The 51,377-nt window shown below is 69.3% G+C and carries 45 protein-coding genes; 19 read left to right on the forward strand and 26 right to left on the reverse strand.

All coding sequences use genetic code 11. The features are described 5' to 3' along the window. Nucleotides 1-4 precede the first annotated feature (4 nt). Nucleotides 5-1,390: an HNH endonuclease signature motif containing protein gene (locus tag A5680_RS05280; RefSeq protein ID WP_067816961.1), complete on the forward strand. Its 1,386-nt coding sequence runs from the start codon at nucleotides 5-7 to the stop codon at nucleotides 1,388-1,390. Nucleotide 1,391: 1 nt separating this feature from the next. On the opposite strand, the gene A5680_RS05285 is transcribed toward A5680_RS05280, so the two are convergent. The 4 genes from A5680_RS05285 to A5680_RS05300 form a co-directional block, all read right to left on the reverse strand. Then, on the reverse strand, nucleotides 1,392-2,837 hold the full coding sequence (locus tag A5680_RS05285) for a lipase maturation factor family protein (protein WP_067816965.1): 1,446 nt from the start codon (nucleotides 2,835-2,837) through the stop codon (nucleotides 1,392-1,394). 126 nt (nucleotides 2,838-2,963) lie between these two features. After that, nucleotides 2,964-7,187: an alpha-(1->3)-arabinofuranosyltransferase gene (locus tag A5680_RS05290; protein ID WP_231977567.1), complete on the reverse strand. Its 4,224-nt coding sequence runs from the start codon at nucleotides 7,185-7,187 to the stop codon at nucleotides 2,964-2,966. Between the two features lie 64 nt (nucleotides 7,188-7,251). Next, complete coding sequence (locus A5680_RS05295; RefSeq protein WP_065443914.1) at nucleotides 7,252-7,425, reverse strand: DUF2613 domain-containing protein; 174 nt, start codon at nucleotides 7,423-7,425, stop codon at nucleotides 7,252-7,254. A gap of 82 nt (nucleotides 7,426-7,507) precedes the next feature. Beyond that, the gene (locus tag A5680_RS05300) at nucleotides 7,508-7,717 is read right to left on the reverse strand and encodes a DUF2613 family protein (RefSeq protein ID WP_055402822.1); all 210 of its coding nucleotides are present in this window, start codon (nucleotides 7,715-7,717) and stop codon (nucleotides 7,508-7,510) included. Between the two features lie 125 nt (nucleotides 7,718-7,842). Here A5680_RS05300 and A5680_RS05305 point away from each other — a divergent pair, with 125 nt between their 5' ends. The 3 genes from A5680_RS05305 (at nucleotide 7,843) to A5680_RS05315 (ending at nucleotide 10,987) form a co-directional block, all read left to right on the forward strand. Continuing rightward, nucleotides 7,843-8,979 carry a glycoside hydrolase family 3 N-terminal domain-containing protein gene (locus tag A5680_RS05305; RefSeq protein WP_067816969.1) on the forward strand — a complete coding sequence of 379 codons (1,137 nt, stop codon included), beginning with the start codon at nucleotides 7,843-7,845 and terminating at the stop codon, nucleotides 8,977-8,979. A gap of 87 nt (nucleotides 8,980-9,066) precedes the next feature. Further along, nucleotides 9,067-9,720, forward strand: a complete 654-nt coding sequence (locus A5680_RS05310) for a TetR/AcrR family transcriptional regulator (RefSeq protein ID WP_055402826.1) — start codon at nucleotides 9,067-9,069, stop codon at nucleotides 9,718-9,720. 16 nt (nucleotides 9,721-9,736) lie between these two features. After that, nucleotides 9,737-10,987, forward strand: a complete 1,251-nt coding sequence (locus A5680_RS05315; protein ID WP_067816972.1) for a chloride channel protein — start codon at nucleotides 9,737-9,739, stop codon at nucleotides 10,985-10,987. Between the two features lie 10 nt (nucleotides 10,988-10,997). On the opposite strand, the gene A5680_RS05320 is transcribed toward A5680_RS05315, so the two are convergent. Both A5680_RS05320 and A5680_RS05325 read right to left on the reverse strand, forming a co-directional pair. After that, the gene (locus A5680_RS05320; protein ID WP_067816975.1) at nucleotides 10,998-11,840 is read right to left on the reverse strand and encodes a MaoC/PaaZ C-terminal domain-containing protein; all 843 of its coding nucleotides are present in this window, start codon (nucleotides 11,838-11,840) and stop codon (nucleotides 10,998-11,000) included. A gap of 15 nt (nucleotides 11,841-11,855) precedes the next feature. Beyond that, nucleotides 11,856-13,220: a 3-oxoacyl-ACP reductase gene (locus tag A5680_RS05325; RefSeq protein WP_067816977.1), complete on the reverse strand. Its 1,365-nt coding sequence runs from the start codon at nucleotides 13,218-13,220 to the stop codon at nucleotides 11,856-11,858. Between the two features lie 144 nt (nucleotides 13,221-13,364). Between A5680_RS05325 and A5680_RS05330 the strand changes: the two genes are divergently transcribed. Beyond that, nucleotides 13,365-14,711 carry an acetyl-CoA C-acetyltransferase gene (locus A5680_RS05330; RefSeq protein WP_067816980.1) on the forward strand — a complete coding sequence of 449 codons (1,347 nt, stop codon included), beginning with the start codon at nucleotides 13,365-13,367 and terminating at the stop codon, nucleotides 14,709-14,711. Between the two features lie 266 nt (nucleotides 14,712-14,977). Here the strand turns inward: A5680_RS05330 and A5680_RS05335 are convergent, their stop codons facing one another. Then, on the reverse strand, nucleotides 14,978-16,813 hold the full coding sequence (locus A5680_RS05335) for an acyl-CoA dehydrogenase (RefSeq protein WP_055402836.1): 1,836 nt from the start codon (nucleotides 16,811-16,813) through the stop codon (nucleotides 14,978-14,980). Between the two features lie 202 nt (nucleotides 16,814-17,015). On the opposite strand from A5680_RS05335, the gene A5680_RS05340 reads away from it, so the two are divergent. Both A5680_RS05340 and A5680_RS05345 read left to right on the forward strand, forming a co-directional pair. Beyond that, a complete protein-coding gene (locus A5680_RS05340) occupies nucleotides 17,016-18,041 on the forward strand; it encodes an isopenicillin N synthase family oxygenase (protein ID WP_067816983.1) in 1,026 nt (341 codons plus the stop codon). A gap of 6 nt (nucleotides 18,042-18,047) precedes the next feature. After that, nucleotides 18,048-18,536, forward strand: coding sequence for a flavin reductase family protein (locus A5680_RS05345; protein ID WP_055402840.1), 489 nt, complete (start codon nucleotides 18,048-18,050; stop codon nucleotides 18,534-18,536). A gap of 6 nt (nucleotides 18,537-18,542) precedes the next feature. Here A5680_RS05345 and A5680_RS25975 read toward each other — a convergent pair whose 3' ends face one another. From A5680_RS25975 to A5680_RS05365, 5 genes are all read right to left on the reverse strand, one after another. Next, entirely contained in the window at nucleotides 18,543-18,698 is a 156-nt protein-coding gene (locus A5680_RS25975) for a hypothetical protein (protein ID WP_197499730.1), read from the reverse strand. 72 nt (nucleotides 18,699-18,770) lie between these two features. Then, complete coding sequence (locus A5680_RS05350; protein WP_055402842.1) at nucleotides 18,771-19,517, reverse strand: succinate dehydrogenase/fumarate reductase iron-sulfur subunit; 747 nt, start codon at nucleotides 19,515-19,517, stop codon at nucleotides 18,771-18,773. After that, nucleotides 19,517-21,433: a fumarate reductase/succinate dehydrogenase flavoprotein subunit gene (locus tag A5680_RS05355; protein ID WP_067816987.1), complete on the reverse strand. Its 1,917-nt coding sequence runs from the start codon at nucleotides 21,431-21,433 to the stop codon at nucleotides 19,517-19,519. Before A5680_RS05355 ends, A5680_RS05350 begins: the two co-directional genes overlap by 1 nt. Nucleotides 21,434-21,477: 44 nt before the next feature. Continuing rightward, complete coding sequence (locus A5680_RS05360; protein WP_055402846.1) at nucleotides 21,478-22,305, reverse strand: hypothetical protein; 828 nt, start codon at nucleotides 22,303-22,305, stop codon at nucleotides 21,478-21,480. Nucleotides 22,306-22,393: 88 nt separating this feature from the next. Next, nucleotides 22,394-22,690 carry a hypothetical protein gene (locus A5680_RS05365; protein ID WP_055402848.1) on the reverse strand — a complete coding sequence of 99 codons (297 nt, stop codon included), beginning with the start codon at nucleotides 22,688-22,690 and terminating at the stop codon, nucleotides 22,394-22,396. A 92-nt stretch (nucleotides 22,691-22,782) separates the two neighbouring features. Between A5680_RS05365 and A5680_RS05370 the strand changes: the two genes are divergently transcribed. Further along, entirely contained in the window at nucleotides 22,783-23,541 is a 759-nt protein-coding gene (locus A5680_RS05370; RefSeq protein ID WP_067816990.1) for an isocitrate lyase/phosphoenolpyruvate mutase family protein, read from the forward strand. Nucleotides 23,542-23,623: 82 nt separating this feature from the next. Here A5680_RS05370 and A5680_RS05375 read toward each other — a convergent pair whose 3' ends face one another. Further along, complete coding sequence (locus tag A5680_RS05375) at nucleotides 23,624-24,064, reverse strand: Hsp20/alpha crystallin family protein (RefSeq protein ID WP_067816994.1); 441 nt, start codon at nucleotides 24,062-24,064, stop codon at nucleotides 23,624-23,626. 227 nt (nucleotides 24,065-24,291) lie between these two features. Here A5680_RS05375 and nirB point away from each other — a divergent pair, with 227 nt between their 5' ends. Both nirB and nirD read left to right on the forward strand, forming a co-directional pair. Further along, on the forward strand, nucleotides 24,292-26,871 hold the full coding sequence (gene nirB, locus A5680_RS05380; RefSeq protein WP_082970266.1) for a nitrite reductase large subunit NirB: 2,580 nt from the start codon (nucleotides 24,292-24,294) through the stop codon (nucleotides 26,869-26,871). Continuing rightward, on the forward strand, nucleotides 26,868-27,224 hold the full coding sequence (gene nirD, locus A5680_RS05385) for a nitrite reductase small subunit NirD (RefSeq protein ID WP_067816999.1): 357 nt from the start codon (nucleotides 26,868-26,870) through the stop codon (nucleotides 27,222-27,224). Before nirB ends, nirD begins: the two co-directional genes overlap by 4 nt. On the opposite strand, the gene A5680_RS05390 is transcribed toward nirD, so the two are convergent. The 8 genes from A5680_RS05390 to A5680_RS05425 all read right to left on the reverse strand — a co-directional run bounded on the left by A5680_RS05390 (nucleotide 27,221) and on the right by A5680_RS05425 (nucleotide 34,786). Further along, nucleotides 27,221-27,673 carry a hypothetical protein gene (locus A5680_RS05390; RefSeq protein WP_055402859.1) on the reverse strand — a complete coding sequence of 151 codons (453 nt, stop codon included), beginning with the start codon at nucleotides 27,671-27,673 and terminating at the stop codon, nucleotides 27,221-27,223. The genes nirD and A5680_RS05390 overlap by 4 nt on opposite strands. 73 nt (nucleotides 27,674-27,746) lie before the next feature. Continuing rightward, on the reverse strand, nucleotides 27,747-28,523 hold the full coding sequence (locus A5680_RS05395; RefSeq protein WP_067817002.1) for a sirohydrochlorin chelatase: 777 nt from the start codon (nucleotides 28,521-28,523) through the stop codon (nucleotides 27,747-27,749). Next, on the reverse strand, nucleotides 28,514-29,665 hold the full coding sequence (locus A5680_RS05400; RefSeq protein ID WP_067817005.1) for a uroporphyrinogen-III synthase: 1,152 nt from the start codon (nucleotides 29,663-29,665) through the stop codon (nucleotides 28,514-28,516). Before A5680_RS05400 ends, A5680_RS05395 begins: the two co-directional genes overlap by 10 nt. A 77-nt stretch (nucleotides 29,666-29,742) precedes the next feature. After that, the gene (locus A5680_RS05405) at nucleotides 29,743-31,131 is read right to left on the reverse strand and encodes an MFS transporter (protein ID WP_067817008.1); all 1,389 of its coding nucleotides are present in this window, start codon (nucleotides 31,129-31,131) and stop codon (nucleotides 29,743-29,745) included. A 296-nt stretch (nucleotides 31,132-31,427) separates the two neighbouring features. Further along, nucleotides 31,428-32,345, reverse strand: coding sequence for a 5-oxoprolinase/urea amidolyase family protein (locus A5680_RS05410; protein WP_067817046.1), 918 nt, complete (start codon nucleotides 32,343-32,345; stop codon nucleotides 31,428-31,430). Nucleotides 32,346-32,359: 14 nt separating this feature from the next. Continuing rightward, nucleotides 32,360-33,034, reverse strand: a complete 675-nt coding sequence (locus tag A5680_RS05415; protein ID WP_067817011.1) for an allophanate hydrolase subunit 1 — start codon at nucleotides 33,032-33,034, stop codon at nucleotides 32,360-32,362. Between the two features lie 111 nt (nucleotides 33,035-33,145). Next, on the reverse strand, nucleotides 33,146-34,144 hold the full coding sequence (locus tag A5680_RS05420; protein ID WP_067817014.1) for an ABC transporter substrate-binding protein: 999 nt from the start codon (nucleotides 34,142-34,144) through the stop codon (nucleotides 33,146-33,148). Nucleotides 34,145-34,201: 57 nt separating this feature from the next. Further along, nucleotides 34,202-34,786 carry a TetR family transcriptional regulator gene (locus A5680_RS05425; RefSeq protein WP_055402874.1) on the reverse strand — a complete coding sequence of 195 codons (585 nt, stop codon included), beginning with the start codon at nucleotides 34,784-34,786 and terminating at the stop codon, nucleotides 34,202-34,204. Nucleotides 34,787-34,922: 136 nt separating this feature from the next. Between A5680_RS05425 and A5680_RS05430 the strand changes: the two genes are divergently transcribed. Then, nucleotides 34,923-36,332 carry an MFS transporter gene (locus tag A5680_RS05430; RefSeq protein ID WP_067817017.1) on the forward strand — a complete coding sequence of 470 codons (1,410 nt, stop codon included), beginning with the start codon at nucleotides 34,923-34,925 and terminating at the stop codon, nucleotides 36,330-36,332. Nucleotides 36,333-36,339: 7 nt separating this feature from the next. Here the strand turns inward: A5680_RS05430 and A5680_RS05435 are convergent, their stop codons facing one another. Further along, the gene (locus A5680_RS05435; RefSeq protein ID WP_067817020.1) at nucleotides 36,340-37,593 is read right to left on the reverse strand and encodes a DNA polymerase domain-containing protein; all 1,254 of its coding nucleotides are present in this window, start codon (nucleotides 37,591-37,593) and stop codon (nucleotides 36,340-36,342) included. 59 nt (nucleotides 37,594-37,652) lie between these two features. Between A5680_RS05435 and fadD2 the strand changes: the two genes are divergently transcribed. Next, complete coding sequence (gene fadD2 / locus A5680_RS05440) at nucleotides 37,653-39,332, forward strand: long-chain-fatty-acid--CoA ligase FadD2 (protein ID WP_067817049.1); 1,680 nt, start codon at nucleotides 37,653-37,655, stop codon at nucleotides 39,330-39,332. A gap of 9 nt (nucleotides 39,333-39,341) precedes the next feature. Here the strand turns inward: fadD2 and A5680_RS05445 are convergent, their stop codons facing one another. After that, complete coding sequence (locus tag A5680_RS05445) at nucleotides 39,342-39,707, reverse strand: ATPase (RefSeq protein ID WP_067817023.1); 366 nt, start codon at nucleotides 39,705-39,707, stop codon at nucleotides 39,342-39,344. Nucleotides 39,708-40,181: 474 nt separating this feature from the next. On the opposite strand from A5680_RS05445, the gene A5680_RS26475 reads away from it, so the two are divergent. Next, the gene (locus A5680_RS26475; RefSeq protein ID WP_156675014.1) at nucleotides 40,182-40,499 is read left to right on the forward strand and encodes a hypothetical protein; all 318 of its coding nucleotides are present in this window, start codon (nucleotides 40,182-40,184) and stop codon (nucleotides 40,497-40,499) included. 142 nt (nucleotides 40,500-40,641) lie between these two features. Here the strand turns inward: A5680_RS26475 and A5680_RS05450 are convergent, their stop codons facing one another. Both A5680_RS05450 and A5680_RS05455 read right to left on the reverse strand, forming a co-directional pair. Continuing rightward, on the reverse strand, nucleotides 40,642-42,852 hold the full coding sequence (locus tag A5680_RS05450) for an acyl-CoA dehydrogenase (RefSeq protein ID WP_067817026.1): 2,211 nt from the start codon (nucleotides 42,850-42,852) through the stop codon (nucleotides 40,642-40,644). 101 nt (nucleotides 42,853-42,953) lie between these two features. Next, nucleotides 42,954-44,087 (reverse strand): alpha/beta hydrolase, encoded by a 1,134-nt coding sequence (locus A5680_RS05455; protein ID WP_067817029.1) that lies wholly within the window; start codon nucleotides 44,085-44,087, stop codon nucleotides 42,954-42,956. A 112-nt stretch (nucleotides 44,088-44,199) separates the two neighbouring features. On the opposite strand from A5680_RS05455, the gene A5680_RS05460 reads away from it, so the two are divergent. From A5680_RS05460 to A5680_RS05475, 4 genes are all read left to right on the forward strand, one after another. After that, a complete protein-coding gene (locus A5680_RS05460) occupies nucleotides 44,200-44,781 on the forward strand; it encodes a VOC family protein (protein WP_067817032.1) in 582 nt (193 codons plus the stop codon). Then, on the forward strand, nucleotides 44,781-45,329 hold the full coding sequence (locus tag A5680_RS05465) for a hypothetical protein (protein WP_067817035.1): 549 nt from the start codon (nucleotides 44,781-44,783) through the stop codon (nucleotides 45,327-45,329). The genes A5680_RS05460 and A5680_RS05465 overlap by 1 nt, the downstream gene beginning before the upstream one ends. Nucleotides 45,330-45,630: 301 nt before the next feature. Further along, nucleotides 45,631-47,067, forward strand: coding sequence for a condensation domain-containing protein (locus A5680_RS05470; protein WP_067817037.1), 1,437 nt, complete (start codon nucleotides 45,631-45,633; stop codon nucleotides 47,065-47,067). A 2-nt stretch (nucleotides 47,068-47,069) separates the two neighbouring features. Next, on the forward strand, nucleotides 47,070-48,416 hold the full coding sequence (locus tag A5680_RS05475; RefSeq protein ID WP_067817040.1) for a hypothetical protein: 1,347 nt from the start codon (nucleotides 47,070-47,072) through the stop codon (nucleotides 48,414-48,416). Nucleotides 48,417-48,425: 9 nt separating this feature from the next. Here the strand turns inward: A5680_RS05475 and A5680_RS05480 are convergent, their stop codons facing one another. Next, nucleotides 48,426-49,094 (reverse strand): TetR/AcrR family transcriptional regulator, encoded by a 669-nt coding sequence (locus A5680_RS05480; protein WP_055405565.1) that lies wholly within the window; start codon nucleotides 49,092-49,094, stop codon nucleotides 48,426-48,428. Between the two features lie 82 nt (nucleotides 49,095-49,176). Here A5680_RS05480 and A5680_RS05485 point away from each other — a divergent pair, with 82 nt between their 5' ends. Together A5680_RS05485 and A5680_RS05490 are read left to right on the forward strand one after the other, a co-directional pair. Continuing rightward, entirely contained in the window at nucleotides 49,177-50,088 is a 912-nt protein-coding gene (locus A5680_RS05485; protein WP_067817041.1) for an oxygenase MpaB family protein, read from the forward strand. Between the two features lie 91 nt (nucleotides 50,089-50,179). Continuing rightward, nucleotides 50,180-51,377, forward strand: a 1,198-nt coding sequence (locus tag A5680_RS05490; RefSeq protein ID WP_082970267.1) for a PPE family protein, incomplete at its 3' end; no start/stop codon positions are given.

Consider the following 51,377-nt stretch of genomic DNA (forward strand, 5'->3'; position numbering starts at 1 on the left):
GGGTATGAGTCCAAGCGGTCATCCAGACGTCGACGCGGTGTTCGACGATCTCGATGCCGTCTTGGCCCGTGTCCGCGCACTGCCGGTGGATGCTTTGAACGTTCACCAACAGCTGGCGATGCTGGAACGCTGCGAAAAAGTACGCCGGCAGCTGCCGGCCCTCGAGCATCCGGTGATCAACACCCTGGGCCGGCAGGCCACCGCCGAGGAGTTGGGTGGCAGCCTGCCGCACGCGATCGCCGAGGCGACGCTGATCAGCCGGGCCGAGGCGTCGAGGCGGGTGAAAGAGGCCGTCGAGTTGGGGCCGCGGCACGGGCTGACCGGCGAACCGTTAGCCCCGATCCTGCCCGCGACCGCGGCCGCCCAACGCGACGGCGCCCTGGGCACCGGGCAGGTGGGGGTGATCCGCCGGTTCTTTCACCAGTTACCCGCCGCGGTGGATGCGCCCACCCGGGCGGCCGTGGAGGCCGACCTCGTCAGGTATGGAACGCAGTATCGGCCCGAGCAATTGGCGGGGCTGGCCGAGCATGTCGCCGATTGCCTCAACCCCGACGGCCGCTACAGCGACGCCGAGCGCGCCCGCCGCCGCGGCCTCACCCTGGGTCGGCAGGGCCCCGACGGCATGTCGGAGCTGCGCGGGCTGCTCACCCCTGAGCTGCGGGCCACCCTCGAGGCGGTGCTGGCCAAGCTGGCCGCTCCGGGCATGTGCAACCCCCTCGACGACACCCCGTGTGTCGACGGCACCCCCAGCCAGCAGGCCATCGATCACGATGGGCGCAGCGCCGCCCAACGCAACCACGACGCGTTGTTGGCGGCATCACGCGCGCTGTTGGCCTCGGGAAAACTCGGCCGGCACAACGGGTTACCGGCCTCCATCATCATCACCACCACCCTGCACGAGCTGCAGACCGCCGCCGGCACGGGGCGCACCGGTGGGGGCACCCGCCTGCCGATCAGCGACGTGATCCGGCTGGCCCGCCACGCGCATCACTACCTGGCCATCTTCGACGACGACGCCACACCGCTGGCGCTGTATCACACCAAACGCCTCGCCAACCCCGGCCAACGGATCGTGCTCTACGCCAAGGACCGCGGCTGCACCGCCCCGGGCTGCACCGTGCCCGGCTACCTCTCCGAAGTCCATCACGTCACCGACTACGCCCGCAGCCGCCGCACCGACATCAACGACCTCACCTTCGCCTGCGGACCCCATCACCGCCTACTCACACCCGGCGGCTGGCGCACCCGCAAAAACACCAAAGGTGACACCGTCTGGATCCCCCCACCCCACCACGACCGGGGCCGGCCCCGCACCAACACCTTCCACCACCCCGAAAAACTCCTCCGCGACGGCGACGGCGACGGCGACGATGACGACGACGCCGCATAGCTCAGCCTTGCCGTGACGTCGCCGCCGGCAACGCCATCGGCCGGACGTACCCGCCGATCAGCGTCCGATGCCACCAGGCCCGGTCACGGCGCAGCTCGGCGGGTGTGGTGAACCGATACTCGTAGAGCAGCGCACGCACGTACCGCGGCGGCGCATCGGCAAATGGGTTGCGCCGCAACAGGCGCAGCGTGGGCCGATCGTTGCGCAGCAGCCGCTGCAGGAACGGCGTCAACCACGGCTGCGCGTAGCCCGGCGAGATGGCCGCGAACCACATCAGCCAGTCCAGGCGCAGGTGATAGGGCGCCCACTGTCGCGGGAGCCGGCGCACGGCGCCGGGCTTGCCCTTGAATTCGTATTCCTTCCACACCGTCTGGTTCGTCAGGTGGGCTTCGTCGGTGCCTTCGATCACCACCTCGCGGCGGACGCGACCGATGCTGCCGAACGCGCCATAGGTGTTCACCAGATGAAAAGAGTTGAACGACGCGTTCATTCGCTGCCGCGAGGACAACATGTTGCGCACCGGCCAGTAGCTCATGAACAGCACCGCAGCCGCGAACGCGACCACCAGGGCCGCGAACCACACCGGTGTAGCCGAAAACACCGGACGATCGAGCCGGCCGACCACCGCGGACGCCGAGGAATCGTCGATCGCGCTGCACGCCAACAGGATCGTGACCCAGTTGAGCCAGGCGAAGTTGCCCGACGCCACCAGCCACAGCTGGGTGATGACGATGATCGCCGCGGCGACGCTGGCCACCGGTTGCGGCGCGAACAACCCGAACGGCACGATCAACTGCGAGAAATGGTTGCCCGCCACCTCAATTCGATGCAGCGGCTTGGGCAAGTGATGGAAGAACCAGCTCAACGGGCCGGGCATCGGCTGCGTTTCGTGGTGGTAGTACAGGCAGGTCAGGTCGCGCCAGCACGGGTCGCCCCGCATCTTGATCAGCCCCGCACCGAACTCGACCCGGAACAACAGCAACCGGACCATCCACAACGTCAACAGCGGCGGCGCCACTTGGTGATTGCCCAGAAAGATCATCAGGAAGCCGGTCTCCAGCAACAGCGACTCCCACCCGAACGCATACCAGCTCTGTCCGACGTTGACGATCGAAAGGTAGAGCACCCACAGCGTCAGCCAGAGCAGTATCGCCGCCCACAACGGCACCGCGTCGGCCGCACCGGCGACGATCGCCGCCGACAGCGCCGCGCCGAACCAGGACACCCCGGAGAACAGCCGATCCGAGTAGCGCAGGTGAAACAGGCTGGGGGTCCGCCAGAACGACTGCCCGGCCAGGAACCGCGGGATGGGCTGCATCCCGTGTTCCCCGATGAGCGCCCGGAATTGGGCCGCGGCCGCGACGAACGCGAGCAGGTAGACCACCGCGACGCCCCGCTCGAGCACCTCTGTGCAGAGCCAATATTCGGGTGCGGAAAACCAGCCCATGGCCGTAACTCCTCGGACGGTGGCGGTCACACAGACCCGCATGTCCAGTGAATCAGCCGGTAACCGGCTAGCCAAGCCCCCGAGGCTATTCGGCGCCGGACCGCTCGGGCATCGTCACCGCGGGAGTCAATGCCGCGGTTCCTCCTCCGTCCGCTCCGCGGACGGCATCGTCACCGCGGACGCGGCGAGCACCGCAAGCGAAATCAACGCCAGCAGCTGAACATTCGCCGAATGGCCCGCGTACCCGTCGACCGATCGCCACGGATGCCGCGACAGCACGGCCCCGGCGAGAATCAGCCCGCCCGCGCTGAGCACCATCGCGGCCCGGTCGGGGCCCCGGCGCCGCAGTGCGTACCGCAGGCCCAGCGCGGCGCCGATCACCGCGACCCCGGCCACGCCCGCGATCACCGCCCCGCACGCCAGCACCGCGACCGCCGCCCACGGTCCGGGCCGCCACGGTGACGCGGGCACGCCGTCGACCCCCGTGCGACGCGTGCGCCACAGCGCGAGCATGGCCAACAGCGGCAGCAGGGCCAGCCCCACCGCCAGGCCCGCCCGGTACGGCGCGTTGGACGGGAACGTCAGCGTGATGGTGCCGGGGTCGCCCGGGGGCACCACCCAGCCCTGCTGCCAGCCATTGACGGCCACCGGCGTCAGCCGCGCGCCGGTGCCGGTGCGCGCCACCCAGCCGGGGTTGATGCTTTCGGGGATGACCAGCACCCGCGACGTGGGCGACGGGGGCGCCTGCACCTCGCGACGATCCGGGCCCCACGCCCGCCACACCGGGGCCGCGGCGACGGCGGGGGCGCCGGCGTCGGCGACCGGCGAGGACAGGTCGGCGCCGTCGACGACGAACTGGGCGCCCGGGCTGATCAACAGCTCCTGCTGGCCCGCCGGCAGCGTGATCGGATCGCGGTCGCACGCCTGCGCGGCGACGGGTTCGTCGTCGAGCAGGGCGCCCACGGTGGTGCGAATCGACGTGTGCACGAAGCGGCCCGCGACCGCGATGACCGGGCCGTGGTCGCAGTCGACGGTGATCTCGCGGGCCCGATTGCGGGCGGCGTCGGCGGGCGCGATCGGGTTGCCGTCGGCGCCCAGGGCCGCCACCTCGGCCAGCCCCGGCGGCTTGAGCTGGTCGAAGCCCAACGCGTTGCGGTCGATGACGTCTTCCCAGTCCAGCAGGCTGACGGTGACGCTGTCGGTCACCCGCGGAGTGAGCGAAAGAACCTGCGCCTCACCGGGTTTCAACGCGCGCACCTGCGGGCCGTCGCCCAGGTTGACCGCCACCATCGTCGGGTGGGCGGGCAGCGCGGAGGCGCCGGGCACCAGGCGCAGCCCGGTGACCTGGGTCGGTCGCGGCAGGGTGAGCGTCAACGTGGGCGGCGTCTTGTGCTGCACCACGCGCTGCGGCGCCGTCCACGCGGTGCCCGGGTCGCCGTCGGTCGCCGCATACGCCGAGCCCAGCACGTCCACCAGGTCGGCGTCGCCGCGCGCCCGGGTGGTGTTCGGCTCGGCGATCAGGTCGGCGAGCTTGGGCCCCTGCCGTGGCCGCACCCACACCAGCGGGGTCACCGACATCGGCGCGGGAACGGTCAGCGTCCGGCTGAGGTTGACCGGCTCCTCCGGGGCCAAGGCGATGGGGGCGCAGCGCACACCGTCGGGCGCCCGCGCGCAGCCCGGCCTGCCGAGCAGCTCGGAGCCCAGGTTCCAGCCCGCGATCGCCGAGCCGGGCGGCGGCCCGGGCACCCGCACGGTGTGCCGCAGTTCGACCGGGTGGGCGAATCCCGACGCGTCGTACTGGGTGATCGACAGGTCGGTGATCCCGAATTGCACGCCGGGGGAACCGTCGTCGGTGCCCGCGGCGGTGATCCGCACCCACGGCGTCTCGCCGTAGGGCAGCGCGGAGGCGAGCGGCTTGCCCGGCTCGTCGAACCGCAGGGTCGTGCTGCCGGTCGCGGTTTCGATCAGGATGCGGCGGACCTGCGCGCCGACGGCGGTCGCGCTTGGCGTGAGGGTGATCGCCGCGTTGGTCAGCGGGTGGTCGAAGTCGACCTGCAGCCACTGGCCGACGGCGGACTGCAGCGAATTGGACACCCATGTGGTCGCCGGGTCGCCGTCGATGGCGGCGACGGACGAGGTGGCCGGCGCGACGTCGGGCATCGCGGTGGAGTCCGACGACGAGCTGGACACGGTGACCCGCCCGCCGCTCCAGGCGCCGACGACCGGGTCGGCCCCGGGGACCGGATAGTCGGGCACGCGGTTGTAGGTATGCCGCGCGTCACCCGGGGCCCGGATGGCCGACGAGTGGTGGTCCACCCGGCCGTAGTCGGTTTCGCGGGCCACCGGGGTGTCGGTGACGGTCACCGCAGGCACCGGCAGGCCGGCGCCGCGCGCGTCGGCGCTCATCAGCACCGGCCCCAGCGGCGGCCGGCCCTCGAGCCGGCGCCGCTCATCGAGGCGCAGCAGCACCTCCGGTCCGCCGTCGACGCGGGGCAGCCGGTCGATGTCGGCGAAGTACGGCGCGCCCGAACCGCCGGTGACCCGATACACCTCGACCGCCGGGTAGCGCGGGCGCAGCCCGCTGTCGGCGACGAACCCCGCCAGGGTCCCGGGGCCCACCGGCGCGCCGAACTGCGCCACCTTCTGCAGCCCCGGCGACCCGTCGATGGCGCGGTGCACCAGGATGGGGCGCGCCGACCGCGAGGTATCGGGGTCCAGGTCGTTGCGCAGCACCACATACGAAATGCCTTGGCGCGCAAGGGTATCGGCCAAGCCGGGCGAGGGGCGCCCGGCGGCGAACAGGCGTTGCACCGAATCGAGCGCCCGGATGGTTTGCGGCGGGGTCAACGGGATGGAGTCGCGCACCCCCCACGGGCTGCCGCCGAGCACCTGCAACGGCTCGTCGTGGCTGGTGCCCCACACCTGCGTCGCGAACGGCGCACCCGGGACGACCAACACCCGGCCCGGGGCCGGCGTCCCGGTGTTGTGCCGGTCGAGCCAGTCGGCGGTCTCCTGCCAGTACCGGGGTATGGCGCTGAAGGTGCCCGGCGGGGTCAGCCGGCCGGTCCACGCCAGCGAGGTGCTCACCATCAGCGCCGTCAGCACCACGATCGCGACCGCCACCCGCCGGTCGCGCTCGGGGTGGGCGAACGCGCGCAACCACCCGGGCCGCCGCCCGGGCAGTGGCACCCGGCCCAGCAGCTGGGCCACCCCCAACGCGATCGGGATCCGCACCACCGAGCCCAGCTTGTGCACGTTGCGCAGCGGCGCGCCCCCGGCGTCCAGGAACACCTGCACGGCGTGCGCCACCGGCGAACCCAGCCCGCCGCTGTAGCCGGCGGCCATCAACACCACGCCGGCCAACAGCATCGTCACCAACCGCCCGCGGGCCGGCATCCTCGCGCCGGCCAGCCCCGCCAGCCCGGCCGCCGCGACCAGGCAGGTCGCCAGCACGGCCGCGGAACCGGTCACCAGCGGCGCGCCGGCGGTGGCGGTCGGCGCCACGTACGGGGTCCAGCTGTCGGTGCCGCGCAAGATCTCTGTGAGCGACGACCATTGCGTTGTCACACCGGAGGATTCGATGAAATCGAGGAAGGGCGGGCTGATGGCCCGCAGCATCAGCAGCGCCACCACCCACCACAGCGCCGCCAGCGCCAGCGCCAGCAGCCACCACCCGGTGTAGCGCCACCACAATCGATTCGGCCGGTGGCAGGCCCACCAGATGACCGCGGGCAGGCAACCGGCCAGCGTGGCGATCGCGTTGACCGCGCCCATCAACGCCACAGCGAGGCCGGCCTGCGCCGCGAGCGCCCGCACCGACCGGTTGGCCGTGGCGCGCAGGGCCAGGATCGTGGGCAGCAACACCCAGGGCGCCAGCATCATCGGAAGCGTTTCCGACGAGATCGAGCCCAGCGTGGTCAACACCCGCGGCGACAGCGCGAACGCGACGGCCCCGATCACCCGGGAGGCAGGGCTGCCGATGCCCAGCGCCTCGGCGACCCGCAACAGCCCCCAGAAGCCGACCGTGAGCAGCAGCGCCCACCACAGCCGCTGGGTCACCCAGCCCGGCACCGCGAGCAGATGGCCGACGGCGAAGAAGGTGCCGTGCGGGAACAGGTACCCGTAGGCCTGGTTCTGCGCCTGCCCGAACGGCAGCTCGCTGTTCCACAGGTTGGTGGCCCGGGCCAGGAAGCGCAGCGGGTTGGCGGTCAGGTCGAGTTTGGTGTCCGGGGAGACCCGGCCCGGGGATTGGGCGAACGTCAACGCGCAGGCGATCGCCCCGACCAACCACAGCCAGCGGCGCGACACGGGCGCGGCCGGCGACGACGAAGCCGGCGCGCCGGCCTCCAATTCCGCCGCTGAGTCTGACGGCGGCGACCCGCTACACCCGGCTGCGCCGCGCTTGCGATCGCCGCTAGCTACGGTTGCCGTACTCGACCCGGTTGAGCACTGACGACTGCGGATCGCCCCCGGGGAGTGGCGGTTTCGTGTCCTGCTGCACCATCAAGGTGATCCCGAAAATCGCTGCCGCGCCGAGCAACAGACCGACCACCACGCTCGCGGCGGCGGGCGCAATGATCCGGTTCATCAACGGCTCCTCTATGGCATCTGGGAAAACGGCGGCTTAGCGCCAACCTAGCAGAAGCGCCCTCGGCGTCCCGAGACGCTCGTCAGGGCAGACAGTGCCCGTGAAAGCACCGGTCGCCGTATTGCACCTGGTGTGGCCCGAGCGGGATCAGCGCGGCCGGACCGGCCCGCACCGGGGCCGCACCGTGGTCGGCGACGGCCAGCGTGACGCCGACGGTCGTCGCGACGCCGACCGACAGACCCACCGCGATGCTGGCCGCCGCGGCCAGGGCGAAACCGGTCTTCGCTGGCATCTTGCCCCCTAGCCCCGCTGGCACCAGCCCAGGAGTGCCCCCGCACCCGAAGAAGAAAACCCCCGACGAAACCTCGTCGCTCCCCAGATCCAGAGGCCCGGATAGCGCCATGAAAGCATGGCCCGATGTCATTTTCGCGCACCCTGGCCGTGCTCGCCGTCGTGTCGGCTTTGGTGGTGGGCTGCGCTCACCACACCGGCCACCCGCCCGGCCCGTCGTCGACCTCGGTCAGCAAGCCGGCGGCCGCCCCACCGGCGTGCGGTGACGTCACGACGCTCCCGGTCCGCGACAAGCTGGCCCAACTGCTGATGGTGGGCGTGAAAAACGCCGACGACGCCCGGTCGGTGGTCGACGGCTACCACGTCGGCGGCCTTTTCATCGGCAGCTGGACGGACCTGTCGATCTTCAAGGGCCCGCTGGCCGACATCGCGGCGAAGGCCGGGCCGCTTCCGCTGGCGGTCAGCGTCGACGAGGAGGGCGGCCGGGTATCGCGGTTGCGGGCGTTGATCGGCTCGGCCCCCTCGCCCCGGGAGCTGGCGCAGACCCAGACCGTCGCCCAGGTCCACGACCTGGCGGCCGAGCGCGGCAAGAAGATGCACGACCTGGGCATCACCATCGACTTCGCCCCCGTCGTCGACGTCACCGATTCCAGCACCGGCGTCATCGGGGACCGCTCGTTCGGTGGCGATCCCAACACGGTCACGGCCTACGCCGGGGCGTACGCGCAGGGCCTGCGGGACGCCGGCCTGCTGCCGGTGCTCAAGCACTTCCCCGGCCACGGGCACGGCTCGGGCGACTCGCACACCGGCGGGGTGGTGACGCCGCCGCTGAGCGACCTGCAGAACGTCGACCTGGTGCCCTACCGGACGCTGGTGACCGCGGCCCCGGTCGCGGTGATGCTGGGTCACCTGCAGGTGCCCGGGCTGACCGGCGACGACCCGGCCAGCCTGAGCGCCGCCGCGGTGCGGTTGCTGCGCGACGGGGTCGGTTACGGCGCCCCGCCCTTCAACGGCCCGGTGTTCACCGACGACCTGTCCAGCATGGGCGCCATCTCGGACCGCTACGGCGTCGCCGAGGCGGTGCTGCGCACCCTGCAGGCCGGCACCGACGTCGCGCTCTGGGTCACCACCGACGAGGTGCCCGCGGTCCTGGACCGGCTGCAAAAGGCGGTCGCCGCCGGCGAGCTGCCCGCGCCGCGGGTCGACGAGGCGCTCGGGCGGGTGGCGGCGATGAAGGGCCGCAGCCCCGCCTGCGGCCACTAAGAGGGTCACCGCCATTGGCACTAGCCGTGTGCGGGCCCCCGCCGTTGCTTACCCTGGAGTCAGATAGACGGGCTAGAGAGGCAAGCGATGGCGGGTGGCACCAAGCGGTTACCGCGCGCTGTCCGCGAACAGCAGATGCTCGACGCCGCGGTGCAGATGTTTTCGGTCAACGGCTACCACGAGACGTCGATGGACGCCATCGCCGCAGAGGCGCAGATCTCCAAGCCGATGCTGTACCTGTACTACGGCTCCAAGGAGGACCTGTTCGGCGCCTGCCTGAACCGGGAGATGGGCCGGTTCATCGATGCGGTCCGCGCCGACATCGACTTCACCCAGAGCCCAAAAGACCTGCTGCGCAACACCATCGTGGCGTTCATGCGCTACATCGACGCCAACCGGGCGTCGTGGATCGTGATGTACACGCAGGCCACCAGCTCGCAGGCGTTCGCCCACATGGTGCGCGAGGGACGCGAAAAGATCATCGAGCTGGTCGCGGGGCTGGTGCGGGCCGGCAGTCGCACCCCACGCACCGACCGCGAGCACGAGATGATGGCCGTGGCGCTGGTGGGCGCCGGCGAGGCCACCGCCAACCAGCTCAGCATCGGTGACATCGACGCCGACGAGGCAGCCGAGCTGATGATCAACCTGTTCTGGCATGGGCTCCGGGGCGCCCCGGAGGAGCGGGAGGCCGCCGTCGCGGCCCGGCCCGAGCAGGGCGGGCCCGGCGCCGCCGGCCGCTAGCCCCTACATTCGTCATGTGGCTCGACCGCCCGCGCGCCCAAACGTCGACTTCTTCTGCGCCGTAGTCATCGTCGGGTTGCTGGCCGGGGCCGCCGGGTTGGCGACGACGTACGTGCTGCGCTTCGTCCAGCACGTCACGTATCACTACACCTTCGGCGCGCTGCTCGCCGGCGTCGCCGCCAGCAGCCCGGTGCGCCGCGCCCTGGGGCCGATGATCGGCGGTGCGTTGGCCGCGATCGGGTGGTGGCTGTTGCGGAGCAGGACCGACGTGCCGCCGCTGGCGGAAACCATTGAACGCCGCGAGCGGATACCTCGGCTGGCCTGGAGCGTCGACGCCATGCTGCAGGTGCTGCTCGTCGGTTCCGGGGCGTCCCTCGGGCGGGAGGGCGCCCCGCGCCAATTCGCCGCGGCCCTGGGCGATTTCGGGACCGGCTGGCTCAAGCGGCTCTCGCCATCCGATCGCGAGGTGCTGCTGGCCTGCGCGGCAGGCGCCGGGCTGGGCGCCGTCTACGCCGTCCCGCTGGCGGGCGCGCTGTTCTCGGTGCGGATCCTGCTCAACACCTGGCGTCCGCGGGCGGTGGGCGCGGCGTTCATCACCTCGAGCCTGGCGGTCGCCGTCGGCTCGGCGGTCACCCGCGACGAGCCCAACCTGCAGTGGCCGGTGGGCGAGTCGACCTACCTGCTGACCGCGCACGGGCTGCTGCTGGCGCCGCTGACCCTCGCGGTCGGGCTGGCCTTCAGCCGGTTGATGGCGGCGGCCCGGCCGGCCACGCCGATGCGGAACTGGGTGCTGGTCCCCGCGCTCGCGGGCGCCGGCCTGGTGATGGGCATCTGCTCGCATTGGTGGCCCGAGTTGCCCGGCAACGGCCGAAGCATCCTGACGGTCAGCCTGGCCAGCGGCATGACGCTGGTATCGGCGCTGGCCATCTTGGCCCTCAAACCGTTGCTGACCGCGTTGTTCCTCCGTGCCGGCGGCGCCGGCGGCATGCTGACGCCCTCCCTGGCCACCGGCGCGGCCGCCGGTGCGGCGCTGGTGCTGACGATCAACTGGGCGGCCGGCACCCACCTGCACGTGCCGGCGGTGTCGTTGGCGGGGGCGGCCGGGGTGCTCGCGGTCACCCAGGGCTCACCGATCTGGGCGGCGATCTTCGTCTGGGAGCTCGCCCGGCCGCCGGTGTGGTTGTTTCTGCTGTTCCTGCTGACGGCGACCAGTGCCCACGGCCTGAAAGTCCTGGCCAAGGGCCGCGGCCCGACACATTCCGGCTAGTGCCCCAGCACTAAACCGCCCGGACCGTGCCGGTCAGGTACGGGTAACCCTTGGCGATGTTGCGCAGCGAAATGTCCCAGCCGTCATGGCTTTCGTCGATGTAGAGCCCCGCGGTGCCGGGCAACACCAGCGGCTTGCCGAACTTCACCGAGTACTTCACGGCATCCGGCAACCGTGCTTCGATGTTGGCCAATACCGCTGCGGCGCTGAACATTCCGTGCGCGATGACGGTGGGGAAGCCGAACAGCTTGGCGGCGATCGGGTTGGTGTGGATCGGGTTGTGATCGCCGCCGACGACGGCGTAGCGCCGGATCAGGCCGGGGCTGACGCGCACTACGGTGCTCGGCGGGGGCAGCTTCGGTTGCTTCTGCGGCGGCGGCTTGGGCTCGTCGGACAGGCTGGTGCGTTGCTGGTGCAGGAAGGTGGTCACCTGGTGCCAGGCGGTGTCGTTGCCGACGCTCACCTCGGTCACCAGGTCGACCAGCAGGCCTTTGCGGTGCTCGCGCAGGTTCTCCGCGTGCACCTGCACGCCGACGGTGTCGGTGACCGCGATCGGCCGGTATTGCGTGATGTGGTTTTCGACGTGCACCGAACCCATTGCGGCGAAAGGAAAGTCGAACCCGGTCACCAGCGACATCATCGTCGGGAAGGTCAGCGCGAACGGGTACGTGAGCGGCACGTTGTTGCCGTACCGCAGGCCGGTTACGGCCGCGTACTCGGCCACGTTCGTCTGGTGGATGGGTAGTTCATCGATCTCCACGGTGCGCGTGGGCAGCTGGTTCCCGCGGGGCACCACCGGCAGTGCCCCGGCCGCCGCGCGCAGCATGTTCTTCAGGCCGCTTGGCTGGTTCATCGGGTTCTCCTCGACCTAGGCGCCCAGCATGGCCTGGCCGCAGACGCGAATGACGTTGCCCGTCACAGCGTTTGACGCCGGGCTGGCGAAGTAGGCGATGGCCTCCGCGACGTCCACGGGTTGCCCGCCCTGCAGCAGCGAGTTCATCCGGCGGCCCACCTCGCGGGTGGCCAACGGAATGGCGGCCGTCATCTGCGTCTCGATGAAACCGGGTGCGACCGCGTTGATCGTGATGCCCTTGCCGTACAACTCCGGCGCCAGCGCCTGGGTGAGGCCGATCATCCCGGCCTTGGTGGTCGCGTAGTTGGTCTGCCCGCGGTTGCCCGCGATGCCGGCCATCGAGGACAACCCGATCACCCGGCCGCCTTCGCCGATGCTGCCGTTGCCCACCAGGCCTTCGGTAAGCCGCAGTGGCGCAAGGAGATTGACGGCCAGGACCGCGTCCCAGCGGGCGTCGTCCATGTTGGCAAGCAGCTTGTCGCGGGTGATGCCGGCGTTGTTGACCAGGACGTCGGCGCGTCCGCCGTGGTGCTCGCGCAGGTGCTCGGTGATCTTGTCGACGGCGTCGTCCGCGGTGACGTCGAGCCACAGCGCGGTGCCGCCGACGCGGCTGGCCGTCTCGGCCAGCGTCTCGGCGGCCGACTCGACGTCGATCGCGACCACGCGGGCGCCGTCGCGGGCGAACACCTCCGCGATGGTCGCGCCGATGCCGCGGGCCGCGCCAGTCACGATCGCGACCTTGCCGTCGAGCGGCCGGTCCCAGTCGGCCGGCGGGGTGGAGTCGGCCTCACCGACGTAGAAGACCTGGCCGTCGACGTAGGCGGACTTGGCCGACAGGATGAACCGCATGGTCGATTCCAGGCCCGTCGCGGCGGGCTTGGCGTCGGGCGACACGTACACCAGCGCCACCGTGGTGCCGTTGCGCAGCTCCTTGCCCAGCGAGCGGGTGAATCCCTCCAGCGCGCGCTGAGCGATCCGCTCGTACGGGCTGGCGGCGGCGTCGGGCGTGGTGCCGACCACCGCGACCCGCGCGGAATGGCCCAGGTTGCGCAGCAGGGGCGTGAAGAACTCGTAGAGCCCCCGCAGCCCCTCCGGGGTGGTGATGCCGGTGGCGTCGAAGACCAGGCCGCCGAACTGGTCGGCCCAGCGGCCACCGAGGTTGTCGCCCACCAGGTCGTAATCCTTGGCCAGGGCGGCGCGCAGCGGTTCGACCACCCGGCCCTCACCGCCGATCAGCAGCGCCCCGGCCAGGGGCGGATCGCCGGGGGAGTAGCGGCGCAGCGTCTCGGGTTGCGGGACCCCGAGCTGCTTGGCGAGAAACGATCCAGGACCGGAATTGACGATCTGAGAGAACAGATCGGAGGACACCTTGGGAGCCACCGGAGCTACCTTCCATATTCTTTCGAAGTCGGGGTATGCCTACCGCACAACCGTATCGAGGACGAACTTACTTCAGAGTAAGAACAGTGGGTAGTATGGCCCAGACGGGCGACCCCAAACCGATAGACCCCAGATAACACGGAGATGACAGTGGCCCCTGCAAGTTCCGAGGCAAGCAACCAGCGCAGTTCGCAGCGGCGGCGAGTCGCCGTCCTGGGCGGCAACCGGATCCCGTTCGCCCGGTCCGACGGCGCCTACGCCGAGGCGTCCAATCAGGACATGCTCACCGCGGCGCTCGGCGGGCTGGTTGACCGCTTCGGGCTGGCGGGCGAGCGGCTGGGCGCGGTGGTCGGCGGCGCCGTGCTCAAGCACAGCCGGGACTTCAACCTCACGCGCGAATGTGTGCTGGGCTCCGAGCTGTCGTCGTACACCCCGGCGTTCGACCTGCAGCAGGCCTGCGGCACCGGCCTGCAGGCGGCCATCGCCGCGGCCGACGGCATCGCGGCCGGGCGCTACGAGGTGGCGGCCGCCGGCGGCGTGGACACCACCTCCGACCCGCCGATCGCCCTGGGCGACAACCTGCGCCGCACCCTGCTCAAGCTGCGCCGGTCCAAGTCCAACGTCGAGCGGCTGAGGCTGGTCGGCGCGCTGCCCGCCAACGTGGGGATCCAGATCCCGGTCAACAGCGAGCCGCGCACCGGGCTGTCCATGGGCGAGCACCAGGCGATCACCGCCAAGGAGATGGGCATCAAGCGCGTCGACCAGGACGAGCTGGCCGCCGCCAGCCACCGCAACATGGCCGCCGCCTACGACCGGGGCTTCTTCGACGACCTGGTCACTCCGTTCCTCGGGCTGTACCGCGACGACAACCTGCGCCCGGACTCGTCGGCGGAGAAGCTGGCCAAGCTCAAGCCGGTGTTCGGTGTGAAGAACGGCGACGCGACGATGACGGCGGGCAACTCGACCCCGCTGACCGATGGCGCCTCGGTTGCGCTGCTGGCCAGCGAGGACTGGGCGAGCGCGCATTCGGTCACGCCGCTGGCCTTCCTGGTGGACGCGGAGACCGCGGCCGTCGACTACGTCAACGGCCGCGACGGCCTGCTGATGGCGCCCACCTACGCGGTACCGCGGTTGCTGGCCCGCAACGGGCTGAGCCTGCAGGACTTCGATTTTTACGAGATCCACGAGGCCTTCGCCTCGGTGGTGCTGGCGCACCTGCAGGCCTGGGAGTCGGAGGACTACTGCAAGGAGCGGCTGGGCCTCGACGCGGCGCTGGGGTCGATCGACCGGTCCAAGCTGAACGTCAACGGCTCCTCGCTGGCCGCCGGCCACCCCTTCGCCGCCACCGGCGGGCGGATCCTGGCCCAGGCGGCCAAGCAACTCGCCCAGAAGAAGGCGGAGCAGAAGGGTGGCGCCGGCAAGCCGTTGCGGGCCCTGGTCTCCATCTGCGCCGCCGGCGGCCAGGGTGTGGCCGCGCTTCTGGAGGCCTGACCGACCGTTTCATGAAATCCGTCACACCGGGTTAGCGATCGGGGCTGCGGGGTACCCGTAAGCGCGGATGACCCCGTGTTGTGGTCTGACCCCCCGACCCCGACGGCAATACGGGGCATCCCTGGAACGACCGCCGGTCAGCGCGGACGGGCGTACGAAAATGGCCGCCGCTGGAGTGAGGGGATCCAGCGGCGGCCTTTTTGTGTCGGTGTCGGGACAAGCGAAAGCCCCGCTTCCTTCGGGAAGCGGGGCTTTTGCTTTGCCGGTCAGAAGGCGGCTTCGTCGAGCTCCATGATGTCGTTGTCCAGCGTCTCGATCACCTCGCGGGTGCTGGCCAGCAACGGCAGGAAGTTCTTCGCGAAGAACGAGGCCACCGCGACCTTGCCCTCGTAGAAGGACCGCTCTTCGCCGCTGGCGCCGGCATCCAGCGCCTGCACGGCGACGGCCGCCTGGCGCTGCAGCAACCAGCCGATGACCAGGTCGCCGACGCTCATCAGGAAGCGCACCGAGCCCAGACCCACCTTGTAGAGGCTGGTCACGTCCTCCTGCGCGGCCATCAGGTAGCCGGTCAGCGTGGCCGCCATGGCCTGGACGTCGGCCAGGGCCTTGGCCAGCAGCTCGCGCTCGGACTTGAGCCGGCCGTTGCCGGACTCGCTGTCCACGAACTTCTGGATCTCGCCCGACACGTGGGCCAGCGCCACACCCTTGTCGCGGACGATCTTGCGGAAGAAGAAGTCCTGCGCCTGGATGGCCGTGGTGCCCTCGTAGAGGGAGTCGATCTTGGCGTCCCGGATGTACTGCTCGATCGGGTAGTCCTGCAGGAAGCCGGACCCACCGAAGGTCTGCAGGCTCTCGGTGAGCTTGGCGTAGGCCTGCTCGGAGCCGACGCCCTTGACCACCGGCAGCATCAGGTCGTTGACCTTGACGGCGAGCTCGGCGTCCACGCCGTGCACCGCCTGCGCCACCGCCGCGTCCTGGTAGGTCGCGGTGTAGAGGTACAGCGCGCGCAAACCCTCGGCGTAGGCCTTCTGGGTCATCAGCGACCGGCGCACGTCGGGGTGGTGCGTGATGGTCACCCGCGGCGCGGTCTTGTCGGTCATCTGCGTCATGTCGGCGCCCTGCACGCGGGACTTGGCGTACTCCAGCGCGTTCAGGTAGCCGGTCGACAGGGTCGCGATGGCCTTGGTGCCGACCATCATGCGGGCCTGCTCGATGACCTCGAACATCTGCGCGATGCCGTTGTGCACCTCGCCGACCAGCCAGCCCTTGGCGGGCACGTCGTGCTGGCCGAAGGACAGCTCACACGTGGCCGAAACCTTCAGGCCCATCTTGTGCTCGACGTTGGTCACGAAGACGCCGTTGCGCTCGCCCAGCTCGCCGGTCTCGAAGTCGAACAGGAACTTGGGCACGAAGAACAGCGACAGGCCCTTGGTGCCCGGGCCCGCGCCCTCGGGGCGCGCCAGCACCAGGTGGAAGATGTTCTCGAACAGGTCGCCGGAGTCGGCCGAGGTGATGAATCGCTTCACGCCCTCGATGTGCCACGAGCCGTCGTCCTGCTTGATCGCCTTGGTCCGCCCGGCGCCGACGTCGGAACCGGCGTCCGGCTCGGTGAGCACCATGGTGGAGCCCCATCCGCGCTCGGCGCAGATCACGGCCCACTTCTTCTGCTCCTCGGTGCCGAGGTGGTACAGGATGTTGGCGAAGCCGGCGCCGCCGCCGTACATCCACACGGCCGGGTTGGCGCCGAGCAGGTGCTCGTGCAGCGCCCACACCAGCGCGCGGGGCATCGGCATGCCGCCGAGGACCTCGTCGATACCGACCTTGTCCCAGCCGGCCTCGGTAACCGCGCGAACCGACTTCTTGAAGGCCTCCGGCAGCGTCACCGAGTGGGTCTTCGGGTCGAAGACCGGCGGGTTGCGGTCACCCTCCACGAACGACTCGGCGATGGGCCCCTCGGCCAGCCGGCTGATCTCGGTCAACATTTCGCGGGCGGTGTCGACATCCAGATCGCTGTAGTCGCCGGCGCCCAAAGCCTGCTCAACGCCCAAGACCTCGAACAGGTTGAATACCTGGTCACGGACGTTGCTCTTGTAGTGGCTCACTACGGTTTCCTCCTCGTTGAGAATGCCACTCGTGGTTGGGTACTACTTCTAAGTTACCCACCAGTAACACCGATAAAATAACGCTCTCGACAACTTCAACGCAAGTCAATGTGAGCTAAATTTCACTGTCTAAGTAACCAACCGGTTGGGAAGCCCGACCGGAGCCTCTGACCTGCGCCGATAACGAAACGGATCTCAAACTATGGGATGCATCACCACCCTGCCGGTGGTGGATCTGCGCACGTCGGAGGCCCAGCTGCGGCGGGGGTTGCGCGAGGCCGCGCACGAGGTGGGCTTCTTCTACCTGACCGGCCATGCCGTGCCCGACGAGCTGTCGGCCCGCGTGCTGGCGGCGGCCCGCCGGCTGTTCGAGCTGCCCGCGGCCGACAAGGAGGCGGTGGCCATGGTGCGCAGCCCGCACTTTCGTGGCTACACCCGGATGGGCGGCGAGCTGACCCGCGGCCGAGTGGACTGGCGCGAGCAGATCGACATCGGACCCGAGCGCGCCCCGATCGCGGCGCCCGGCAAGCCCGACTACCTGTGGCTGCAGGGGCCCAACCAGTGGCCGGACGCGTTGCCCGAGCTGCCGGGCATCATCGCCGAGTGGGACGCCGCGCTGTCCGCCGTCGCCCGCACCCTGCTTCGGCACTGGGCGGCCTCGCTGGGCAGCCCGGGCGACGTCTTCGACGCCGCCTTCGCCGAAACGCCCGCCACGCTGATCAAGATCGTGCGCTATCCGCGCAGCGCCGCCTCGTCGCAGGGCGTGGGCCCGCACAAGGACTCCGGGGTGCTGACACTGCTGCTGGCCGAGCCGGGCAGCCGCGGCCTGCAGGTGCGCAGGCCCGATACCGGGGAGTGGGTCGACGTGCCGCCCCTGGACGGCGCATTCGTCGTCAACATCGGCGAACTGCTCGAGGTGGCGACCGGCGGCTACCTGCGGGCCACCGAGCACCGGGTGAACCTGGACGGGCAGCCGGCCGACCGCATCTCGGTGCCGTATTTCTTCAACCCGCGGCTGGACGCCCAGATCCCCGTGCTGACGTTGCCGCCCGAGCTGCGGGCACGCGCCCGCCGGGTGACCGATCCCGCCGACCCGATCTTCTCCGTCTACGGCCGCAACGCGTGGAAGAGCCGGTTGCGCGCGCACCCCGATGTGGCTTCGGCGCACGGACATTCGGCGGGTAGGGTCGGGGACGAGAATCCCGTTCTCGGCTCAAGGGGCGAATGAATTCCGGTGAACGCGCACACGAACCTGACACCGTCCACACTTCGCGAGGCCTTCGGCCACTTCCCGTCCGGGGTGGTCGCCATCGCCGCCGAAGTCCAGGGCACCCGGGAAGGCCTGGCGGCCAGCACCTTCGTCCCGGTCTCCCTGGAGCCGCCGCTCGTGTCGTTCTGCGTGCAGAACACGTCGACGACCTGGCCCAAGCTCAAAGACCTGCCAATGCTGGGCATCAGCGTGCTCGGCGAGGCACACGACGCGGCCGCGCGCGCCCTGGCCGCCAAGACCGGCGACAGGTTCGCGGGCCTGGAAACGGAATCCCGGGAGAGCGGCGCGGTGTTCATCAAGGGCACCGGCCTGTGGCTGGAAAGCGCTATCGAACAGTTGATTCCGGCCGGCGATCACACCATCGTGGTGCTTCGGGTCAAGGAAGTGACCATCGACGCCGACGTGGCGCCGATCGTGTTCCACCGCAGCACGTTCCGGCGCCTCGGCGCCTGACCGCGGCTACGGGCGCCGGCTGAGTTCCGCCCGGAAGCCCGCTATCCGTTCCTCGATTTCCGCGGCGTCGTCGTGACGGCCGTCCTTGTGCGCGAGATCGGCGCGGACGGACAGCTCGCGGATGGCGGTTCGAATTTCGTTGACGCTGGTGGTTTCTCGCATATCTCCCACGCTGCCTTTCGGAGTTTGGGTTGTTATGCGGGTACCCGGCGCACCGGAAGGGCTAACGCCAGGTCAGCGGCGGAACAGCTTGTTGCCCAGCCACACCACCGGGTCGTACTTGCGGTCGGCGACCCGCTCTTTCATCGGGATCAGCGCGTTGTCGGTGATCTTGATGTTCTCCGGGCAGACCTCGGTGCAGCACTTGGTGATGTTGCAGTAGCCCAGGCCGTGTTCCTCCTGGGCCTGGTTGCGCCGGTCCAGCGTGTCCAGCGGATGCATCTCGAGCTCGGCGATCCGCATCAAGAAGCGCGGGCCGGCGAACGCCTTCTTGTTCTCCTCGTGGTCGCGGACCACGTGGCACACGTTCTGGCACAGGAAGCACTCGATGCACTTGCGGAACTCCTGCGAGCGCTGCACGTCGGCCTGCGCCATCCGGTACTCGCCCGGCTGCAGGTCCTTCGGCGGCGCGAACGCGGGGATCTCGCGCGCCTTCTCGTAGTTGAACGAGACGTCGGTGACCAGGTCGCGGATCACCGGGAAGGTCCGCAGCGGCGTCACCGTCACCACCTCGTCCTCGGCGAACGTGGACATCCGGGTCATGCACAGCAACCGCGGCACCCCGTTGATCTCCGCCGAGCACGAGCCGCACTTGCCCGCCTTGCAGTTCCACCGCACCGCCAGGTCGGGCGTCTGGGTCTGTTGCAGGCGGTGGATGATGTCGAGCACCACCTCGCCTTCGTTGACCTCAACCGTGAAGTCCTGCAGCGCGCCGCTGGCATCGTCACCGCGCCACACACGCATGGTCGCGTTGTAGGTCATTAGCCTCTCCGTCCTGGATGCTCGGCCAGCTCGTCGTCGGTGTAGTACTTCTCCAGCTCGGAGATCTCGAAGAGCTCCAGCAGATCCGGTCGCATCGGCACCTGGTCCTTGCGGGTGATGCTGATGTCGGGAATCACCTCGTCGCCCCCGGCGGCCTGGCACACCAGCAGCACCTTGCGCCAGCCCGAGTCCATCGCGGGGTGGTCGTCGCGCGTGTGCCCGCCGCGGCTTTCGGTGCGCTCCAGCGCGGCCTTGGCGACGCACTCGCTGACCAGCAGCATGTTGCGCAGATCGATGGCCAGGTTCCAGCCGGGGTTGTACTGGCGGCCGCCGTCGACGTGCATGTTCTTGAACCGCTCGCGAAGCTTGTCGAGCCGCGCGAGGGCCTCGGAGACCTCGTCGGCCTTGCGGATGATGCCCACCAGGTCGTTCATCGACTGCTGCAGCTCGAGCTGCAGCGTGTAAGGGTTCTCCGCCGGCGCGCCGTCGGCCGGTCCTTCGAAGGGGGACAGCGCCCTCTTCGCCGCGGTCTCGACGGCGTCGGCCGAGATGGTCGGACGGCTGCTCAGCGCCCGCACGTAGTCGGCCGCGCCCAGGCCGGCCCGCCGGCCGAAGACCAACAGGTCCGACAGCGAGTTGCCGCCGAGCCGGTTGGAGCCGTGCATGCCCCCGGAGCACTCGCCCGCGGCGAACAGGCCCGGGACCGTCGCGGCGCCGGTGTCGGCGTCCACCTCGACGCCGCCCATCACGTAGTGACAGGTGGGACCGACTTCCATCGGCTCCTTGGTGATGTCGACCCCGGCCAGCTCCTTGAACTGGTGGTACATCGACGGCAGCCGCCGCTTGATCTCTTCGGGCGTCAGCCGGGACGCGATGTCGAGGTACACCCCGCCGTGCGGGGTGCCCCGGCCGGCCTTGACCTCCGAGTTGATCGCGCGCGCGACCTCGTCGCGCGGCAGCAGGTCCGGGGTGCGACGGGCCGAGTCGTTGTCCTTGAGCCACTGGTCGGCCTCTTGCGCGGTTTCGGCGTACTGGCCCTTGAACACCGGCGGGATGTAGTCGAACATGAAGCGCTTGTCGTCGGAGTTCTTCAGCACCCCGCCGTCGCCGCGAACGCCCTCGGTGACGAGGATCCCCTTCACACTCGGCGGCCACACCATGCCGGTCGGGTGGAACTGCACGAACTCCATGTTGATCAGCGACGCGCCCGCCCGCAGGGCCAGCGCGTGCCCGTCGCCGGTGTACTCCCAGGAGTTCGAGGTGACCTTGAACGACTTGCCGATGCCGCCGGTGGCCAGCACCACGGCCGGCGCCTCGAACAGGACGAAGTTGCCGCTCTCGCGCCAGTAACCGAACGCCCCGGCGATCGCGTCGCCGTCCTTGATCAGCTCGGTGATGGTGCATTCCGCGAACACCCGGATGCGCGCCTCGTAGTCGCCGAGTTCGGCGTAGTCCTCCTGCTGCAGCGAAACGATCTTCTGCTGCATGGTGCGGATCAGCTCGAGGCCGGTGCGGTCACCGACGTGCGCCAGCCGCGGGTAGGTGTGCCCGCCGAAGTTGCGCTGGCTGATCTTGCCGTCCTTGAGGCGATCGAACAGTGCGCCATAGGTTTCCAGCTCCCAGACGCGGTCCGGGGCCTCCTTGGCGTGCAGCTCGGCCATCCGCCAGTTGTTCAGGAACTTCCCACCACGCATCGTGTCGCCGAAGTGGGTCTTCCAGTTGTCTTTCGGGTTGGTGTTGCCCATCGACGCCGCGCAGCCGCCCTCGGCCATGACCGTGTGGGCCTTGCCGAACAGCGACTTGCACACCACCGCGACCTTGAGGCCGCGTTCCCGCGCCTCGATGACCGCACGCAGCCCCGCGCCGCCGGCACCGATGACGACTACGTCGTAGGCATGCCGTTCGACCTCAACCATGGAAACCCTCGCTAGCTACGTCTGATTGTTCTTCGAATCGCTTTTCAGCCAACAAATCTCAGGTCAGGAATCGTGTTGCTGGCCACCAGCGCGATGTAGAAATCGGTGAGCATCAGGGTGCCCAGCGTGATCCAGGCGTACATCTTGTGCCGGGTGTTGATGTTGCTGACCTGGGTCCAGATCCAGTACCGCACAGGGTGCTTGGAGAAGTGCTTGAGCCGCCCGCCCGTCACGTGCCGGCAGGAATGGCACGACAGCGTGTAGATCCACAGCATGATGACGTTGCCCACCATGATCAGGTTGCCCAACCCGAACCCGAAGCCGTGCGGGCCGGAGTCGGAGTGGAAACCGATGATCGCGTCGTAGGTGTTGATCACCGAGATGATGCCGGCGATGTAGAAGAAGTACCGGTGGCTGTTCTGGATGATCAGCGGGAACCGGGTCTCGCCGGTGTAGTGGACCCGTGGTTCGGCGACGGCGCAGGCGCTGGGCGACTGCCACACCGTGCGGTAGTAGGCGCCGCGGTAGTAGTAGCAGGTGAGCCGGAACAGCAGCAGGAACGGCAGCGTCAGCGCCGCGTACGGCAACCACCACACGTCGGGCAGGATCTGGGGCCAGAAGTCGCCGGCCTCGCCGCAGGCCTTGCTCACGCAGGGCGAGTAGAAGGGCGTGAGGTAGTGGTACTTAGGAACGAAGAAGTAATCCTGCTGGAACGCGCGCGCGGTCGCGTAGATCAGGAACGCGGCGAAGCCCAAATCGATCCGCAGCGGCGACATCCACCACCGGTCGGTGCGTAGGGTCCGTTGCGGGATGCGGGCGCGCGTGGGTGAAAAGACACCTGACGCAGGACGGTTCGCCGTGGGTGCGCTCATCTAGTGTTCCTCTTCGAACGGGCTGTTGGTCGAAGGGTACACAGAGAGGACCCCCTCATTTCCGGGGGGCTTGGGTTATTCGAGGTTGTCAGGACCGGTTGTGACCCCCGACACCCTCGTCGTCGACATCGCGCCAGAATTCGCTGTCGTACTGGGTGTCGGGAATGACGATCTTCTCGCCGGACTGCTGCACGGTGGCGCGCGCCAGGTCCAACTCCGCTATGTCGGTGTCGAGCATTTCGACGTCGGAGATGATCCGGTCGGCGTCGATGACGATGCGCCGCATCGCCGGGCTGTCGCCGTACCGACTCTTCAGGGAGCCCACGCACCGCCGCAGGCCGCCGATGAGGTCGTGAAGTTCGGCGAGTTCAGTCGCGGTGCTCAACGGATCTCCTACTTAGTTTTCAGGGGCAGACGGTGTTGCGGATCACAGTACGCCCCCGATAGTAGCCACCGCGGCGGCCTAATGTCGGACGCATGACAGGCCACACCGCCGCCGACCGCGCCGCCGCGCTACTCGCCCTGCACCGCCCGGGCGACCCGGTGATCCTGCCGACGGTGTGGGACGCCTGGTCGGCCCGCCTCGCCACCGGCGCCGGGTTCGCCGCGCTCACCGTGGGCAGCCACCCGCTGGCCGATTCCATCGGCAAGCCGGACGGCGAGGGCATGTCGTTCGACGACGTGCTGGCCCGGGTCGCCCAGATCACCGCCGCGGTCGACGTTCCGGTGTCGGTGGACATCGAATCCGGGTACGGGCTCGCGGCCGAGCGGCTGATCGAGGGATTGTTGAGCGTGGGCGCGGTGGGGCTCAACGTCGAGGACACCGTCCACTCGGAGGGGAAGCGCCTGCGATCCGCCGGCGAGCACGCCGAATTGGTCGGTGCGCTGCGGTCGGCCGCCGACGCGGCCGGGGTGCATGTCGTGATCAACGCACGGACCGATCTGTTCCTGCGCCAGGACGGCGACCCGGCGGATCGCATCGAGCGCGCGGTGGACCGGTTGGCGCTGGCGGCGGCCGCGGGGGCCGACGTGCTGTACCCGGTGGGCCGCCACGACCCGGAGACGTTGCGGCGCTTGGCCGCAGAGCTGCCGCTTCCGGTCAACGCGATTGCGCTGCCCGACCAGGACGACCCGGCGTCGTTCGGGCCGCTGGGTGTCGCCAGGATCAGCTTCGGCCCGTTCTTGCAGGCGGCGCTGGCCACCCGGGCCAACGAGCTCCTGGCCCGCTGGGCCTAGACCTGCGGAAACCTTTGTGGGACAGGCGAATCCGGCGGGGTTGGTGACCCCGCCGGTTCGTGCCCACCTATTACTTGGTCTATTACTTGGTGATCGCGATGCGCTGCGGCTGGTTTCCGGCGTACGCGCCGGTGACCCGCACGGTCAGCACCCCGGCGTCGTAGGAGGCCGTGATGGCTTCCCCGGTGATGTGGGCGGGCAGGGCGAACGATCGGCGGAATGATCCGTACCGGACCTCACGCAGGGTGCGTCCGTCCTTCTCGTCGGCGTGCTCGTCCCGGCGTTCGCCGCGGATGACGAGTCGGCCGCGGTCGACCTCGACGTTGACGTCCTTATCGACGTCAACACCCGGCAGTTCGACGCGTACGACCGCGTCCTCGCCGTCCTTGACGACCTCCGCGGCGGGATTGAATCCGCTGGTCACCGGCTTGTTCCAGTCCGATGCGGCGGCGGGGCCGAAGAAGTCGCGCAGCCACCGGTCGGTGTCCCAGGCCGGTCGCGACCACAGTGCGAGGTTACTCATGGGGATCTCCTTGTACTTCCTTGAGCTTTGTTGTGGATCTGCTGTGTCCGGCGCCCTTCCGGCCGGCTATAGGTTCAAACATGAGTCGACCACGCTAAAGTTCCACCTAGGCGTTCGCCGTGGGCGAACGAATATTCACAGGGCTCCCTGTGAGTTGTGAGATCCTCGTCATAGGACCGTCACATTGGGCGAAATCGCGGTAATTTCCGGCCGCTAACCTCAAACCCATGGCTGCAGACGGGATTTCGCGTGCGCACTGTGCGGGCCGTCACATCGTCGTAGTCGGGCACGGCATGGTGGGGCACCGGTTTGTCGAGGCGCTCAGGGCGCGCGACACCGAGGGATCTTGGCGCATCACGGTTTTCGCCGAGGAGGCCGACGCGGCTTACGACCGGGTGGGGCTGACCTCGTACACCGAGAGCTGGGATCGCAAGCTGTTGGCGCTGCCGGGCAACGACTACGCGGGTGACGAGCGGGTGCGGTTGGTCTTGAACACCCGCGTCACCGAGATCGACCGGGAAGCGAAGTCGGTGCTGACGGCCGACGGGCAGCGGCACGGTTACGACGCGCTGGTGCTGGCCACCGGTTCCTACGCGTTCGTTCCGCCGGTGCCCGGCCACGAGCTGGCCGCGTGCCACGTCTATCGCACCCTCGACGACCTCGACGCCATCCGGGCCGACGCCCAGCGCACCGTGGGGGCCGGCCGCACCCCGGCGGGCGTGGTCATCGGCGGTGGTCTGCTGGGGCTGGAAGCCGCTAACGCATTGCGCCAGTTCGGTTTACGGACGCACGTCGTCGAGATGATGCCGCGGCTGATGGCCCAACAGATCGACGAGGGTGGCGGCGCGCTGCTGGCCAAGATGATCGGCGACCTGGGCATCGAGGTGCACGTGGGCACGGGCACCGAGTCGATCGAGGCGATCGACCACTCGGACGGGGTGTCGTCGGTGCGGGTGCGGCTGAGCGACGGCGAGGTCGTCGACGCCGGGCTGGTCATCTTCGCGGCCGGCATCCGCCCGCGCGACGAGCTGGCCCGTCAGGCCGGCCTGGCGCTCGCCGAGCGCGGCGGTGTGCTCACCGACTTAGCTTGCCGCACAAGCGATCCCGACATCTATGCGATCGGTGAGGTCGCCGCGATCGGTGGCCGGTGCTACGGCCTGGTGGGGCCCGGTTACACCTCTGCCGAGGTGGTGGCCGACCGGTTGTTGGACGGCGCCGCGGAATTCGGCGAGGCGGACCTGTCGACCAAGCTGAAGTTGCTCGGTGTCGACGTCGCCAGCTTCGGCGACGCGATGGGGGTGACCGAGAACTGCCTCGAGGTCGCCATCAACGACGCGGTCAAGCGAACCTACGCCAAGCTGGTGCTCTCCGACGACGCCAAGACCCTGCTGGGTGGCGTCCTGGTGGGCGATGCCTCGTCGTACGGGGTGTTGCGGCCGATGGTCGGCAGCGAGCTGCCGGGGGATCCGCTCGCGCTGATCGCCCCCGTTTCCGGCGACGCGCCGGCGCTGGGAGTCGGGGCGCTGCCCGACAACGCGCAGATCTGTTCGTGCAACAACGTGACCAAGGGCGACCTGAAGTGCGCGATCGCCGACGGCTGCGCCGACGTCCCGTCGCTGAAGTCGTGCACGGCGGCCGGCACGTCGTGCGGTTCGTGCGTGCCCCTGCTCAAGCAGCTGCTGGAGGCCGAGGGCGTCGAACAGTCCAAGGCGCTGTGCGAGCACTTCAACCAGTCGCGCGCGGAGCTGTTCGAGATCATCTCGGCCACCGAGATCCGCACCTTCTCCGGCCTGCTGGAGCGCTTCGGCCGCGGAAAGGGTTGCGACATCTGCAAACCCGTGGTCGCCTCCATCCTGGCCTCCACCGGCTCGGAGCACATTCTCTCCGGCGAGCAGGCCTCGCTGCAGGACTCCAACGACCACTTCCTGGCCAACATCCAGAAGAACGGCAGCTACTCCGTGGTGCCGCGGGTCCCCGGTGGTGACATCAAGCCGGAGCACCTGATCCTGATCGGGCAGATCGCCCAGGACTTCGGCCTCTACACCAAGATCACCGGCGGCCAGCGCATCGACATGTTCGGCGCCCGGGTGGACCAGCTGCCGGAGATCTGGCGTCGGCTGGTCGACGGCGGCATGGAATCCGGCCACGCCTACGGCAAGGCGCTGCGCACGGTCAAGAGCTGCGTCGGCACCGACTGGTGCCGCTACGGTCAGCAGGATTCGGTGCAGCTGGCCATCGACCTGGAGCTGCGCTACCGGGGCCTGCGGGCGCCGCACAAGATCAAGATGGGCGTTTCGGGTTGCGCCCGGGAGTGTGCGGAGGCGCGGTCCAAGGACGTCGGCGTCATCGCCACCGAAAAGGGTTGGAACCTCTACGTCGGCGGCAACGGCGGCATGACGCCCAAGCACGCGCAGCTGTTGGCCAGCGACCTGGACACCGAGACGCTGGTGCGCTACGTCGACCGGTTCGTCATGTACTACATCCGCACCGCGGACCGGCTGCAGCGCACGGCGCCGTGGGTCGACTCGCTTGAGGGCGGCCTCGACCACGTGCGGGAGGTCGTGTGCGAGGACTCGCTGGGGCTGGCCGCGGAATTCGAGGCCGCCATGGAGCGGCACGTGCAGAACTACAAGTGTGAATGGAAGGGCGTGCTCGACGACCCGGACAAGCTGTCGCGGTTCGTCTCGTTCGTCAACGCCCCGGACGAAGTCGATTCCACCGTGGAATTCACCGAACACGCGGGGCGCAAAATCCCTGTGTCCATTGGCATGCCGAAGATCCGTACGGGAGCTGGAGATCAATCATGACACTTCTCAACGACATTGCGGTGTGGACGACGGCCTGCGAGTACGACCGTCTCATCCCGGGCCGGGGCGTCGGCGTGCTGCTCGACGACGGCTCCCAGGCGGCGTTGTTCCGGCTGGACGACGGCTCGGTGTGCGCGGTGGGCAACGTCGACCCGTTCTCCGGCGCGGCGGTGCTGTCGCGCGGGATCGTGGGAGACCGCAGGGGCCGGGTGGCGGTGCAATCGCCGATCCTCAAGCAGGCCTTCTCGTTGGAAGACGGTTCCTGCCTGGACGATCCGAACTTCTCGGTGCCGGTGTACCCGGCGCGCATCACCGCCGACGGATTCGTTCAGGTCGGCCGCTTCGCCGCCTAGCGGGTGATGTCGCCGACGAGGTAGCGCTGCATCGTCGGGCCGATGGCGTCGACGATCGCGTCGACGGACATCGAATGCAGCGGCTCGGAGCGGATGCCGTAGCGCATGATGCCGAGGCCGACCAGTTGCGAGGCGCACAGCGACGCCCGGGTGGCGGCCTTGTCGGCGCCGAGCACCTTGAGCAGCGGGCCGAAAACCGGTCCGATGAACATGGATTGCACGGTTTCGGCGGTCTTGGCCATCCCGGTGGAAGCGATCGCGCTCGCGGCGAAGGGGCCGCCGCCCGCGGCGTCCCAGGTGGTGATCAGCATGCGCAGCGTCTGCCGGCCCACCTGGTTGGCCCCGCCGGTGACGATCCGGTCGATGAATTCCGGTGTGCCGAACGGCAACCGCAGCATCTTGGCGACCGGGTCAAGGAGCCCACGCGACGGCTCTTCGCGACGGGGCATGCTGCCAGGATCGTCGGAATCCGACCAAAGATCAAGCGCCGCCGGTCGTCGGCGCGCCTTTGCGTCAACGCAGTCAGGCCGCCGAATTCGGCCGCAAGGCCCGGCCGTGGACCAAGCGCTGCGCGCTCGATCGGCGCGACGCGTGCCGCGCGGTGGGGGCCAGGACCGGCGGCATAGCCCGGCGGAAACGATTGGCGATCAGCCGCGCCAGGCCGGGATGGGTGCCCAGCGGACGGCTGACCAGATCGGCGCCGCAGGCGTGCAGCCGCTCCTGGAACAGGCCGTCGGCCAGCAGGTAGGAGGCCACCACCACGCGCGCGTCGCCGCGCGCCCGGCGCCTGGCCTGGTCCACCGCCTCGGGCAGCCGCGGGCCGCCGGTGGCGGCGAAAGCGAGGCTCACCCGTGACCCGGTGAGCGCGGACACCAGCGTCGCGGTGGTGTGCAGATCGGCGCGCGCGTGGGGGTCCGACGTGCCCGCCGCGGCGAGGATCACCGAATCACCCGGTCGCCAACCGCATTTGACCAACTGGTCGCCGACGATCCGGGCGATCTGACCGCTCGGGCCGAGGGCCGGCGTGACGATGACCTCGGGGTGCCCGCTCTGCTCGACGTGGGCCGGCAGGTCGGCGCGGACGTGGTAGCCGCGCGACAGAAACGCCGGCAGCACGATGGCGGGCCGGCCCGTCGCCCGCACCCGGGACAGCACCTCGCCGGGCGTGGGGCCCAACACGTCGACGAACGCGACTTCTACCGGTCGGCTGGTCAACGAACTCGCTTGCGCGGCAAGCTCTTCGAGTTGTCGCACACCCTCGGGCCGGCGGGTGCCGTGCGCGACCAGGATCAGCGCCATGCCGCGTCCACCCGTTGTTCGGTGGCCAGCCGGTAGCCCCGCTTGACCACGGTTGCGACGATGTTCTTGTCGCCCAATGCCGTTCGCAACCGCAGCACGGCCGTGTCGACGGCGTGCGGGTCGTTGCTGTTGCCGGGCAGCGCCCGCAGCAGGTCACCACGCGCCACGACGTCGCCCGGGCGTTTCGCCAACTCGCGCAATATCCCCATGCCGGACGGCGAGAGCACCTTGATCGAGCCGTCCACCAGCACGCACGTGCCTCGGATGTCGACCGTGTGACCGGCCGCCCGCACGGTGGACGAACCGAGCAGCGGCAGCTCCTCGGCGACGTGACGGGCCAAGGCGCCCAACCGCATTCGTTCGGGCGATGAGGTCGGCACACCCTTCCGGATCAGCGGCTTGGACGTCACGGGGCCGACGCACATCGCGTGCACGTCGCTGCGCAGCGCCCCCAGCAGCTGGTCTTCGACGTCGAGCTCACGGCTGCGCTCCAGCACCGCCGCGGCCGCGGGCGCCGAGGTGAAGGTGACGGCGTCGAACTGCCGCCCCGCGATCCCCATCACGAGCTGATCGAACGTGCCGCCCAACGGCGTTGGCTTCCACCGATACACCCGGACGGGCACCACTTCGGCGCCGGCCAGGCGCAATCCGCCCAGGAATTCGGGGAAGGGGTCCCACGCGTCGGCGGCGCCGTGCAGCTGGACGGCCACCCGCTGCCCGGCCACGCCCGAGCGGAGCAGGTATTCCAGCACCTCCTGCGAGGACTCCGATTCCGGCGACCACTCCTCGTGCAGGCCGGCGGCGCGCAGCGCGCCGGTCGCCTTGGGGCCGCGCGAGACTATCCGGGCGGACGACAGGGCGTTGAGCAGCGGGCTGACCAGCCCCCACCCCTCGGCCGCGGCGAGCCAGCCGCGAAACCCGATGCCGGTGTGCGCGACCAGGATGTCGGGGGGCTCGGCGATCAACGCCTCGGTGTTACGGTGCAGTTCGTCGTCGTCGGGCAGCGCGATCATGTTGATCGCGGGCGCGCTGCACACCTCGGCACCCTGGCGGCTGAGCAGCGCGCACAGCTCCTCGGAGCGCCGACTCGAGGTCACCGCGATGCGGTAACCGGTCAGCGGCGGGGAGTCGGGCTGGCCCATATTTCCTGTGTATGCCTGTCAGATTTCGGTCTCGTTACCTGGCAATTGCTTGCGCATTGCCCACCGTGAGGCCACGCTCACACCCGGGCCAGCGCGGCGGCCGTGTCACCGTGAGCCACGGCGGGCAGCCGCGGGCGCCGCACGTACACCGCCCAGGTGACGATCGCGGAGACGACATAGGAGGCCAGGAACGCCCAGTACGCCGACGTCCCGGTCCCGGTGGCCAGGTAGGACTGGCGCAGCGCGAGGTTGATGCCCACGCCGCCGAGGGCGCCGACCGCGGAGCAGACACCGATCAACGACCCGGATCTCGCGCGCGCCCAGTGCCGCCGCTGCGCCTCGCTCATCTCCAGGGCGCGGCTGCGCACCTCGTAGACCGAGGGGATCAGCTTGAACACCGAACCGTTGCCCATCCCGGACAGGATGAACAGCACCATGAAGCCGGCGACGTAACCGGCCACGCTGGTCGAGTGCGCCGCGCGATCGTCGAAAGTGCTGATGCAGACCAGTAATCCGGCGCCCAGGGTCATGCCGGCGAGCACGGCGAGCGTGACCCGGCTGCCGCCCTTGCGGTCGGCCAGCCGGCCACCGTAGATCCGGGCCAGTGAGCCCAGCAGTGGGCCGAGGAAGGCCACCTGCGCGGCGTGCAGGGCGGCATGCCTGGCGCTTTCGCCGTGGGCGAGGAAGTTGACCTGCATCACCTGACCGAAGGCGAAGGAAAACCCGATCCAGGAGCCGAACGTGCAGATGTAGAGCAGGGAGATGACGTAGGTGTCGCGCTCGAACAGGATCGAGCGCATCGTGTTCAGCTCGGTGCCGTGGCCGACGTTGTCCATGAACAGCGCGGCCGCGACGCCCACCACGGCGAGCGCCAGCAGATACACCGCACACACCCAGTACGGCGCCTCGTGCCCGGCCGTGGCGAGCACCAACAACGCGACCAGTTGGATCACCGCCACCCCGAGGTTGCCCACGCCGGCGTTGACGGCCAGCGCCGAGCCCTTGAGCCGCTGCGGGTAGAAGACGTTCACGTTGGCGAGCGAGGCCGCGTAGTTGCCGCCGCCCAGGCCGGTCAGCGCGGCGCAGACCACGAAGGGCCACAGCGGCAGCCCGGGATTGGCCAACAACACGACGGTGCCCGCCGTCGGGATCAACAGCACGAAGGCCGAGAAGACGGTCCAGTTGCGGCCGCCGAAGGCGGCGATGCCCAGGGTGTAGGGGATCCGGGCCAGGCCACCGACCAGCGTGGCGACTGCGCCCAGCAGCAGCTTGTCGCCGGCGGAGAAACCGTAGACGTGCGCCGGCATGAACAGCGCCATGACCGGCCACAGCGTCCAGACCGAAAAGGCGACGTGGTCGCCGGCGATGGTGCACAGCAGGTTGCGGCGGGCGATCTTCTTGTCACCGGCCTCCCAAGCCCCCGTGTCCTCCGGATTCCAGTCCGCGATGCTGTGATTGCGGGCCATCCGATAGTCACCTTTCGTCGACCGCGCTGAGGTGCATGAATTCGACTGCGCGCGTTAGGAACTGGTCTGCATGCGGGCGCGCCGAACGAAGAGGCATGCCCCGCGGTGTATTTCGATGCTCACATTCGGACCGGGGACGGGTCAACTCAAACGGGCGTAAATCGGCTGTTAGTTGATTACCAGTTATCTGGTAAGTCCCTGTAGACCGAACATGGTGAAATCACGTCCCGATCAACGTGATTCGACCCCGGATCCGCAACTGCGTGTGAGCTGGACTACATGCCCTCGGGCGAGGCCTACGAGAACGGCCAGTCCGCGGCGCCGGAGTGCGCATGGGCGCCCACCAAAATCCTCGGGCGGGACCAGTGCAGGCGCACCGACTGCCCGGGACGCACCTGGGCGATTTTGTCGATGTCCTCGTCGATCACCACACCCACCACTGGGTAGCCGCCGGTGACGGGGTGGTCGGGTCCCAGGATGACCGGTAAGCCGTTGGGCGGCACCTGAATTGCGCCGCGGGTGGCACCCTCGCTGGGCAGCTGCCGGTCCGGGTAGCAGTACTGCAGCGGGCGGCCGACCAGTCGCATCCCCACCCGGTCGCTGCGATCGGACGCCACCCAATCGTTGTGCACCAACAGATCGGGGTCGACGAACCAATCGTCACGCGGGCCGGGCACCACCGCCAGCTCGACCACGCTGCCGGTGATCGCGGCCACCGGGGCCTGGTCCAGTTCGGGGTAGTCCGGGGTGTGCTCCCCGACGGGGAGCCGATCTCCGGCCCGCAGCGGCGCCGGGCCGATGGCGGACATCACGTCGTAGCTGCGCGAGCCCAGCACCGGCTGCACGCCGATACCGCCCCGCACCGCCAGGTAGGTTCGCAGCCCGGCGCGGGGCGTGCCCAGGGTGATCACCTGGCCGTCGCGGACATGCTGAATGCTGTTGGTGCCGAACTTGATTCCGTCGACAGTCGGGTCGGTGTCGGCCCCGGTGACCGCGACGTCGATGCCCCCGCCGCGGACCCGGGCCGCGAAACCGCCGAAGGTCACCTCGACGGTGGCGCGGTCGGTGGGGTTGGCCACCAGCCGGTTGGCCAGTTGATGGGCGCGGCGGTCGGCGGCCCCGGACCGGCTCACGCCGAGGTGTGCGAGCCCGGGCCGGCCCAGGTCCTGGACGAGGGCGAGCGGTCCGGTGCGAAGGATCTCGAGGGTTATCACGGCGATCTCCTTGCTCAGACGGCCCGGAATTGAACCCACATGCCCTGCGTCAGCAGCGCGGGGTCGGGCCGCTCGATGTCCCACAGGACGGCGTCGGTGCGGCCGATCAGTTGCCAGCCGCCGGGCGACCTACGCGGGTAGACCGCGCTGAATTCGCCGGCGAGTCCCACCGAGCCGGCGGGCACCGCGGTGCGCGGCTCCGAACGGCGCGGCACCCGCAGGCGCGCGTCACCGTCGACCAGATACGCGAAACCCGGGGCGAACCCGCTGAATCCGACCCGCCACAACGAACCGGTGTGGGCGTCGATCACCTGCGCGGTGGTCAGCCCGGTGACCTCGGCGACCTCGGCGAGATCCGGGCCGTCGTAGACCACGTCGATGACGACGTCGGCGCGCCGATCCGGCTGGGGGGCGTCCCCCGCGGTCACCCGCATCTTGCGCAGCCGCTGACGGATCACGCCTTGGCGCCGCGGGGAGTCCAGTTTCACCAGAACCGTCCGGGCGGCCGGGACGATGTCGACGACGCCCGGCAACGCCGCCTCGCGCAACTGCGCCGCCCACGCCAACACCTCGGCGGTGCTGCCGCATTGCAGCAGCAGCGCGCTGTCGCCGAAGTCCAGAACCGTGTTGCCGACCAGTTCCGTCGGCAGTCCCTTGGACACGTTGTCGGTAAGGTCGGTCACGCTCATACTCGACGGTAACCTCCCCATCGCGGGGCGGGCGAGGGGCGAGCGAGGGATTTTCGAACACTGCCAGAGGTGCCTTAGCAAACGTTCAAACGCCACTGGCGCTCAGGCGATCTAACCGAGGATTTTGTAGATCAGCGGCGGCAGTTGATCGGCGACCAGTTGGTAGCTCAGGGGCGAGGAAAAGGCGATCGCGCCGGCCTGCTCCTTGGTGGTGAAGATGTGCCGGTACTGCGCGGTGGCCTGTGCCGCCGCCACGTCGGGGTCGGCGAGCAACGCCTTCTGGTCGTCCGGGCTCTCGGTCGTCCAGATGATCACATCGGCGGAATCGAGCACCGCCTTGACGTGATCGCGCGGGATGACGGCGCGGTGGTCGGTGCCGAAAGGCCTGATGCTGTCGGCGATCACGAGACCCATCTGGTTGAGGAAGTCCGTGCGCCAGCCGGCCATGGTCGCGACGACGGTGCCCTGCCACAGCGTGCCCTCCATCAGCAACGCCTTCTTGCCCGTCCAGACCGGGTGTTCCTTGCCGACCGCGGTGAACTTCTGGTCGACGGCGGCGATCTGCGACTTCATCTGGTCGGCCAAAAATACCGCCTGGCCGATGGTGGTGGCCTGCTCCTTCCAGGGTTCGAAGAAGGCGTCGCCGTCCGACTGCGGCACGGTCGGGGCGATCGCGGACAGCTTCTTGTAGGTGTCGGCGTCCACCCCCGCGTTGACGGCGACGATCAGGTCCGGTTTGAGGCCGGCGATCTGGTCGACCGGGATCCCGTTGTCGAGGTTGAGCACCACCGGCTGCGCGCCGCCGAGCTTGGGCTGAGCCCACGGCCACACCGCGAACGGTTGATCGCCGAACCAGTTGGTCACCGCGATCGGCACCACCCCGACCGCGAGCAGGTCGTCCTGCTCGGTATAGCCGGCGCTGACCACGCGCTTGGGCGGTTCCTTGATGACGGTCTGGCCGAAGAGGTGGTTGATCGTCACGGCTTTGCCACCGGAGGTGTCCGAGGGCGGTTTGCCCGACGAGCACGCGGCCGTCGCGCCGGTGACCCCGGCGACCGCCGCGGCCCCGGCGAGCTGCAAGAATCCCCGTCGATTCCAACCGTGGCGCATCGCGTGAGATTAGCGCGTCACGCGCCCGCGGCGCCCGTCGCCGCGCGGTTGCGCCGCTCAATCCAGCGGCATGCCGGCATCCAGGAAGTCCAGGGCCCGATAGATGGTGTCGGCCGTTTTCGGCGCGCTGTCGAAGGCCGCCATCATGGCGCCGACCATCGCGCCGACGAACACCCGAACCTCGAAATCGGTTGCGCTACGGCCTATTCGGCGACCGATCGCCTCCGCCATGACGTTGACGGTGCGGTAGTACTCGTCGTAGAGGGCGGCCTTGAGTTCGGGTATCGAGAAGATCAGCCGCTGGCGGGTGTTCTCGAACTCGAGTTGCTCGGGGGACAGGCCGGCCATGGTGGTGGCGTAGGCCCGCCGGATGGCCTGGCTCGGTGACAGCTCGGGCGGCTGGGCGTCGAACGCCGCCAGGATCAGCGGATCGAGGTCGTCGGCGAGCAGCAGCGATTCCTTGGACCCGAAGTACCGGAAGAACGTGCTGGGCGACACCTCGGCGGCCTCGGCGATCTGCTCGACCGTGGTGGCGGCGTAACCGTTCGCGTCGAACAGGCGGAACGCCTCGCGCCGCAGGGCGTGGCGGGTCTTGATTTTCTTGCGTTCCCGCAGCCCGAGCCGCTGGTCAGTCGCCTGCATGCGGCAATTCTCTCGCATCGCGGGGCCAAAAAGTTCTGACAACGGGCGAATGGCCGCTGCGAGATCCACGTATCTCCGGCGTAACTGCGCCCACGCAGACCGGTAACAGTCCTTTCCTAGCGTCGGGACCGTGACCATGACGACCTCCGCAGAGCCGACCACGCCGGTCCTTGCCCCCGCGCCCGAGCGCCCACCGCACCGCCGCGGGCACTGGATCGACGACTGGCGCCCCGACGACCCCGAGTTCTGGGAGACCACCGGCAAGCCGATCGCCCGCCGCAACCTGATCTTCTCGATCTTCGCCGAGCACGTCGGGTTCAGCGTGTGGATGCTGTGGAGCATCGTCGTCGTCCACATGACCGCCGGCGCCCACGGGCACCCGTCGGCGTCCGGCTGGGCGCTGTCCGCGAGCCAGGCGCTGTGCCTGGTCGCCGTGCCCAGCGGGGTGGGCGCCTTCCTGCGCCTGCCCTACACGTTCGCGGTCCCGCTGTTCGGCGGCCGCAACTGGACCACCATCTCGGCGGCCCTGCTGTTGATCCCGTGCGCGCTGCTGGCCTGGGCGGTCGGCCATCCCGGGCTGTCGTTCGGCGTGCTGGTCGCGATCGCCGCGACCGCGGGCTTCGGCGGCGGCAACTTCGCGTCGTCGATGGCCAACATCTCCTTCTTCTACCCGGAGAAGGAGAAGGGCTGGGCGCTGGGCCTCAACGCGGCCGGCGGCAACATCGGGGTGGCCGTGGTGCAGAAGATCATCCCGCCGATCGTCGTCGCGGGGGGCGGGGTGGCGCTCTCGCGCGCCGGCCTGTTCTACGTGCCGCTGGCCGTGGTGGCCGCGGTGTGCGCCTTCCTGTTCATGAACAACCTGTCCGAGGCCAAGGCAGACGTGAAGCCGGTCTGGCAGTCGCTGCGCCACCCCGACACCTGGGTGATGTCGCTGCTCTACATCGGCACGTTCGGCTCGTTCATCGGCTACTCGGCGGCCTTCCCGACCCTGCTCAAGACGGTGTTCGGCCGCGGCGACATCGCCCTGACTTGGGCCTTCCTCGGCGCCTGCATCGGGTCGGTGATCCGGCCCGTGGGTGGGAGGCTGGCCGACCGGATCGGCGGGGCGCGCATCACCGCGGCCAGCTTCGTCATGCTGGCCGCGGGCGCCTCGGCGGCGCTGTGGTCGGTGCACGCCAGGAACCTGCCGTTGTTCTTCGCCAGCTTCATGTTCTTGTTCGTCGCGACCGGCATCGGCAACGGCTCGACCTACCGGATGATCTCCCGGATCTTCGTGATCAAGGGCGAGCTCGCCGGCGGCGACGCCGACACGATGGTGCACATGCGCCGCCAGGCCGCGGGCGCGCTGGGCGTGATCTCGTCGATCGGCGCCTTCGGCGGGTTCGTCGTGCCGCTGGCCTACGCCTGGTCGAAGGCCCAATTCGGCAGCATCGAACCCGCGCTGCGGTTCTACGTGGCCTTCTTCCTCGGCCTGCTGGTGGTCACCTGGTACTGCTACCTGCGCAAGAAGAGCGGCTCCAACGCTCTGGCGCGGGCCGGGGTGTAGCGCGGCCTCACGGGCGCTGCCTGCCGCCGTAACCCTCCCAGGGGCTGTAGTCGGCGATCAGGTCTTCCTGCGGAGGCCGCTGGTCGGCCGGCACGTGCTGCAGGTTGATCCGGATCCGGTACCAGATCGAACTCGGCCCGCGCATGCCGTCGACCAGAACGTCGGCCGGCTGCAGCAGGCGCGACGCCTCCGGGTAGCGGCCGCGCCAGGTGTCCAGCGCGGCCAGCGCCTCGTCCTTGGTCTTGGTGCGGGCGATCTCGATGAGCGGCATCACCGACCGGCGCCGCCCGGCCAAACTGGTACCGGATCCCCTGGGCGCGCGCTCCGGGGGGCCCATCTCCTCGGCCAGCACCAGCAGCCGGTTCAGGTCACCGACGGCGTCGTCCATGCCCTCCCACGGGTCGCCCAGAGCGGCGAACCGCTCGGGCACCGTGTCGATGGTGAACTCCTCGGGGCGGCGCTCGGTGACTTCGTCCCACCGCAGCGGCGTCGACACCCGGGCGTCCGGCGTCGCCCGCACCGAGTACGCGGACGCGACCGTGCGGTCCTTGGCGTTCTGGTTGAAGTCGACGAACACTTCTTCGCCGCGCTCCTCCTTCCACCAGCGGCTGGTTGCCGCGCCGGGGATCCGCCGCTCGACCTCGCGGGCCACGGTCTGGGCGGCCAGCCGCACCTGCCGGAACTCCCACCGCGGGGCGATCCGGGCGTAGATGTGAAAGCCGCGCGAACCCGACGTCTTCGGCCAGGCGACCAGGCCGTAGTCCTCGAGCACCTCGCGCGCCACCAGGGCGACGTCGACGATGCGTTCCCAGGAGACCCCGGGCATCGGATCCAGGTCGACCCGCAGTTCGTCGGGGTGGTCGAGGTCGTCGGCCAGCACCGGATGCGGGTTGAGGTCGACGCAGCCCAGGTTGATCGCCCAGGCCAGGCCGGCGGCGTCGTGGATGACGGCCTCCGCGGCGGACGTGCCCCGGGCGTAGCGCAGTTCGGCGACGTCCACGAAGTCGGGCCGGTTCTGCGGCGCGCGCTTCTGGAACACGGCCTCTTGCGCGATGCCCTTGACGAAGCGTTTGAGGATCATCGGCCGCCCGGCGACGCCGCGCAGGGCCCCGTCGGCGACGGACAGGTAGTAGCGGATTAGGTCCAACTTGGTGTGCGGCCCCGAGCCGTCGTGCGCCCCGAACACCACCTTGTCGGGATGGGTGATGGTGACCCGGTGTCCGGCCACTTCCAGTACCGCCGGCCCGGTCATGTTCATCATCGTAAGTCGATGGGTACATACCCCTGGTATTGCGACGGACGTCACATAGGGTGGGATTCATGCCTAATCTGATCGGCCTGCCGGGGCAGGCAGTTGCCAAGGTTCAGCAGTACTTGGAGCGCGGCTCGGCCGAACTGCACTACGTGCGGAAGATCTTCGAGGCGGGCGCGTTCCGGCTGGAGCCGCCGCAGAACTACGCGGCCATGGCCAACGACATCTACAAGTGGGGCGAGTTCGGCATGCTGCCGTCGCTCAACGCCCGACGCCATCCCGACCGGGCCGCCTGCATCGACGAGGACGGCGAGTTCAGCTTCAAAGAGCTCGACGAGGCCGCCCACGCGGTGGCGAACGGCCTCATCGAGATGGGCGTCAAGGGCGGTGACGGTATCGCGATCCTCGCCCGCAACACCCGCTGGTTCCTGATCGCCTACTTCGGGGCGGCCCGGGTCGGCGCCCGCATCATCCTGCTCAACAGCGAGTTCTCCGGGCCGCAGATCAAGGAGGTGTCCGAGCGCGAGGGCGCCAAGCTGATCATCTACGACGACGAGTACACCAAGGCCGTCAGCAAGGCCGAGCCGGAACTGGGCTTCCTGCGCGCGCTGGGCACCAACCCCGACGCCGACGAGCCGTCGGGCAGCAAGGACGAGACGCTGGCCGACCTGATCGAGCGCAGCAGCTCCGACCCCGCTCCGAAGGCCAGCAAGCACTCGTCGATCATCATCCTGACCAGCGGCACCACCGGCACGCCGAAGGGGGCCAACCGCAGCACCCCGCCGACGCTGGCGCCGATCGGCGGGATCCTGTCGCACGTGCCGTTCAAGGCCAACGAGGTGACCTCGCTGCCCGCGCCGATGTTCCACGCGCTGGGATTCCTGCACGGCACCATCGCGATGTTCCTCGGCTCGACCCTGGTGCTGCGGCGCAAGTTCAAGCCGCCGCTGGTGCTCGAGGACATCGAGAAGTACAAGGTGACGGCCATGGTCGTGGTGCCGGTGATGCTGTCCCGGATCCTCGATGCGATCGAGAAGGCGGATAAGAAACCCGACCTGTCGAGCCTGAAGATCGTGTTCATCTCCGGATCGCAGTTGGGCGCCGAGCTGGCCAACCGCGCGCTCAAGGACATGGGCCCGGTGATCTACAACATGTATGGCTCGACCGAGATCGCGTTCGCCACCATCGCCGGGCCGAAGGACCTGGAGAAGAATGCCGCGACGGTCGGTCCGGTCGTCAAGGGCGTGAAGGTCAAGATCCTCGACGACAACGGCAAGGAGCTGCCGCAGGGCGACGTCGGCCGGATCTTCGTCGGCAACGCGTTCCCGTTCGAGGGCTACACCGGCGGCGGGCACAAGCAGATCATCGACGGCCTGATGTCGTCGGGTGACGTCGGCTATTTCGACGAGGACGGGCTGTTGTACGTCAGCGGCCGCGACGACGAGATGATCGTCTCCGGCGGCGAGAACGTCTTCCCCGCCGAGGTCGAGGACTGTCTCAGCGGGCATCCCGATGTCGTCGAGGCCACCGCGATCGGCGTCGAGGACAAGGAATGGGGACACCGGCTGCGCGCCTTCGTGGTCAAGAAGGACGGCTCCGACGTCGACGAGGACACCCTCAAAAAGCACGTGCGGGAGGAGCTGGCCAGGTACAAGGTGCCGCGCGAAGTCATCTTCCTCGACGAGCTGCCGCGCAACCCGACGGGCAAGGTCCTCAAACGCGAGCTGCGTGAGATGGAAATCGACTAGCGGGCGGACTCAGCGCCGGTCCTTGATGGCGCGGGTGATCTGCGCCGAGAGCTTCGGGTCGACCAGCAGCTGGTCGATGAGCGCGGTAAGAACCTCTTGTCCGGTCACACGGGCGACGCCCAGGCGGTCGGCCGCCTCCCGCTGCCAGATGTCGAGCGCCCGATGGGTGGCCGCCGACAGGTCCACGGTGCGCCGCGTCCGCTGGCCCCGGCCGGCCTGTGCGGCCGCGGGCTGGCCGACCATCCGCTGGGGGCTCTGCTGGCCGAGCCCGGTGAGGCGCTCGGTGGGCGCGGCGTCTCCCGCCGGGCCGGCCGACGGCGAAGGGCCTCGGAACGTGCCTGCGCCGGGTCCGATGTGGCTGGGGTTGAAGTTCACTGCGGCGGTCGTCCTCCGGTGAGTGGCCAATCAGTAAATCAGCCCGCGAGTGTGTCAATACTGATTCTTCCACCGACGGCGTCGTAAGTCGCGCCCCCGGCCGAAACGTGCCGCCCGCGCGTTCGGGGCGACCGGCCCACCAGCGGCGTTCTCCAGCAAACCTTACGAGATAGCTGACCGTCCGCCTTCTTCGCCGCTTCAGTCGGGGCCTAGCGCGTTTCGGTTATCCGTAATTCAGTCCATCCGCCGATACGTAATAACGGAAGTCCGTATATCAGTATAGGGCTTTTCACCAGCTATTATCGATACCGTCTCAATTCAGTATTGGGCAATATGCTGATGTTTGGAATTCAGGAAAATAAACACGTTTTGACATTTGTTACATAATTCACAGCTTTATTCTGGTGTGGCCGCGTTGTTTGCCGGGAAACTTCTGGCTAACGTTGGTTTCATGGGTCCTGGAGGGAGCTGGCGATGATGATCTCGTCACGATCGCTGCGCCACGCGGCGGTGGGCGCGGTCGGGGCATCCGCGATGGCCGGGGCGCTGCTGTGCGCTGCCGGCCCCGTGGCCCACGCCGCTCCCGTGCCAGGAACCCACACCAGCTTCACCACCACCGGTCCGCACGGCGCGCCCGGTGGACCCGGAATCATTCCGGACCGGCCAGGCGGGGGTCATGGCGGCCACGGATGGGGCGGCGGCCACGGATGGGGCGGGGGAGGCCACCGTGGTTGGGTATCGGGCGACCGCGGATTCTGGGCACCCGGGCGCTGGTGGAACTGGTGGTGGTGAACCACCTCCCGTGGTAACCGGCCAGCCTTGGCGTGCCGATCCACAATAGGCTGACCGGCCCACGGGATTTGGGGGACCCATGCCGGCCTGACCACCCCTCAGGTCGGCATGGCCCTCTGTGGGGCCAAAGCGCAAGTGCGCGTTAGGGATCGCGGGGCAGTCCGAGCAGCCGCTCGGCGATGATGTTCAACTGCACCTCGGAGGTGCCGCCGTAGATCGTGGTCGCGCGGCTGGCCAACAGGTATTCGCCCCACATGCCGGCCGGTTCGTCCGTGCCGCCGATCGCGGCGTCGGTGCCGAACGAGGACACCGCGAACTCGGCGTAGCCCTGCCCGGTGCGCATCGACAGCAGCTTGGAGATCGCCGCCGACGGCATGGCATCGCCGCCGGCCAAGGTCAGCAGCGTCGAGCGCAGGTTCAGCACCTTGGCGGCGTGGCCCTCGGCGATCAACTGACCCGCCCGGTGCTGCGCGACCGGGTCGAACTGCCCCTCGCGAACGAAGTCGACGAACTGGCCCAGCGTGGCCAGGAAGTTCGCCTCACTGCTGCCGATCGAAACCCGTTCCGCGGTAAGGGTATTGCGGCTGACCTCCCAGCCCCGGTTCACTTCGCCGAGCACGCATTCGTCGGGCACGAACACGTCGTCGATGTAGACGGTGTTGAACATCGCGTTGCCGGTGAGCTCGCGCAGCGGCTTCACCTCGACGCCCTCGCTGTGCATGTCGAGCAGGAAGTAGGTGATTCCGTTGTGCTTGGGCGCCGACGGGTCCGTCCTGGCCAGCAGCGCGCCCCACTGGGACAGCTGCGCCGCCGTGGTCCAGATCTTCTGGCCGGTGATGCGCCAGCCGCCGTCGGTCCGCGTCGCCTTCGTGCTCAGCCCCGCCAGGTCCGAGCCGGCGCCCGGCTCGGAGAACAGCTGGCACCAGATCATCTCGCCGCGGAAGGTCGGCGGCAGGAATCGCTGCTTTTGCTCCTCGGTGCCGAAGGCCACGATCGACGGGATGATCCACGTCGCGATGCCCATCTGCGGCCGCTTGACCCGCCCGGCGGTGAATTCCTGGGCGATGATGATCTGTTCGACCGGGCCGGCGGCGCGGCCCCATGGTTTCGGCAGGTAGGGCAGCGCCCAGCCGCCCTCGGCGATGGCGACCTTGCGCTGGTCGCGCTCCATCGCCTTGAGCGCGCCGACCTCGGCTCGGATCTCCTCCCGCAGTTTCTCGGTGTCGGGGTCGAGGTCGATGTCGACGGCCCGCATGCCGGTGCCGGTGGCGGTGTGCACCACCTTCTGCGGGTACTCCGAACCGCGGCCGAAAGAGGCGGCCAGCATCAGCGCCCTTCGGTAGTACACGTTCGTGTCGTGCTCCCAGGTGAAGCCGATCCCGCCGTGCACCTGGATGCAATCCTGCGCGCACCGCTGAGCGGCCGCCGGCGCCAGCGTCGCCGCGACGGCGGCGGCGAACTCGACGTGGGAACCGGCTGTGTCCCAATCGTTTTCCCGCGCCTCGTCGATGGCGCGGGCCGCGTCCCACACCGCGGCGGTGGCCCGCTCGGTGTCGGCGATCATCTCCGCACACTTGTGCTTGATGGCCTGGAACTGGCCGATCGGCCGGCCGAACTGCTCGCGGATCTTGGCGTACTGCGACGCGGTGTCCGTCGCCCAGCGCGCCACCCCGATCGCCTCGGCGGACAGCAGCGTCGTCATCAGCGCGTGCGCGGTCGCCATGCTCAGGTTGCACAGGGCGGCGTCGGCGGCGACCTCGACGGCGTTGGCCCGCACGTGGGCGACGGGGCGCAGCGGGTCAATGCTTTTCACGGGCTCGATCTCGAGCTCCTCGGCGCGCAGCACCACCCATTCCTCGCCGCTGTCGATCGCGACCGGGAGCACCAGCACCGACGCCTGCGCCGCCGCGGGAACCGCGCGCACCTCGCCGCGCAGCACCAGCGTTTCGTCGTTGGGACCGTGCCGGGTGGCGGTCAGCCCGCAGCAGTCCAGCGCGTAGGCGGCGATGGCCGCGCCGGACGCCAGTTCGGAGAGCACCTTCGCGTTCGGGTCGTTGGCGGAGATCAGGGCGCTCGCGATCGCCGAGGGCACGAAGGGCCCGGGCACCGCTCCGTAGCCGAATTCGGCCAGCACGATGGCCAACTCGAGGATGCCGAAGCCCTGCCCGCCCACCGACTCGGCCAGATGCAGGCCCTGCAGGCCCTGCTCGGCCGCCGCCTGCCAGTACGGCGGGGGATTGTCGATCGGGGTTTCCATTGCCGCGTGCAACGCCTCGGACGGCGCGATGCGCGCGACCAGGGACCGCACCGAATCGGCCAGGTCTTGATGCTCAGGAGTGATAGCGATCGGCATTGGTCGCCTTCCCATGCTTTCGAGTTCCGTCTCGGCCAAGCACCTTCCAAACTAACAACCGGTCGGTTGGTTGACCACAGGGGTCAGCGGGTGACGGGGCCTCAGCGGAACCGCTTGGCGATCCACTTCGCGATGATGTCGGCCTGCTCGCTGCGGGCGCCCGGGGTGGTGAAGTAGTGGTCGGTGTCGATCGATGCCTGCGTCTTGTCGGTGGCGGCCAGCGCGGTGAAAATCCGTTGGGCGTCCGACGGAAAGACGCCGGTGTCGGCGTCGGCGTTGATCACCAGGGCGGGGCAGGTGATCCGGGCCAGGTGCGGTTCGGCCCGGGTCTGCGCCACCCGCAGGCTCCACATCCCCAGCCAGCTGCGCAGGGTGCAGGCCGCGGCGATCCCGTGCGCGGACCGGTTCGCCTTCGCGGGCGGGCCGGCGTAGCACATGTTCGGTTGCCGCTTGGTCGGCTCGATGGTGGCGTCGACCATTCGGGGGTCCGCCCAGGTGCGCATGACGCTGAACGGGCGGTCGGAAAACCCCGCGGCGCGAACGCGTTTGAACTCCTTCTCGGCCCAGTCGGTGATGGCGTGGTTGCGCGCGGTCTGCGCGCGGCGGTAGCGGGTGAGGAACTCCGGCGGATAGGGCGGTCCGTTGCGCTCGTTGAACAGGTCCAGGTCGGCGTCGGTGGCGACCGGGTCGTTCTCGTCGACGACGGCCGCGTCCATCCAGGCCGTCAGCACGTCGGGCCGGCCCGGATGCGCGGCGGTGGCCACGTAACCGTCCGCGGCCGGCAATTCCGTGACGCCCGCCGCCGGCCGCATCCCGTCCAGCGGGGTCACGTTCGGCTCCACGGCCTGCGACTGATACGCGGCCATCAACGAGCCGCCACCCGAGTTACCAAGCAAGACAACGGTTTCCACGCCCTGCACGTCCCGCAGCCAGCGCACGCCGACGCCGATGTCGACCAGCGCGTGGTCGAGTAGGAAGCTGCTTTCGAAGCCCCGGAACCTGGTGTTCCAGCCCAGGAAGCCGATGCCGCGGGTGGCCATGTAGTCGGCGAGGTAGTGCTCGGAGAAGTCGATCTGGTAGTGCGTGGCGATCATCGCCACCTTGGGCTTGCGACCCACCCCGCGGTGGTACAGCCCCTGGCAGGGATGCCCCCCGGCGCCGGCGCGCGCGGCGGTGCGCGACGGTAGCCCGACGAACTCGCGGACCACCCCTGCGGCACCGGTGTGAAGAGTCATTTCAGCGGCCCTGCTGGCGATGGACTTTTCGAAAGAAAACTCGAAGCTGATGTTAGATTCAGAAATACATCTTGGCCAGGACTCCAAGCCGGAGACCGAGGGGAGCCGCCCGATGATCAAACCGCACAACACCAACACCGAATTCGAACTCGGCGGGATCAACCACGTCGCGCTGGTCTGCTCGGACATGGCTCGCACCGTCGACTTCTACACCAACATCCTCGGCATGCCGCTGATCAAGTCGCTCGACCTGCCCGGTGGCCAGGGGCAGCACTTCTTCTTCGACGCCGGCAACGGTGACTGCGTCGCCTTCTTCTGGTTCGCCGACGCCCCGGACCGGGTGCCGGGCATCTCGTCGCCGGGCGCCATCCCCGGCATCGGCGACATCACCAGCGCGGTGAGCACCATGAACCACCTGGCGTTCCACGTGCCGGCCGAGAAGTTCGACGCCTACCGCCAGCGGCTCAAGGACAAAGGGGTGCGGGTCGGCCCGGTGCTCAACCACGACGAGAGCCCGATGCAAGTGTCCGCGACGGTGCACCCCGGGGTGTACGTGCGGTCGTTCTACTTCCAGGACCCCGACGGCATCACGCTCGAATTCGCCTGCTGGGTCAAGGAATTCGATACCAGCGACGCGCAGGCCGTGCCGAAGACGGCGGCGGACCGCCGACCACCGGTGGCCGCCGGTCACTGATGACCGACGGCATCCTCACCGACGCACAGATCGCGGCCCTCACGCCCGAGCAGCGACGGCTGCTCATCAAGCGGCTCGAGCAACCGGTGAGCGACCTGATCGATCCGGCGCTGCTGGCCCGGGTGCGGCGCATCCGGCTGAGCCTGATGGTCGGCGGTTCGATGGCGATGGTGCCCTGGCTGGGGTACCTGTCGGTGACGCTGCCGGAGAATTACGTCGCGCATAATTGGCCACTCACCTGGGTCGGCTTCGACATTCTGCTGGTGTCGTTCATGGTGGCGACGGCGACGCTGGGGTACCTGCGCCGTCAACTGCTGGTCCCCGCCGCGTTCACCACCGGGGTGTTGCTGATCTGCGACGCGTGGTTCGACCTGATGACCGCCGGGCCCAAGGACGTGTGGCTGTCGATCGCCACGGCGCTGCTGATCGAGGTGCCGCTGGCGGCCTTCATGATCTTCAGCGCGCAGCGGCTGATACGGCTCACCATGATGCGGCTGTGGTTGCTGGATCCCGAGATGCACCTCTGGCAGCTGCCGCTGTTCCCCTGAGGCCGTGCGGGTTTGGCCCGGCGCTCTGGCGCGAGTGGAGCACACTACTGCCACGACGGCGGCGACACACGAAATTGCGAATCTTGGAAAAACCGGGTAAACGCCCCCTTCCTCGACTACCGTCCAATAGCAGCGACACAGGGGGGTGCAAGCGACGCCGTAAGTTCAGCCCAACGCACGCGTCGAAGAATCCCAACACATAACTGGATTCATGCTGCGCGGAATGTCCTTCGCCGCACGGCTTCTCGGCTCCTCCCACGCCGCGCCAGAACGTCCGCAGCACGGAATGAGGACTGAGTCAATGGTCGCACTCGGTAACATCTACGAATGGCAGCCGGCCCGCGGTCCGCTCACCATGTGGACGGCCACGCCGTCGTCGCATGAGGCGGCCCGCGCCGCGCAGCCAAGCGATCTGGCTCCGAGTTACCAACAGGCTCAACACCTCTGGGCGGCCTTCCATGGCAGGGCGATGAACCGGGAGCTACCACGCCTGATGATCGTCTCCTGGGACATTCCCGGCACGTGCGACATCCCGGCGATGACCGCGGCGGTCAACGCGCATGTCCGCCGCCACGACACCTACCACAGTTGGTATGAATTCAATAACGGCGTCATCGTGCGTCACGCGATCGACGACCCCGCCCTGATCGACTTCGTTCCCGTCTCGTTCGGGAACCAGACCGTCGACGAGGTGCGCACCCACGTCCTGACGACGACCCCCGGAACGCTCGAATGGGGTTCCTTCACCTACGGCGTCGTCCAGCACGCCGACTACTTCACGTTCTATGCGAGCGTCGACCACCTGCACATCGATGGCCTGTCCGCCGGCGTCATCTTCGTCGACATCCACCTGGCCTATCAGGAACTCGCGCGGGGGCGGCAGCCGAGCGCGCTGCCCGAGGCCACGAGCTACCGGGACTACACCGCCCGTCAGCGCGAACGGGTCGCCGGGCTGACGCTGTCGTCTTCGGAGATCAAGGACTGGATCGCGTTCGCTCGCGACACCGACGGCGACTGGCCCAGCTTCCCCCTGCCGCTTGGGGACACCTGGGCCAGCAGCAGGGGCGACCTGGTGACCGTCGATCTGTTGGACGCCGCACAGACCGAGGCTTTCGACGCCGCCTGCGGCGCGGCCGGTGCCCGGTTCATCGGCGGGGTGCTGGCCTGCACGGCGCTGGCCGAGCGGGAATTGACCGGCGGGGCCGTCTATCACGGGTTCACGGCCCGCGACACCCGCACGCCGGGCGTCGACACCATGACCGTGGGCTGGTTCGCCAGCCTGGTCCCGGTCACGGTGCCGACCGGCGGCACCACCTTCGCCGAGGCGGCCCGGGCCGCGCAGAAGTCCTTCGACGCGGCCAAGGACCTCGCCGGTGTACCGGTCGAGCGGCTGATCGAGTTGGCGACGCCCGACGAGCTGGGCATCAAGTTGCCCACGCGGCTGCCGATGATGTTGTCTTTCCTCGACTTTCGCAAGATCCCGCTCGCCGGGCTGTGGGCGGAGACCAACTTCGGCACCTACGGCGACAGCCTGTCCCACGGCGGGATCAACATGTGGATCAACCGGCACGCGGAAAAGACCACGGTCACGATGTCCTTCCCGGACAACGCGATCGCGCGCGAGTCGGTGGGCCGCTACATCGCGACGCTGGGCGAGACCTTCGCCCGCGCCATCGATGCGGCCACCGGCGAGCCGCGCGCGGACGCGCCCACCCGCAACGACGACGAGGCGGCCTAGGCGTGAGCAACCTGCTGGATCTGGCCGACCAGACCCTTTTCCTCGGTGAGCGGGCGACGGCCACCACCAGTGTGGTGCAGACGATCTGGGTGTACGACCGCGCCGTGGACCTCAACGGTCTGCGCGCCTTCCACCACCACCTCGGTCGGGGCCGATTGCGCCGCCGCATCGAACGGTCCCCCTTGCCGTTCGGCCGGCACCGCTGGGTCGCCCCAACCCACCAGTCGGACCTGGAGATCGTCGCGACGCCCCGGCCGCGCGACGACATCGACGCCTGGCTGGACGAGCAGGCGGGTAGGCGGCCGGACGCCGAGCGCGGGCCCGGCTGGCACCTTGCGGTGCTCCCGCTGACCGACGGGGGCGCGGCGGTGAGCCTGGTGGTCACCCACACGCTCACCGACGGCGTCGGGCTGTGCGAGGCGTTGGCGGACGCGGCGTGCGGCCGCGACGACGCGATCGACTGGCCCCCGGCGGGATCGCGGCCGCGGTGGCGGGCGCTGCGCGAGGATGCGCGCCAAACCGCCCGCGACACAACGGATGTGGGCCGCGCCGTGCTCGCGGCGGCACGCATGGCCCGGGCCGGCCGGGGCGCCGGCCCCGGCGCGGCCAAGAAGCGGCCGGCGCCGCCCACCGGACCCGACGAGCCCATCACGCTCCCCATGGCGACGGTCTTCGTCGACGCCGACGAGTGGGACGCCCGCGCGAGCGCCCTGGGCGGCACCAGCAACGCGCTGCTCGCGGGGTTGGCGGCCCACCTGGCCCGGCGGGTGGGCCGGGTCGCCGCCGACGGCACGGTCAACGTGGGCATGCCGGTCAACGAGCGCACGCCGGGCGACACCCGGGCCAACGCCGTCGTCAACGTCGATATCGCGGTGGACCCCGCGCCCGCGACGACCGACCTGAGCGGGATCCGCACCGGTATCAAGGACGCGCTGTCCCGGCACCAGGACGAGCCCGACGAGCGCTGGGCGTTGCTGCCACTGGTTCCGCTGATCCCCAAACGGGTAATGCGGCGACTGATCGGCGTGGTCACCGGGAGCGCGGTCACCGTGGTGTCGTCCAACCTCGGGTCGCTCGACCCGGCCGTCAACACCCCGGACGGCACGGACGCCGACCACTTCGCGATGAAGACGGTGTACCCGGGGGTGACCACCGCGACGATGTACAGCACCAACGGTGCGCTGGCCTTGCTGTCGGGGCGGGTGCACGGCCGGGTGTTCGTCTCCTTCCTGGCCTACGAGCTGGGCCGCCCGAACTCGAACGACCAATTGCGGCAACACATTTCGCGGGCGTTGCGCGACTTCTCGCTGACCGCCACCACCGGGTGGCCCGCCGTCAGTCCCGTCTGAGACCGCGCCTCAGGAGTCTGCTCGCGACTCGGCCGCCGTCTGCAGCCGGTACAGGTCGGGCTCGGCGAGTTCGTCGAGCAGCGCGGCCAGGTGGTCGACGAGCTGGTCCGGTTCGAGCCGGACGTCACCCGCGAGCCAGGCGCTGATGGTCTGGCCGACGCCGCCGACCACGAAGTGCGCCGCGGCCTTGATCCGGTCGTTCGCCGGCATCCGCAGCGCGGCTCCGACGTGCTGGCCCGACAGCATGGCGAACAGCGCGCTGGATTCGGCGCGCTTGCGCACGATCACGGGATCGGCCAGCTGCGTGCTGAACAGCAGGCGCCCCACCCGGGCGTCGTCGGCGATGGTGCGCACGATGTTGGCCATGCCCGCGCGGGTCTGCTCGTCCGGCGGCACGGCCGCCACCGCGGCCTGGGTGGTGGCGGCCAGCTCGGCGACCACCGAGTCGAACACGGAGGCGACGAATTCGTCTTTGTCGGCGAAACTTTCGTAGAAGTACCGGGCCGCCAGCCCGGCCCGCCCGCACACGCCGCGAACGGTGACCGCCGCGACGCTCTGCTCCTCGGCGCCCAGTAACTCCAGGCCCGCGGCCAGCAGCCGGTTGCGGCGGGCGGCCAGCCGCTGGGTGGCCTCGACGCCGCGGTAGGGCCGTGCGCCCGACGGGTTCATGCGAACCATCTTGACACCAACGCGGCGCCGCGACAATATCAGGAAACACGCGTTCGCAGATTAGCGACGGCGCCGCTGGAGGGATCTCACCATGGCAATACCCGAGGCTGTTCGCGAACCGGTCCGTCACGTCGAGCGCGCGATCGCCGATCCGCCGCGGCGGTCCCCCGCGCGCCGGCGCCGGCGGGGGCTCGGCATCGACGAGGGATTGATGGGGGTGGCGCTGCTGGCCGGCCCCGCCAACGTGATCATGCAATTGGCGCGCCCCGGTGTCGGGTACGGCGTCATGGAGAGCCGCGTCGAAAGCGGCCGCGTCGACCTGCACCCAATCAAGCGCGCACGCACCACCTTCACCTACCTGGCGGTGGCGACCAACGGCACCGACGCGCAGAAGGACGCCTTCCGCCGGGCGGTGAACCGGGCCCACGCGCAGGTCTACTCCACCCCGGACAGCCCGGTGTCCTACAACGCCTTCGACCCCGACCTGCAGCTGTGGGTGGGGGCCTGCCTGTACAAGGGCGGGGTCGACATCTACCGCATGTTCATCGGCGAGCTGGACGGCGAGGACGCGGATCGCCACTACCGCGAGGGCATGGCGCTGGCCACCACCCTGCAGGTGCCGCCGGAGATGTGGCCCGCGGACCGGGCGGCGTTCGACCGGTACTGGCAGGAGTCGCTGGCCAAGGTGCGCATCGACGACGCGGTGCGCGAGTACCTCTATCCCATCGCCGCCAACCGCATCCGGGGGCTGACGCTGCCGCGCCGGCTGCAGCGCGCCTCGGACAACCTCGCGTTGCTGATCACCACGGGCTTTCTGCCGCAACGGTTTCGCGACGAGATGCGGCTGCCCTGGGACGCCACCAGGCAACGGCGCTTCGACAGGCTCATCGCGGCGCTGGCCCTGGTGAACCGCCGCCTGCCGCGGTTCCTCCGGCGTTTCCCCTTCAACGTCCTGCTCCTCGACCTCGACCGTCGGATCAGGACGGGGCGCCCGCTGGTGTAGCGCGCGGACGCAACGCCGCCGAGTTGATAACGAAAATCATATTCATTAAGCTCTCCTCTGCCTGGTAAGCCTTCCAGTCCGAGGAGTAGCTATGACGGCGCCGATCTGGATGGCCTCGCCACCGGAAGTGCACTCCGCCCTGCTCAGTAGCGGCCCCGGTCCGGCGTCGCTGCTGGCGGCGGCGGGGGCATGGTCCGAGCTGAGCACCGAATACGCCTCGGCCGCAGCGCAACTCAGCGGCGTCGTGGCCGCGACGCAGGCCGGGGCCTGGGAGGGGCCCACCGCCGCGCAGTACGCGGCCGCGCACGCGCCCTACCTGGCGTGGCTGACGCAGGCCAGCGCCAACAGCGCGGCGGCGGCCGCCCGGCACGAGACCGCGGCCACGGCCTACACCGCGGCCGCGTCCGCGATGCCGACGCTGCCGGAACTGGCCGCCAACCACACCGTGCACGGGGTATTGGTGGCCACCAACTTCTTTGGCGTCAACACGATTCCGATCGCGCTCAACGAGGCCGATTACGCACGGATGTGGGTGCAGGCCGCCACCACCATGTCCACCTATCAGGCGGTCTCCACCGCGGCGGTGGCCGCGAACCCGCCGACCGACCCCGCGCCGCCGATCGTGAAATCCGATGCCACCGGCCAAGACTCGGGCGGCGACATCCACGACCCCACGATCGACAACCCGCTCGACGATTTCATCGCCAACATCCTGAGGAATCTCGGCATCAACTGGGACCCGGCGGAGGGCACCGTCAACGGGTTGCCCTACGACGCGTACACCAATGCGGGAGAACCGATCTTCTGGGTGGTTCGAGCGCTGGAACTGCTCGAGGACTTCCAGCAGTTCGGCTACTACCTGGTGCACAACCCGGCGCTGGCCTTCCAGTACATCGTCCAACTCATCCTGTTCGACTGGCCGACGCACATCCTCGAAATCTTCACCAGCCAGCCCGAATTGCTGGCGCCGGCGGTGCTGCTGGCGGCGGCCCCGTTCGGCGCCGTGGCCGGGTTCACGGGGCTGGCCGGGCTGGCCGCCGTGCCCCAACCCGCGGTCGCGCCGGCGCCGGTCCCGGCGCCCGCCCCGATGCCCGCCCCGATGCCGGCCGTCGCGATGTCGCCGCCCACCATCGCCCCGGCCGCGGCTCCCGCCTCGGCTCCGGCGCTTTCCTTTTGGCGCTCGCGCTGGCACCCGCGCCCATCCCGGAGCCGGACCCGATGCCGGGCGGTGCGATCACGTAGGGGGGCGCGAAACCCGCCGCCCGGGGGGGGGGGGGGGCGGGTAGCGC

The sequence above is a fragment of the Mycobacterium sp. E2989 genome (assembly GCF_001667595.1).
GTDB lineage: Bacteria > Actinomycetota > Actinomycetes > Mycobacteriales > Mycobacteriaceae > Mycobacterium.

Coding starts and splice junctions, on each gene's coding strand:
- A5680_RS05280 (WP_067816961.1), top strand. CDS start 5: ATGAGTCCAAGCGGTCATCCAGACGTCGACGCGGTGTTCGACGATCTC.
- A5680_RS05300 (WP_055402822.1), bottom strand. CDS start 7,717: ATGCCAGCGAAGACCGGTTTCGCCCTGGCCGCGGCGGCCAGCATCGCG.
- A5680_RS05455 (WP_067817029.1), bottom strand. CDS start 44,087: ATGACTCTTCACACCGGTGCCGCAGGGGTGGTCCGCGAGTTCGTCGGG.
- A5680_RS26475 (WP_156675014.1), top strand. CDS start 40,182: ATGATGATCTCGTCACGATCGCTGCGCCACGCGGCGGTGGGCGCGGTC.
- A5680_RS05420 (WP_067817014.1), bottom strand. CDS start 34,144: ATGCGCCACGGTTGGAATCGACGGGGATTCTTGCAGCTCGCCGGGGCC.
- A5680_RS05310 (WP_055402826.1), top strand. CDS start 9,067: ATGGCGGGTGGCACCAAGCGGTTACCGCGCGCTGTCCGCGAACAGCAG.
- A5680_RS05425 (WP_055402874.1), bottom strand. CDS start 34,786: ATGCAGGCGACTGACCAGCGGCTCGGGCTGCGGGAACGCAAGAAAATC.
- A5680_RS05465 (WP_067817035.1), top strand. CDS start 44,781: ATGACCGACGGCATCCTCACCGACGCACAGATCGCGGCCCTCACGCCC.
- nirB (WP_082970266.1), top strand. CDS start 24,292: ATGGCTGCAGACGGGATTTCGCGTGCGCACTGTGCGGGCCGTCACATC.
- A5680_RS05360 (WP_055402846.1), bottom strand. CDS start 22,305: ATGAGCGCACCCACGGCGAACCGTCCTGCGTCAGGTGTCTTTTCACCC.
- A5680_RS25975 (WP_197499730.1), bottom strand. CDS start 18,698: ATGCGAGAAACCACCAGCGTCAACGAAATTCGAACCGCCATCCGCGAG.
- A5680_RS05320 (WP_067816975.1), bottom strand. CDS start 11,840: ATGAACCAGCCAAGCGGCCTGAAGAACATGCTGCGCGCGGCGGCCGGG.
- A5680_RS05355 (WP_067816987.1), bottom strand. CDS start 21,433: ATGGTTGAGGTCGAACGGCATGCCTACGACGTAGTCGTCATCGGTGCC.
- A5680_RS05400 (WP_067817005.1), bottom strand. CDS start 29,665: ATGGGCCAGCCCGACTCCCCGCCGCTGACCGGTTACCGCATCGCGGTG.
- A5680_RS05470 (WP_067817037.1), top strand. CDS start 45,631: ATGGTCGCACTCGGTAACATCTACGAATGGCAGCCGGCCCGCGGTCCG.
- A5680_RS05390 (WP_055402859.1), bottom strand. CDS start 27,673: ATGCCCCGTCGCGAAGAGCCGTCGCGTGGGCTCCTTGACCCGGTCGCC.
- A5680_RS05395 (WP_067817002.1), bottom strand. CDS start 28,523: ATGGCGCTGATCCTGGTCGCGCACGGCACCCGCCGGCCCGAGGGTGTG.
- A5680_RS05460 (WP_067817032.1), top strand. CDS start 44,200: ATGATCAAACCGCACAACACCAACACCGAATTCGAACTCGGCGGGATC.
- A5680_RS05285 (WP_067816965.1), bottom strand. CDS start 2,837: ATGGGCTGGTTTTCCGCACCCGAATATTGGCTCTGCACAGAGGTGCTC.
- A5680_RS05375 (WP_067816994.1), bottom strand. CDS start 24,064: ATGAGTAACCTCGCACTGTGGTCGCGACCGGCCTGGGACACCGACCGG.
- A5680_RS05485 (WP_067817041.1), top strand. CDS start 49,177: ATGGCAATACCCGAGGCTGTTCGCGAACCGGTCCGTCACGTCGAGCGC.
- A5680_RS05480 (WP_055405565.1), bottom strand. CDS start 49,094: ATGGTTCGCATGAACCCGTCGGGCGCACGGCCCTACCGCGGCGTCGAG.
- A5680_RS05370 (WP_067816990.1), top strand. CDS start 22,783: ATGACAGGCCACACCGCCGCCGACCGCGCCGCCGCGCTACTCGCCCTG.
- A5680_RS05295 (WP_065443914.1), bottom strand. CDS start 7,425: ATGAACCGGATCATTGCGCCCGCCGCCGCGAGCGTGGTGGTCGGTCTG.
- A5680_RS05430 (WP_067817017.1), top strand. CDS start 34,923: ATGACGACCTCCGCAGAGCCGACCACGCCGGTCCTTGCCCCCGCGCCC.
- A5680_RS05405 (WP_067817008.1), bottom strand. CDS start 31,131: ATGGCCCGCAATCACAGCATCGCGGACTGGAATCCGGAGGACACGGGG.
- A5680_RS05305 (WP_067816969.1), top strand. CDS start 7,843: ATGTCATTTTCGCGCACCCTGGCCGTGCTCGCCGTCGTGTCGGCTTTG.
- A5680_RS05450 (WP_067817026.1), bottom strand. CDS start 42,852: ATGCCGATCGCTATCACTCCTGAGCATCAAGACCTGGCCGATTCGGTG.
- A5680_RS05415 (WP_067817011.1), bottom strand. CDS start 33,034: ATGAGCGTGACCGACCTTACCGACAACGTGTCCAAGGGACTGCCGACG.
- A5680_RS05330 (WP_067816980.1), top strand. CDS start 13,365: ATGACAGTGGCCCCTGCAAGTTCCGAGGCAAGCAACCAGCGCAGTTCG.
- A5680_RS05340 (WP_067816983.1), top strand. CDS start 17,016: ATGGGATGCATCACCACCCTGCCGGTGGTGGATCTGCGCACGTCGGAG.
- fadD2 (WP_067817049.1), top strand. CDS start 37,653: ATGCCTAATCTGATCGGCCTGCCGGGGCAGGCAGTTGCCAAGGTTCAG.
- nirD (WP_067816999.1), top strand. CDS start 26,868: ATGACACTTCTCAACGACATTGCGGTGTGGACGACGGCCTGCGAGTAC.
- A5680_RS05435 (WP_067817020.1), bottom strand. CDS start 37,593: ATGATGAACATGACCGGGCCGGCGGTACTGGAAGTGGCCGGACACCGG.
- A5680_RS05350 (WP_055402842.1), bottom strand. CDS start 19,517: ATGACCTACAACGCGACCATGCGTGTGTGGCGCGGTGACGATGCCAGC.